The following is a 57,671-nucleotide window of genomic DNA, read 5'->3' as shown; positions in this document are numbered from 1 at the left end:
CCGTTGTTGCAACTCCAATAGCCGTAGCACGCCCTGTGTCAGAGTAAAGGTTATAAGGAATATATTCTGTAGTAGACGCGCCACCAATCATACGACGTTGAGTTGATAAAACATTTTGTCCACCATCAAATGACAAAGTCCATGGCACTGTGTTGTTACACAACACCCTAATTGGAGTACCACCAGTAGTCGTAGTATCTGCGTCTACATTACCAGCCAGAGAACTTAAGGTGCCAAAGTCTAGAACTGCATTAGCTGTCGTACCAGTAGCTGAGGTATTCAGGACACAGCTATTTGTTACTGTAGCTCTAACCGTCAAGGTGCCTGTTGCTGTAGCGGCATTGGCTGCATTGAGAGAAGATAATCCTACAGCAAATGCTGATAAATAAAAAAAAGTCTTTTTCATGGTTAAAACCTTTTTACATTAAATTGTTGGAATTAATAGATGTAAAAAAATTAATCTTCACCATTACAATCACTTTTATTCGACTGCTCTTTTAAAGCTTATATTTTTTACTCTATTTTTGGCATCATACATAAAAAAATTTAAATTGTATGAGTATGTTTTTATTCCAATTTTCAATTAATAAAATACAATTACCCATTCTAACCCTTCATTAACAATTCATTAACAATACAAAAAACAAATAATTGATTTTTATTAATTTAATTTAATACCGATAAAATAATTTAGAAAAAATTTAAATAAATATTTCAATATTTTTAGCAAAAAATATAAGAATAAAAATAAAATTTATAGAATAGTTTAAAATATTTTTCTAATTAATTGATAAGCTAGTCTCTATTTTTAAGAATAATTAAAAGATATATTCAAAATAAATCATTAAGTATTAATTGAGATATAATTCCTATTTCTTTATATTTTTTTGATTTAGTTAATTATATAAAAAATAAAGGCCCCTCAAGAGGCCTCTATTCAATATGCTTAAATATTATTAAACGCTCAGCATACTATTTAAAGTTTCAGAAACGTTTTTAGATTTCACTTTAGGCTGCAACGCTTGTAAAGCCTGTTGCACTTGAGTGCGCTGAGGTTCGGCAAGCGTGTACCAGCGAGATAACACCTGTAATAAGCGTGAACCTAAAATCGGGTTTTTCTCGTCCAGATATTCTGCAAGATTAATAAAGTGAGCTACACCAAAGCCCCATGTATTTTCAGGGTTATTTGACAAACCACCACTCACGGCGCGAATACGGTTTGGTGTGGTTAAGTCATAATCAGGATGCTGAGTTAGATATTCAATTGTCTCAACTGTAGCATTTGGGTTTGCCGCCTGAATCATAAACCATTGGTCCAAAGACAATGCTTCGTCTTTAAAGCGGTTATAGAAATCAGCTAGGGCTTCTTGTGCTTGAGGCGCACTTTGCCACACTAGTACACGCAGCGCACCTAAACGTTCAGACATATTCCCCGTGCTTTGATATTGCTTATAAGCTAATTCAAATGCACTTTGGTCACCCTGACGCGCCATCATCATGAGCATAATGTTCTTTAATGCACGTACACCCATCGCTAAAGAAAATTCTTTTTGCAAGTCAGGGTCCAGTGTAAGGTACGTATCTTTCCAGAACGAACCCAGCTCTTGAGCCAAACGATTGAGTAAGGCTTCACGTTTTACATGAATATCGGCTGGTGCATAGTTTTGATCAATACGGCTACCTAAATAACCTTCAGTTGGTACATCAAACAAACGCGATGCTAAAAGTGGATCACGACCAACTAATTCAGGCAATGTGCTTTGAATAGCTTGAATATAGGTATCCGCAGAGTGATCTTCTAACAAAATACGTTCAAGCAAGGTTTGTGTTGCTTGCCATTGGTTAAAACCATTTGTTTCATGTTGAATTAAGAATGCTAATTCTTCATCACTGTAATCAAATACCAGATTTACAGGTGCAGAGAAATTACGTAGTAGTGAAACAACAGGTTGCTCAGTTACCCCTGTAAACTCAATAGCTGCCTCGTCTTGGTCAAACAAATACACACCATCTTTAACACCATTTACAAATAGGCTTTCGCTTTGGAGCGTATATTGTTCACCTGTTTTCGCATTAAATAATGCCAACGCTACAGGAATTGGGACAGCTTTTAAATTTGGATATTTTGGATGTGCTTTTAGGCTTTGTTTAAAGCTTAAACGATAAGTTTGCGCTGCTGCATCATATTCACCTTTCGCTTCAAGCTTTGGTGTACCTGGTTGATTATACCAAGTTAAGAATGCAGATAAATCAACACCTGAACCTGCAGAGAGTGCAGCAACCCAGTCTTCAACAGTTACGGCTTGTCCATCATGACGGCGGAAATATTCATCCGTTCCCTGACGGAATTTTTCTTTACCCAGTAATGTCGACATCATGCGGTTAATTTCCGCACCTTTTTCATAAACAGTCGCTGTATAGAAGTTATTAATTTCTACAAAGTGGTCTGGGCGTGGTGGGTGCGACAATGGACCTGCATCTTCTGGGAATTGATGTGATTTAAGAACAGCGACATCGTCAATACGTTGAACCGCAGCAGATTGTAAATCTTCCGAGAAAGATTGATCACGGAATACAGTTAGACCCTCTTTTAAGCACAACTGGAACCAGTCACGACAAGTAATACGGTTCCCTGTCCAGTTATGGAAATATTCATGGGCAATCACAGACTGTACACGCATAATTGCTGCGTCAGTGGTGTATTCTTCATCGGCAAGTACGCATGAGGTGTTAAAGATATTTAAACCTTTATTTTCCATGGCACCCATGTTGAACTGGCTCACCGCAACAATCATATAGTTGTCGAGATCATAGGCACGGCCATAGTGCTCTTCATCCCAGCGCATAGAATGCTTTAAAGCTTCCATTGCGATATGGCATTTTGGAATGTCTTTCTCAATGGCATAGATTTCTAAAGCGACATCACGTCCTTCCGAAGTCGTATAGCGGTCTTTCAATACAGCTAAATCACCAATCACACAAGCAAACAAATAGCTTGGCTTTTTAGTCGGGTCTTGCCAGATCGCAAAGTGACGGTTTTCACCAACTTCACCTGTTTCAAGCAAGTTACCATTCGCAAGTAAAACCGGATATTTTTTGTCTGCTTCTACACGTGTAGTAAAAACTGAAAGTACGTCTGGACGGTCTGGATAGAACGTAATTTTACGGAAACCTTCAGGCTCATTTTGCGTTACAAACAAGTCACCAGCTTTATATAAACCTTCAAGCTGAGTGTTGGTTTCAGGGTGAATAATCACTTGAGTTTGTAAAATGACTTCATCTGGTGCATCAGTGATCACCAGTTGTTCACTATCGAGTGAATATTGTGCAGGAGTAAGATCTTGGCCATTGAGCTGAATAGATTGCAACTCAAGATCACGGCCCAGTAGCACCAAGTCTCCAGCAGTTTGACGCTTCATGACTAATGTTGAATCAACAATTGTTTTATCGTCATAGACTTGAATATCAAGATTAATTGATTCAACCAAGAATGCAGGTTTTTGATAATCTTTTAAATAAACTGTTTGATCTGCCTGAACTGGAGGCTGCGCCGCAATATTCATCTTTATTCCTTATATACTTTTGGAAACCGTAGTACGAATTTTATGAACTTGATCATACACATTCATACATACTGTGTTTGTTTACCTTTATAAAATTAATGGGACTTCATTTATACATTTCAAATTAGAATCGTCTTTTATTAGCACAGATTAGACCAAAATTACGATAATCGCTGCTTATATAATCAATCTATACAATAAAAATAAAACTCCTTTCGCTTTTAACATTTTTGAGGAGCTTCTTACATTTTGGGCATGGTTCTTGCGTTATCCAATATACCAGTATAAGTATTTCAATCAGAACAAGAGGAACTCACTATGGAATTAAAAGCTTATTTACATCGACTAGAAAACATTAAAGCGATTCATGATCTAGATGCAGCAGGACTCGACCACCATGTAATTGCCGTGTTCTTGTCTGCCGAAGGTATTTCAATGACTGCTCAGGAGGTAACCACTATCGTTAATACGTATGACGCCTTAGGTAAAGTGAAATTACCAAGTAAAAAAGTGCAGGCACTGATCAATGCCAAAAAACTTGGACAAAATGATGAGACCTTGCCGTGCCCTGTTTAATCTTAACTTTTAACCTCTTATGAAAACCTAAAGTCAGAACAAAGACTTTAGGTTTTCTATTTTTGCATCAAACAAAAAGACAATCTCATCTATCGGCAATGCGGCTGTGTATAATAGGTCAGTCATGATTAATTTAAACGTTCGGAGCGAAATGGCCTTACAAATTCTACAAAAACAGCTAGATGAAAGTAGCCATTGCCCTCTCTGCCAAGCGTCGATGTACTGGGTAGATGCCGAACAATTTGAGCAAGACGTTCAATTTCATGAATGTAGCCATTGCCAACATCGTGTATTTAAAGACACAAAAATGACGTGTCATTGCGACCAATGCACTAAACAAAGAAAAAAGCTTTTACAGCAGACCAGATTACAAGAACAACGCCAGTTTAAGTCAAAAGATCAACCTCAGCGCAGTCTGGAGCAACTTAGTTTTTTACATAAACTTTTTTTACTGAGCCTACTTGATGACTATGCTCGTGATGACGTTGCACATGACGAATACATTCATTGGGACCAGATAAAATATCAGCCGATTACCCCCAACTGGATGTTCCAAAGCCATCTGATTAAACAGCTTCATAAAGATGGGATTTTAAATGCACAAGATCAAACCGATGAACCACAGTGCTTTTATTTAAATATTCGTCTAGATGGTTATAGCGACCCGAGTTTATTTAGTGTAGCTCAACAACTACGCCACTGGTTCTATGAAAACCTAAGTCTTGGTATTCCATTTCGTAGTGCTGATGAAGTGAAAGACGTGCTGTTTCAGGTGCTCTATCAAGAAATTATTCAGTTCACTCAGTTCTATTGCCGAACTTGGGGTATCCAAATTGCAGGAAGCTCTAATTTTCAAGCCTTTTGCTACCGTTTAATGGACTCATTGGCGATTGGTCAAATTTATTATCTTATTCAGACTGCACTTGAATATCTTTATAAACAAAAGGCACTACAGCCACGAAATGAAAAGTTTATTAATACCAATCTATTAAAGAAAACTTTAGAGCAATATCGGGAACGAGCTTTGACTGAAAAGTGGGAAACTTCGATGTTGCCACGCCCTTACAATATTCCTTACAGTAAAATGAGCCATATATTATTTAACCGCTTTTTAGGTTATGACGAACAGATATTTGTACAACCTGTATGGAAAGCATGGCGAAAAATCGAACCTCGTTTAAACTTTTACTCGTTTAAACGTTGTATGTACTGTGGTTCAAATGATCTAAGTGTTGACTATGATGCAGCAGATTATGTGTCGTTGATTTGCCAAAATTGCAAACATCAAGATCACTATTTTACCCGTTAACTTTCTTATCTCTGGCTTAATAAGGATTATCAGATGACTTCGACATCCAACCTCATTGAACAGGTGATTGAAGCTTGGCAAAACATGCAGGCAAAAACGCCGCTGGTACAATGTATTACCAACAGCGTTGCTGCCAACTACACAGCCAATGTATTACTTGCTTCCGGTGCTTCACCTGCCATGATTGATAATCCTTATGAAGCAGAAAGTTTTACCAAAATTTCATCGGCTTTAAGCATTAATTTAGGCACACCGACTTCAGAGCAAATGCAAGCCATGCAAATCTCTGCCAAGACCGCACAGCTCAATAACATTCCGTGGGTACTCGATCCGGTGGGATATGGGCCAATATTAGCTTGGCGTAGTCAAATGACAGACGAGCTTTTACAGTTCAAGCCAAACGTTATACGTGGTAATGCCTCAGAAATTAGCACACTTGCAGGCAATCAGGTTCAATCAAAAGGTGTAGACAGCACTTTAAGCAGTGAACAAGCTTATCAACAAGCTTTTTCACTCTTAACGCATGCAAGCTGTATCGCTATTTCAGGTGAGTCAGATTATATTTTATCTAGAGAATTAGATGCTGTGATCCAAGTAAACGGCGGAAGCCCGTTACAACCCAAAATTACTGCAACTGGCTGCGCTTTGGGTGCATTAATTGCTGCATATAGCGCCGTGACGACACCAACCATTGCAGCTCTTTCAGCCCATATTCATTTTGCAATTGCAGGTAAACTTGCTGCAAATCAAGCTCAAACGATGGGTAGTTTTAGTAGCATATTTATGGATTATATCCATATGTTAGATGCTAATCTGATTGAGCAATACGCAGATATCAAACTTTTAAATAAACAGGCATAACCTAAACTATGCCTGAATTACACTAGACTCACTTTAAAAGTAAGTAGATGTCGGTAATAAGATCAGACTACTTTTACATAGTACTCATTGCTATTCTTGATCGAAATTGAGTTTTTTAGAATTATACAACTTGCTTAAAATAATCATCTCTTGGCATGTCGATAAGCTCAACACACAACTGAATTTCTTTATTAAACTCTTGGGGTAGATATTTTTTGTTGCTGAGCGCCGCCAACAATTGCTCCCCCATAAGCTGTTTTTGTTCGGCAGTTCTTCCAGACAAAATATACGCCTTTACATGAATATAAGCTTGATCGACCCCTAAGCCAATCAGAAAAACTTCATCTTTACGTGCACGGCTTTTGATGTCTTCTGGACTAAACAACTCTGTTTCAATCAGCGTGGTATTAATTTCTTCAAGTAATTGTTTTGCATTTAGTCCAGTTAAGTTATCTGAATAATCAACTACAACGTGCGGCATAGCCACCTCAATTTATATAATAAGTCATTAAGCCAATTAAACTTTATTCAATAAATAATAAAGCTAATCGAACCTGATCATATCCCATTCGAGGGCTAGTTGCTTCAACAATTGGTCTTAGTTTGATCGAACCATCATCAGAAAAATGATCCGGATTTTGACGCTTTTTCAACTTCTTATAAATTTTACGCACTTCTTCGACCACTTCTTCACCTGGGTGAGCAACCGAAATATCTAGTTTTTGCTCTTTATGCAGTCGAGCCAAGTGATTAATAATAGTTGCAGGTGTGAGACCTCGTTCATGTGCGATATCTTCAATTTCGTAGCCTTCTTCAAACAATGCCCGAGTTTCGTCCAAAGTCGCTGAGGCGTAATTTTGCTTCTCGCCTCTCGCTAGTTTTTTCTCATTTCTTGAAATTTCAGTTTCATTTAAGGTTCCACCACAATGACGAATAAAGGCTTTATGTTGAGCCGTTAAATCGACATTAGCAAAATTATCTTCGGCTTCTTTAGAAAGTTCTTGAAAACGGCGATCAGCTTTTACCGCCAGACTATCTAACTCCAAAGCTTGTTCATTAAAACCTAATAATTTTAACCCTGTTAAAGACTTCAAACGTGAGAGCGCAACATAACCTTGCCCTTTTTCAAAGGTATGCATCAGGTTAATTTCAGCAGCTTCCAAAGTCATACCTTGGCTTTTATGAATGGTAATCGCCCACGCCAAACGAAGTGGAATTTGTTGGAAACTTGCAATGACTTTTCCTGCTTCATTTTCAATTGACCATGTTTCAGGCGCTACCAGCAAAGTTGTACCATCGGTTAATTTTACCTTTGGCAATAACCCATTTTCGTCATCTTCTTCAAAACCGATCACCTCACCTAAACTTCCGTTGATATAACCCATATCAAAGTTGTTTTTTACAAACATCACTTTGGCATGTTTTTTAAGTGTGAGTTCTTCCGGAGCACGGACTGAAGATTTTAAGGTCTCTAATAACTTTTCATTACCGTCTAAAACGGCATTAAATTGATGCCCTTCATTATCAATTTCATTTAAGTGCTGATAATTGATATTGTCGACATCCATGTTATGCGTATAAAGACGAGTAAAGGTTTCGCCAATGTCATGAGTACGGGATTGATGCAAAGCTTGCAAATGCTCGGTTTGAATACTTTGCGCACGAATCGCATTTAATATCTGATTCAGAATTTCATCATCTTGGCGGTGTTGTTCTGTTAAATAACATACCCGAAATTTGGCTTCGACCCATGCATCAGACATAAAACAGAACTTGTCACGATTGGCTTCACCATTACGGCCTACGGGTGGCAACTGGAAGAAATCTCCAGCTACAATCACTTGAATGCCACCGAATGCTTCATCACTTTCTTTAAAATATTTTAAAACCTGATTGACCAGATTAAGTTGCTTCGCATGGAGCATTGAGATTTCATCAATCACAAGAACTTGCGCGTTTTCAAGGTGTTCCTTGAGATATTTACGCTCTTTCATGCGTTTCAAGTCATCGTCAGTTAGATGATCTTTGATGCCAATACCAGCCCATGTATGAATTGTCATGCCATTCATATGCGTTGCAGCAATACCGGTAGATGCTGTAATCGCTACAGGTACTTTACGCGCTTTTAGGTAATGGATGTACTGATTGAGTGTATAGGTTTTCCCTGCACCAGCCGAACCGGTTAAAAAAACATTTTCACCTGCTTTTAGCAGTTTAAGTGCAGTTTCCTGTTTCATAATCTCATATGTACATCTTCAACAGCCCATAGCTTAACGATTTTCCCGAAAAATTTAAATGAATGAGCCAAATTTTCTATAAAAACAATATAAATCAATAACTAATATCAAGTTGGTATTTGGTAGGTTTTTGGTAGGTAGGAAAATAATCTACACATCACAATACTAAGGCCATGGTGAGGCTCACCTGTAATAACAAACAATGGATTTATGGAAAAAGGAATCACTCCATGGCTTTTAAAAATATTGCAGATCAAACAAACGGTTTTTATATTCCTTGCGTATCACTCTTTGGACCAGGATGTGCCAAAGAAATTGGAACAAAAGCGCAGAACCTCGGCGCAAAAAAAGCATTAATTGTGACCGATGAAGGGCTATTTAAATTTGGCGTTGCAGATCTTATCGCAAGCTATTTAACCGAAGCAGGCGTAGCGAGCCATATTTTCCCGGGCGCGGAACCTAACCCAACCGATATTAATGTCCACAACGGTGTGAATGCCTATAACGAAAATGGCTGTGACTTTATTGTGTCGTTAGGCGGTGGCTCATCTCATGACTGTGCAAAAGGGATTGGCTTAGTGACTGCAGGTGGTGGTCATATTCGTGACTACGAAGGCATCGATAAAAGTAAAGTCCCAATGACGCCATTAATTGCAGTCAATACAACGGCTGGTACGGCATCTGAAATGACTCGTTTCTGTATTATTACCAATACCGATACTCACGTAAAAATGGCTATCGTGGACTGGCGTTGTACCCCTCTCATTGCGATCGATGACCCGAAACTCATGATTGCAAAACCAGCTGGTTTAACCGCTGCAACAGGTATGGATGCATTAACCCATGCAGTTGAAGCATATGTTTCTACAGCAGCAAACCCAATTACTGATGCGTGTGCAGAAAAAGCAATCACCATGATTAGTCAATGGTTACAACCCGCTGTCGCAAATGGTGAAAACATCGAAGCTCGTGATGCGATGAGCTATGCGCAGTACTTGGCTGGTATGGCATTTAACAATGCATCTTTAGGTTATGTTCATGCAATGGCACACCAGTTGGGCGGGTTCTACAACCTACCTCATGGTGTATGTAACGCAATCTTGCTACCACATGTTTGTGAATTTAACTTAATTGCTTGTCCAGATCGTTATGCAAAAATCGCAGAATTAATGGGTGTAAATACCCACGGTCTCACCGTAACAGAAGCTGCGTATGCTGCAATTGATGCCATTCGTAAACTGTCTTCTTCAATTGGTATCCCATCTGGCCTAACAGAACTGGGCGTAAAAACCGAAGACCTCGCGGTTATGGCCGAAAATGCTCAAAAAGATGCATGTATGCTCACCAACCCTCGTAAAGCAAACCATGCACAAGTTGTGGAGATTTTCAAAGCAGCACTTTAATACTGATGTAACGCTATGTTCCTGTAGTAAGTCAAATCCCTCCGACCGTTGACTTACTTTTTGGGGAATACTTAGCTCCAGCGGTATTCCCTTTTTTTAAAACCTATACTCCAACCTTTTCTCTAAACCTGATTGACAATTTGCCCATTTCATTGAAGGATACTCAACATGACTTAATGACAATAGCTCGATAAAAATGAATACATCTATAGCTAAACACAATTATGCCCCAGATATTTTAGGTGCCGGCTATGAACAGCTAACGCTCAACTTTCCAGATGATTATGAAGGTAAAGTTGTAGCCACCTTAGTTCGTAAAAAAGCCACTCAACCGACTCAAAAAGCCGTACTTTATATACATGGTTTTTTAGATTATTTCTTTCAAACCGAAATGGCCGAGCAATTTAATGCCCATGGTTATGACTTCTATGCACTCGATTTAAGAAAATATGGCCGCTCAAAACTGCCTCATCAAATTTTCTATAATGTGCTCGATTTAAATGAATATGATGCCGAAATTACTCAAGCATTAGAGATTATTGGCCAAGAAAAACATACACAAGTTTTACTTGCAGGTCACTCAACAGGCGGCTTAACAGCAACACTTTATGCTGCGCATCATCCAGATCATCCCCTCATTAAAGCACTCTGGGCGAATAGTCCGTTTTATGATTTTAATTTAAGCTTAGTCGAAAAGAAGTTTGGTATTCCAATGCTCAGTCAAGTAGGAAAATATCTGCCAAAAGTTAAATTTCCAAGCCAACTGAACAAATGGTACACCACCAGTCTTCATAAGCAGCTTAAAGGTGAATGGGATTTCAACCTCGATTGGAAACCAACCTCTGCCCCTACAGTTCAACTCAGCTTTGTACATGCAATTCATACTGCGCAAAAAGAAATTCACCGCGGGGTTAAACTGAATATTCCAGCCCTGATTATGCATTCGCACCAAACTAAAAACCCACGCAAATGGGGACCCGATGCAACTCGAAGCGATGTCATTTTAGACGTTAAAGACATTGCTAAATTTGGGAAAAAAATGAAAGGCGATGTCTCGGTTGTCTCTATTCACAATGGTTTACACGATTTAGTCCTTTCGGCCCAGCCAGTACGGGAACAAGTCTATCAGCAACTATTCCAATGGCTGGATCAAAAAGTCACCTAACTTAGCTTAGGTGAGTCAATATATTTCACCAGCAATTGATGCGCAGGATGTTCACTCGGTAATAACTCCATAAGACGTTCTACCGCATCGATTGCTTCAGGGAAATGAGCTAAATGCTTAAGTAATAAATCTGTTTCTTGTGTTTTAAAAATCGCATCACTTAAGCGCGACTCAAGGCAGTCACGCCATGCACACAGAAACGGACTTTCGGTTTTTGCCAGAAATACGCCTGTATAAAGCTGCAATGCAGAGGCGACATATCCAGCATCAAGCGCTTGTTCAGCTTGTAAAAAATCGGCCTCAACATGCACAAGTAACCGATATGGACGTGAACCAAGCAAACCTCCCAATATATCTCGCAATTGAGACATTTCAGCTTTAAGCGTACCCATGCTTACTTTACGCTCACCATAAAGTGCCTGATAGAGATGCTCTAAGGTTAAACCATGTGGACATAGTGCCAATATCGTTAAAATTTCAATTTGACGCGGCGTCAATAATAAACTTTTGCCGTTAAATTTAACTTGCGGCGTCGAAAATGCCCGGATGTGTAAGTGCTGACGCTGTTGTTCTAACAAGGCAGATTGAATAATGGAGGCACAACGCTCAGCGGCCAAAATACCCAAGGTATTATGGTTTTTCCATGTGGTTGATAAATCTACCACACCCAAGGTTTGCTTTGAGTATGGATCGATAATGGGTGCTGCATAACAAACCCAATCGTGAATCGACTCCATATAATGTTCATTGGAAAAAACACAGCTTGATTGTTGAGTTTTTAAAGATAACGCCAATGCATTCGTACCTACAAATTCTTCACGCCATTGACCACCTTGTACAAAATGTACACGTTCAGCAGCACTCTGCATTTGAGCACTTGAGGCTGTCCAGATAATGGTACTACCGATGTCACCCACAGCAATAACCATAGAAGATTGCTCTGCAATATGACGTAAGTCATCAGCACACTGGCTTAGTGCCAGATCTAAAGCATTTTGTGAAGCAGATTTTCTTTCAAGTAGAGGTGCTGCAAATCGTTCTTTAGGAATCGCAGCAGAAGCTGATCGTTCCCACGAGCTTGCAATACTTTGGCCGAGTTTGGCAGCGTTCTGAGGAGAGAGACTATTTTGCGTGCGCAGTTGATCAATCAACATCCGTTGCTGCAATAAATCCTTTTTTGTGAACATTTGTAAATTCCTTATATATTCACATTTCTATTCCAACCTTTCTCCAACCTTCTTCTTTATATCCTAATTATACAAAGTACGAAAGTACTTACTGACAGGGTTCTTGTTAGTCTTTAGTCCTAAAAAAGCAAAGGAATATTTATATGCGCTATATCGATCCAAATCAACCAGGCTCAAAAGTTCAATTTAAATCACAATATGAAAATTTTATTGGCGGTGAATGGGTTGCACCTCTAAAGGGTGAATATTTTGATAATGTGTCACCAGTGGATGGAAAAGCTTTCACACGCATTCCACGCTCTAGTGCTGAAGATATTGAACTTGCTTTAGATGCAGCACACAAAGCGAAAGCTTCATGGAATAAATCTTCACCGACTACACGTTCTAATATACTTTTAAAAATTGCTGATCGTTTAGAAGCAAATCTTGAAATGCTTGCGGTTGCAGAAACTTGGGACAACGGTAAAGCAGTTCGTGAAACTTTAGCAGCTGACCTTCCACTTGCAATCGACCATTTCCGTTATTTCGCAGGATGTATTCGTGCTCAAGAAGGCGGCATCTCTGAAATTGATGAAGATACCATTGCCTACCATTTCCATGAACCACTAGGTGTGGTTGGTCAAATCATTCCATGGAACTTCCCGATTTTAATGGCTGCATGGAAGCTCGCTCCCGCTTTGGCGGCTGGTAACTGTGTGGTGATTAAACCAGCTGAGCAAACTCCGGTAGGTATTTTGTTAGTTGCCGAACTCATCCAAGATATCTTACCGCCGGGCGTACTTAATATTGTGAATGGTTTCGGCGCAGAAGTTGGTCGCCCGTTAGCAACAAGCCCACGTATTGCCAAAATCGCGTTTACCGGTTCAACACAAACTGGGCAAATGGTGATGCAATATGCGACCGAAAATATTATTCCAGTCACGCTAGAGCTTGGCGGCAAGTCACCGAACCTTTTCTTTGAAGATATCATGGATAAACAAGATGACTTCTTAGAAAAAACGCTGGAAGGTTTTGCCATGTTTGCCTTAAACCAAGGTGAAGTATGTACTTGCCCTTCTCGTGCTTTAGTACAAGAAAGTATTGCTGATCAATTTTTAGAGTTGGCTGTTGAACGTGTAAAACGTATTAAAACTGGTCATCCTCTCGATACTGAAACCATGATTGGTGCTCAAGCATCTTTGCAACAACAAGAGAAAATCTTACGTTGTATTAATACGGGCCGAGAAGAAGGTGCAGAACTCTTACTTGGTGGTAGTGGCCGTAAAGAAGTAGGTGATGGTTTCTATGTTGATCCGACTATTTTTAAAGGCCACAATAGCATGCAAGTTTTCCAAGAAGAAATTTTTGGACCTGTACTGGCTGTGACAACATTTAAAGACTTTGACGATGCAATCAAAATTGCCAACGACACCATGTATGGTTTAGGTGCAGGTGTTTGGTCACGTTCAGCCCATATTTCTTACCGTGCTGGTCGTGCTATTGAGGCGGGTCGTGTCTGGACAAACTGCTATAACATCTACCCTGCGCATGCTGCATTTGGTGGCTACAAGAAGTCTGGTATTGGTCGTGAAAACCATAAGATGATGCTGGATCACTATCAACAAACCAAAAACTTGTTGGTGAGTTATTCAACCAAACCAATGGGCTTCTTCTAAGTTTCGCACCAAGTTGATACCAAGCTATCAATGCTAGAAGGAAGCAAGATCATAAATTGTATAAAAAGCCGGTAATTTAAATTGCTGGCTTTTTTATTTAGTACAGTCAGCTCTCAGATTTTTACTATCTGGAATAAAAAAGCATCATCTAATATTTAAAGCACATCATTTAGGCATTGCTTTTGCATTCATTCATACAAACCAACTAGCAGGAGTATTGTATGAATCAACCAGAAACAGCTTCCGTTATTTCTTCAAGTGCAGAAGTCTCATCAGCAGAATATTTTGCTCAGCGCCAACTTAAACAAGGTACCGTGGGTTGGTTACTCCTGATTGGTTTAGGTGTAGCGTATGTGATATCAGGTGATTTTGCTGGCTGGAACTTTGGTATTGCTCAAGGTGGTTGGGGTGGTATGTTTATTGCCACTGCTCTTGCTGCCTTGATGTACCTGTGCCTATGTCTTTCTATGTCAGAAATGTCCACCATGATGCCGACAGCAGGTGGCGGTTATAGTTTTGCCCGCGCTGCCTTTGGGCCTTTCGGAGGCTACTTAACAGGTACAGCGATTTTAATTGAATACGCAATTGCGCCTGCCGCTATTGCCGTATTTATTGGTGGTTATTGCGAATCTCTATTTGGTATTAATGGCTGGATGATTTACCTCGCCTGTTACGCCATTTTTATGGGTATACATCTCAAAGGTGCCGGCGAAGCTTTAAAAATCATGTTTGCGATTACACTTGTCGCCGCTGTTGCCCTTGTCGTGTTTATTGGGGCAATGATTCCACACTTTAATGCACAAAATTTATTTGATATTCCAGTTAGTACAGGTGTTGGCGCAAGTCTTTTTTTACCTCATGGCTACTTGGGCATCTGGGCCGCGGTTCCTTTCGCTATCTGGTTTTTTCTTGCAGTAGAAGGTGTTCCGTTAGCAGCAGAGGAAGCAAAAGATCCAGCCAAATCTCTGCCACGCGGTTTAATCGGTGCAATGCTCATATTAACAGCATTTGCCATGCTTATTTTGTTCTTGGGTGCAGGCGCAGCAGGTGCAAGTACTTTACAAAACTCAGGTGCCCCTCTGGTAGATGCTTTGGTTAAAGTTTATGGCACCAACACTTGGCTTGCGACATTCGTAAACTTTGTGGGTTTAGCTGGTTTAATCGCAAGTTTCTTCTCAATTATCTATGCCTATTCACGTCAAATCTTTGCATTGTCACGAGCTGGATACTTACCTACTTCACTCTCTTTAACCAATAAAAATAAAGCCCCTTATCTGGCAATTATTATTCCGGGCATTATCGGGTTCTTACTTTCACTCACAAAAGAAGGCGATTCACTCATTTTAATCGCGGTCTTTGGTGCCACCATTTCCTATGTGTTGATTCTTTTATCCCACATCAAACTGCGCTTATCTAAACCCGATATGCCTCGCCCTTATAAAACTCCAGGAGGAATCATCACTTCAAGCATTGCACTAGTTTTAGCAGTCGCTGCTGTGGTCGCAGGTTTTGTTGTTAATCCGAAAGTGTGGTTTATTGCTGCCGGTATCTATGTCGTATTTATTGCTTACTTTTTGTTCTACAGCCGCTATCATTTAGTGAAAGGAACACCAGAAGAAGAGTTTGCAAATATTAAAGCCGCAGAACAAGAACTATAAATAAAAGGATGTAACTATGAGTTATCGCAATATTGTCGCCAATCAACAGTATCACTTTGCTGACCTAAAAACGTTAATGGCCAAAGCTACACCGTTACGTTCAGGCGATGAGTTAGCAGGTGTAGCTGCCAGAGATGCAACCGAACATGTTGCGGCACAAATGACTTTGGCTGATGTGCCATTAAAAACCTTTTTAAATGAAGTTGTAATCGATTATGAAACTGATGAAATTACACGACTGATTATTGATGAACATGATCTGGCAGCCTTTGCCCCTATTTCACATTTTACAGTAGGCGATTTTAGAAATTGGCTACTTGGAGAAGATGCCACTCCAGAAAGCTTAAAAGCATTAGCATCGGGTTTAACTCCAGAAATGGTGGCTGCTGTCAGCAAAATTATGCGCAATCAAGATTTGATTTATGTCGCCAGCAAATGTGAAGTGGTCACCCAATTTCGCAACACAATTGGTTTAAAAGGACATCTTTCTACCCGTTTACAACCGAACCACCCTACCGATGATGTGCTCGGTATTTCAGCCAGTATTTTAGATGGGTTGATGTATGGCAATGGTGATGCCGTAATTGGCATTAACCCTGCCACGGATAACCTGCATAATTTGTCAGAGCTACTGAAATTGCTTGATCATGTCATTCAGGAATATCAAATTCCAACGCAATCTTGTGTACTTACGCATATCAGCTCAGGCATTCAACTGGCTGAAAAAAATGTACCGATTGATTTAATGTTCCAATCAATTGCCGGCACCCAACTGGCTAATGAAGGTTTTGGAATTTCACTTGATTTACTACAAGAAGGATATGAAGCCACCCTCTCACTCAAGCGCGGAACCATTGGACAAAACGTCATGTACTTTGAAACAGGTCAAGGCAGTGCCCTATCAAGCAATGCTCATCACGGCGTTGACCAACAAACATTAGAAACTCGTGCCTATGCGGTGGCCCGTAAATACAATCCGCTTTTAGTGAATACAGTCGTTGGTTTTATTGGCCCCGAATATCTCTTTAACGGTAAACAAATTATACGTGCAGGACTGGAAGATCACTTCTGCGGTAAGTTACTTGGCGTGCCAATGGGCTGCGACATTTGTTATACCAACCATGCCGATGCCGACCAAAATGATATGGATGTACTTCTTACTCTATTTGGCGCCGCAGGCATTAACTTTATTATGGGGATTCCGGGTTCAGACGATGTCATGCTTAACTATCAAACCACTTCCTTTCATGATGCTCTCTATTTAAGACAACTCTTAGGTTTAAAACCCGCTCCTGAGTTCTCCGCTTGGCTTGAACAACAAGGGATTTTTAAACAGCAAAACTCTCAAATTTGTTGGGCAGACCATATGCCTGACCAATTCTCTCGTCTGCTTATGAACTAGGGAGAACACCATGAAACTTAATCGTGATATTCAATATCCATCCTCTACCCATCAGGATCAGTGGGAAAAGCTCAAACAGTTTACCGATGCCCGCATTGCTCTGGGTCGTGCAGGTTGTAGTATCCCAACACGCGCCTTACTTGAGTTTCAGTTGTCTCATGCACAAGCAAAAGATGCAGTTTATCAAGAGATGGATGTTTCCTACCTCTCGGAGCAATTAGCACAGCAGCAGCTGCAAAGTTTTCATATACAAAGTAATGCACCTAATAAAGAAATTTATCTTAAACGTCCAGATTTGGGGCGCCAACTTTCAAATCCATCAAAAGATACCTTAATTAAGAAGTATGCAGAAAACCCGCAACAGTATGATGTTTGTATTGTGGTAGGTGACGGTCTCTCTGCAAGAGCGATTGAAGCAAATGCTATCGTATTTATTGCAGCGCTAAGTGAACAAATTCAGCAAGAAAATTGGAGCCTTGCCCCGATTGTACTTGCAACAGGAAGCAGAGTTGCTTTAGGCGATGAAGTTGCAGAAATTTTTAAAGCATCCATGTTAGTCATGCTGATTGGAGAACGCCCTGGTTTAAGCTCTCCTGACAGTATGGGGATTTACTACACATGGAATGCATATTCAGGCTGTCTCGATTCCAAACGCAACTGTATTTCAAATGTTCGCTCAGCAGGTTTAAGTATTCCGGTTGCTGTACAACGTTTAATGGCATTAATGAGAAAATCAAAACAGCTTGGCTTTTCAGGAGTGAATTTAAAAGATGAACATCAACTTTCAAATATCGACCATAATGAAAACGCAAAGCTTTTATTTTAAATAGCAGGTTACGCGTAGATATTTCTTCCCTACAAAATATTTATGCGTAACAAGATTATCTTAACGAAAAATAGCAATTTTCAGGTATTGACGATTTGTATGGATATTTTCTTCTTTATATTTATCGCTATACTCCACCTATTGATCTTCTCTAAATCATTTGTATGAACACAACAAACGCCTTCCCTAAAACTATTTATGCCATTCAGCATCTTGCTTTCGAAGACCTAGGTTCATTAGAAGATGTTTTTTATCAACTTGGGTTTCGTGTCCGCTATTTTGAAGCAGGTGTGGATGATTTAACCCCTGCTTTTACACATGACGGTTTAACTATTATTTTAGGCGGCCCAATCGGAGTTTATGAAACCGAAGATTATCCGTTTTTAAAAGATGAAATCGCTTTACTTAAACAACGCTTGGCAGCAGATAAACCTACACTTGGTATTTGCCTAGGCGCACAGCTTATTGCTCATGCACTTGGGGCCAAAGTATATGCAGGCCATCAAAAAGAAATTGGCTGGGGAACCTTAAGCTTAAGTTTACGTCCTAATCAGGTATTATCACCTTTGCTTAATAATGTGCATGTTTTACACTGGCATGGCGACACTTTTGACTTGCCTGAAAACGCAGTGTTATTAGCTAGTTCAGAGATTTATACTAATCAGGCATTTGAAGTTGGAAATAATATTCTTGCCTTGCAGTTTCATATTGAAACAACAGAAGAAAATTTTGAGAAATGGTTAATTGGCCATACATGTGAACTTCGTAATGCCAAAATTTCAATTCCGAAACTACGAGAAGAAAACTTGCAATATGCTCAAGCACTTGAACATGCTGCATTTGAAGTTATTCAAAAGTTTCTAAAACGAATCGGATATAGTGGTTAAATTAGAAATTTTCTAATATCTACAAAGGTTAGAGTTTACCATTTGGTATTAATTGTTTATTTTTCAAGCAAAGGAAAGTTTATATTCTATCTTTGGAAACATTTCTTAAAATTTTCAGTGTATTATTAATTTGTAACATAAAATATACGCTGAATTACTATGGATATCTGGAAATTTATTAAAAGCTTTAATACGGTCAATACTTATTTATTGCTTTCATGCGTTCTCCTCATCATCTTAGTTCTTTATTTTTATGTGATTAACCCGGCCTAAGCTACTTTGCCAAGGACGTTAATCATAAAGAAAAAGAAAATATGAGAAGACACCTGAATAAAAAGCCCAACTTTACAGTTGGGCTTTTTATATTTTCTGTTTACTCACCACATGATATTCGTCTTGAGAAAAAGTAAGAGATAATCAATCTCAACTATCTACTCACAACATGTTGTTCGTCTTGCGAAAAAGTAAGAGATAATCAATCTCTTACTTTTTCTCAGGCTTGAAGCTGTCTTTTAAGTCAAGAACACGGTTAAACACAGGCTTCTCAGGAGTATGATCGTATTGATCAGCAACGAAATAACCTTCGCGTTCAAACTGGAAGCGATCTTCTGGCTTCGCTTGAGCTAAAGCAGGTTCGATCACAGCTTGAACCACTTTCAAGGAATCTGGATTTAAGTTTGCTAAGAAATCATCACCAGTTTCAGGGTCAGCTTCTGTAAACAACCGATCATAAATACGTACTTCAGCAGGAATACCTTTAGTTGCAGATACCCAGTGAATTACGCCTTTTACTTTGCGGCCTTCAGGATTTTTACCTAAAGTCTCCGGATCGATTGAACACTTCAGCTCAACGACTTCACCGTTTGCATCTTTAATGACTTCATCACACTTAATCACATATGCATGGCGTAAACGAACTTCACCATCAGGAATTAAACGTTTAAAGCCTTTTGGCGGTACTTCTTCGAAATCTTTACGGTCAATATAGATTTCTTTAGTCAATGGAATAACGCGCTCACCCATATCGACATTAGGATGACGAGCATGGGTAAGGTCTAAATCTTCCGGTAAGTTCGTAAGTGTTACTTTTAATGGATTTAACACTGCCATACCGCGCGCTGCCGTATTCTCTAAAGATTGACGAATACAGAACTCAAGCATTGCGACATCCACACTACCGTCAGTTTTAGACACACCTACACGTTTACAGAAATCACGTAGGCCTTCTGGTGTGAAACCACGGCGACGCATACCGACAACCGTTGGCATACGAGGATCATCCCATCCATTCACATAACCGCCTTCAACCAATTTACGTAATTTACGTTTAGACGTAATGGTGTAATCTACGTTTAAACGAGAAGATTCGTACTGATGCGGCACAGCTTTAGACTTAACTTTTTCAACAATCCAGTCATAAAACGGACGGTGGTCTTGGAACTCTAATGTACAAAGTGAATGTGTGATTCCTTCGATCGCATCAGACAATGGATGAGCATAGTCATACATTGGGTAGATTTTCCACTTATCGCCTGTTTGGTGATGCTCTGAATGTAAAACACGATACAAAATTGGGTCACGCATATGTACATTCGGGCTTGCCATATCAATTTTGGCACGTAAAACAGCTTCACCTTCTTTAAGTTCACCATTGCGCATTTTTTCAAAACGAGCAAGGTTTTCTTCAACAGAAGCATCACGATATGGCGAATTTTTACCTGGCTCAACAAAGCTACCACGATTTAATTTGATTTCTTCTGGAGACTGCAAATCAACATATGCATCGCCTTGTTCAATCAACTGAATTGCCCAAGCATAAAGCTGATCAAAATAACCGGAAGCATAACGTGGTTCGCCATTCCAGCTAAATCCAAGCCACTTCACATCATTGGCGATCCCATCAACATACTCTTGTTCTTCCGCATCCGGGTTGGTATCGTCAAAACGTAAATTACAAAGACCATTAAACTCTTCAGCAACGCCAAAGTTGAGGCAAATTGCTTTTACGTGACCAATATGTAAATAACCATTTGGTTCTGGCGGGAAACGCGTTACGATTTGTTTGGCACGTCCGGCAGCTAAATCATCGGTAATGACTTGGCGAACAAAATCTAATCCAGCCTGTTGTTCTTGCTGCGCAGAATCGACAGAGGCATGAGTATTCGGTGTCGGGTTGTTTGGCAGGTTCGAGACAACATCATTAGGCTTCATAGTGTATCAATCACTTCTTTGTAGATAAAATTTCGAAAAAATAAACGCTATCTTCATTTTTCACAAAGATTTTAACGTTTTTTACTTGCCTTGTAGTTTACAGTTTGCTTATGCTTCTCTCAACCAAAAACCCATGGTCAATTTGCCCATGTTTAGGAGATTAATGTAATGAGTTTTCCTCAAGTCGAATTAAACACCAACAAAGGTCGTATTGTTCTTGAGCTTAACACTGAAAAAGCACCGAAAACGGCTGCTAATTTTCTAGAATACGTACGTGACGGTTTCTATGATGGCGTGATTTTCCACCGCGTTATTGACGGTTTCATGATCCAAGGTGGTGGCTTTGACGAAAACTTCAAAGAAAAAGCAACTCGTGATGCGATTGAAAATGAAGCTGACAACGGTTTAAGCAACGATGTAGGTACCATTGCAATGGCACGTACTCAAGCTCCACACTCTGCTTCTGCACAATTCTTCATCAACGTAAAAAACAACTCTTTCCTAAACCATACTTCAAAAACTGCACAAGGTTGGGGTTATGCTGTATTCGGTAAAGTTGTTGAAGGTATGGACGTTGTAGAAGCAATCAAAGGCGTACGTACAGGTAACCGTGGTTATCACGCTGACGTTCCTTTAGAAAACGTTGTTATCGAATCTGCTAAAATTATTTCTGAATAATTTTAGGATAAAGCTGTGACTTATCTGTTTATTTCAGATTTACACTTGTCACCTGAACACCCTCGACTCGTTCGAGGGTTTTTAGATTTGTTGGTACATTATCAAAATAAACAAACACAGCTTTATATTTTAGGTGATTGGTTTAATGCTTGGATTGGTGATGACTATTCAGCGCCTTGGCTCGATGAAATTGTCGAGGCTTTAAAAGTATTTAACCAAAAAGGCAATCGCGTTTATTTCCAAGTGGGTAACCGAGACTTTGCTTTAAATCAGGTTTTCCTAGATAAGTTTAATGGTGTATTACTTCCTGATATTTATTATCTCAACATTGCAGGTCACCAATACCGTTTGGAACATGGCGATGCGTTATGTACTGATGATATTTCCTATCAAAGATTTAAAAAAATTATCCGAAATCCCTTCCTAATTGCTTTTTTACGCCGCACCCCCTTGAGTTTCCGTACAAAACTGGTCAATGGTTTTCGCAAAAGAAGTCATTCAGACAAACAGCAAAAAAGTTATGAAATTATGGATGTAAATGAACAAGCTGTTCTCTCTGCCCTCACAGATGTAGATATACTTATTCATGGACACACTCACCGTCCAGCAATTCATCAATTACAACATAAACAGCGGATTGTTCTTGGCGATTGGCGTGAAGATCATGCACAAATTTTAGAAATTGATCCATCTTTAAATACGCAACAGCTCGAATTGACTGTCTGGAATTATTAGCTAGAAATTAATCACTTTTTATTTGAACTTTCAATTCTTTAATTTTTTTATTTAAATCAAAATCCCAAATCATACATAGACAGGTAATAAATACAAATTTCCAGTTTATATGTGCATACTTTTGATATTCGATATATAAAATTAAAAGACACAATACAAATGCAAAAATTAGAAAGGCTTTAATAATTCTAATTTCTCGCAGCTTACTTTTTCGATTTATTGGTATTAATTCAAACATTTTCAATAAATTAGTAAAAAATTTATATAAGTATTATATTTCTTTATCACATTAAAATGCAGATGTTTTTCTCTAAAATCGCGTATGATGCCAAAGATTAGAACCCTTCCATTGTAATAAGATTGATATGGAGTAAAGTATGGATTTATTAAATACGGTTAAAAGTCGCTACACCACCAAAGCGTATGATCCTGAGAAAAAAATTCCTCAAGAAAAATTCAATAAGTTATTAGAAATTTTACGCTTTACCCCTTCTTCAGTGAATATTCAACCTTGGCATTTCTTGGTTGCAGACAATCCTACTGCTAAAGAACGCATTGCCAAAGCCTTAACAGGACGATATGCCTACAATGCACCCAAGGTTCTTGAGTCATCACATACCCTTGTATTTTGTACAAGAACAGATATTTCACCCGAATATTTAAATCAGTTACTTGAACAAGATGATTTAAGTGGCCGTTTTAAAGATGAGAAAGCCAAACTTGGTCAAAAGGATACTCGTCATGGCTATGTTGAGTTTTACCGCAATGAGCAAAAGAATTTATTCGGCTGGATGGAAAATCAAACTTTTATCGCTTTAGGACAACTACTATTTGCAGCTGGTCTTGAAGGCATAGATGCAACCCCAATGGGTGGCTTTGACGAAAATGTTTTAAATGAAGAATTTGGCTTAAAAGAAAAAGGCCTGCGTAGCTCTGTAATTGTTTCACTGGGTTATAGAAGCGAAAATGACTTCAATGCGAAATTGCCAAAATCTCGTCTGCCGGATGAAGTTATTTTTACACATTTATAAGAATTTAGTGGAGTTCAAAAGAACAGTCTTTTGAACTCCTATTTCATAGCTAAGGCTAAACTCACTAGTCCGCTTATTCCCAAAATCGTTCCTAAAATCGTTGGTAATTTTAATTTTTCTTTATATAAAACTACGCCACAAACTATTCCAAGTAACACGACCAAAATATTCATACTCGCAAAGACAATGGCCGGAGAATCTTTGAGTAAAATATGCGCTTTAACGTATAGGGCAATGTTTGAAAAATTTAGTACGCCTAGCATTAACCCAGCAAAAGTATTTTTAAAATGCCATGCTGAATTTTTTTGAAATATTAAATAAATAATCGATAAAACAAAGGCCGTTATAAAAATTAGATTTAAAGTCAAAGTAAACTGTAGGCCTAAGCTACTCGTATATTTTAACAAGATATCTACAGCGGCATATCCAAACCAAACACTCATCAAAGCAAAAATTGCTTTTTTTGACTGAGATCCGGAAGACTCGTTGAAATGACCTAATAAAATTAAGAGAACAGCAAAAATTCCCAAACCTATCCCTAATAATTTAAGAGAATTAAACTGCTCTTGGAAAAAGAAATAAGCCGCCAATAAAGAAAGTACCACGGACAGCCGCTGAGCAATTTCGGTTTTGACAATACCTGCGTACTCTAAAGATTTAGCAAGGCATAAAAAAATACTCGGTAGAATGACGCCTAAAGCCGCTATTAGCCACCAAGGTGTATGTTGTATAGAAATATGCTGAATATCTGGCTGAAACCACAGATAACATAGCAAGCTGGCACTTGCGTAATTCCATGCAATCATTTGCATGGGTTGATATCCCTTTTTCTTTAAATTTTTAAGTAGTACAGAAACCAGAACACTGCACAATGCTGCAGCAAATATTAATACCATTTGCAAAGAACCTATTAATCTAAATTTTAAGAAACAGAGATGGACCGCAGGTAGCTTTAATATGCTTTTTTATATTTTTAAAGCCATAAAAAAACCAGTCATCACTGACTGGTTTTTTTCAAGCTAATCAATTAACGATTGTTTTCGTCGTCTTGACCATCTTCAAATTTAGAATCGTTATCAAAACCGCCTTGATGTCCGCCGAAGCCGCCTTGACCACCGAAGCCGCCTTGACCACCGAAGCCACCTTGACCACCGAAGCCGCCTTGACCACCGAAGCCACCTTGACCACCGAAGCCACCTTGACCACCGAAGCCACCTTGACCACCGAAGCCAGCACCTTGAGCACCACCAAAGCCAGCGCCTTGACCACCGAAGCCACCTTGACTACCACCCTGAGCTGGGAAACCTGCACCTTGTGCACCTGCTGGACGTGGGTTACGAGCTGGAACAACTGTAGAAATTGCGTGTTTGTAAACCATTTGACTTACAGTATTTTTTAATAAAACAACATATTGGTCAAAAGATTCAATATGACCTTGTAATTTAATACCGTTAACAAGGAAAATAGAAACTGGGATGCGTTCTTTACGGAGAGAATTTAAGAACGGATCTTGTAAAGTTTGACCTTTAGACATTTTTAACTCCAAAAAAAATTTTTAAATCAGCGCAAAAAAACTATCTTTATTTTTCAACTAAAAATTATAAAAAGACAGTGTGCAAATTTTGCTTTATCCATAAGAGTTTCGCAAGTCTTCTTTCGCCTGCTTTATCGTCAAGTAAGTTTTAAAATCGTGTATTTCTTGCAAAGAACGTAACCACGTATATTGACGTTTGGCAAGTTGTCGTGTTGCAAATAAGGCTTTATCCTCCATTTCCTGCTTTTTTTTGAGACTCATATCACTTTTTAATAGAAATTCTAGAGCTTGTCGATAACCAACAGAACGCATAGAGGGTAAATTTTCATCTAAATCGTATTTTTCAATTAGAGACTCGACTTCACTCAAAAAACCGATATCCCACATTTTGCTTAATCTTTGCTCAATGCGTTGATGTAATTCTAACCGATCTGGAAGTAAAGCGTAGTTATGAAATGTGTATCGATATGGTACATTTTTTGGTTGTTCTGCCTGCAATTTGGTAATTGGTTGACCTGTAATACGGTAAACTTCCAACGCCCGAATAATTCTTTGTTTATCAGAAATCTTAAACTTCACTCCAGCCGCCGGATCTACTGCTACCAGCTCATCATAAACAGCTTGCCACCCTTCATTTGCTGCTTTTTCTTCAATTGCTGCGCGAACATTTGCATCTGCACTTGGCAAGTTACTTGATAATCCTTCTAAAAGAGCTTTGAAATACAGCATGGTTCCTCCTACCAAAATAGGAGTTTTACCACGTGAATGCATCTCATCAATTAAAGCACAAGCGTCTTCAACAAACTGAGCAGCCGAATAGACCTCAAGTGGAGTAATAATATCAATTAAATGATGCGGATATAGCTCCTGCTCTTCACGCGTTGGCTTAGCCGTACCAATATCCATATCTTTATATACAAGTGCAGAATCAACTGAAATTAATTCAAAATTTCCACGTTCATAGAGTTCACATGCCAAAGCGGTTTTTCCGCTTGCAGTCGGTCCCATTAAATTGATGACGGGCAATTGGTTTGACATGTAAAACTACTCTCCTCGAGCAAATAATTTATCTAGTTGAGATAATGGAAATGCACGCCAAGTTGGGCGACCATGGTTACATTGGCTCGCAAATTCGGTTTGTTCCATTTGGCGAAGTAAAGCATTCATTTCTGAGAGACTAAGTTGTCGATGAGCACGTACTGCACCATGACACGCCATACCAGCTAACAGTTCATCACGCTTTTGCAATAAACCTTGTGCTTCATCATTTGGATCTAAGTCATTGAGAAGTTCGGGAATAAGATTTTCAAAATCCGCTTTTTGCAAAATAGCCGGCACACCACGCACAATGACTTGCTCATCGCCATATAAATCAATCTCTAACCCTAAGCGTTCAAGCTGAGGTTTTAAATCCTCAACACGAACAGCTTGCATACGACTAATTGAGATCACTTTAGGGATAAGCAACTGTTGAGATGTCCAAAACTCAGGTTTATCCCAAGCATTTTTCATTTGTTGCAGCAAAATACGCTCATGTGCTGCATGCATATCAACAATAATCAGGCCTTCAGTATTTTGCGCCAAAATATAAATTCCATGAAGCTGGGCAATTGCGATACCTAATGGAAATTCATCTACCTTAGCGACAGGCTCAATACTTTCATCAACTGAAAAATTAGCAGGTTGATCACGTAATGGTGCCAAGTAAGTCTTTAATGCATTATTTAACTGCGCAGAACCATTATATTTTGGAGTTTGTTCCGCATAATGAACAGATTGGGGACGACTATTATTAAAATCAGTTAAAAGCTCAGTAGAAGGCTGATAACCATTTGGCTTGTCTACTGCTGTATCAGCGGCTTGCGCTGTACGGTGCAATGTAAATTGTTCTTGGTATTTAGGCTGCGGTTGTACCGAAAGATTTTGAGTATCGTCCACTTTCATGGCTTGTGCTAAATCAGCACTAGCTGTCTGAAATTGTGCTAGCGTTTCTTTAGCATAATGTCTTACAAACTCATGTACTTCACGTTGATTTAGAAAACGAATCTCATGTTTCGTCGGGTGAACGTTAACATCAATATTTTCAGGATCGACTTCTAAGAAAAGTAAATAAGATGAATGCTGATGGCCATGTAAAATACCGTCATATGCCATTCTTAAAGCATGTGAAATGGTTTTATCTTTCACAATTCGGCCATTTACATACACATATTGTAAGTCTGCTTGGGCACGTGCATCTGAAGGATGCCCTAGCCAACCTGACAAACGCATGTTAATACTTTCGGCATCGATCCAGTAAGCATTTTGAACAAACTGTTGACCCAATAATTGCTGTACACGCTGAAATCTTAATTCACCACTATCTGCTATTGGTAAATTAATCCGAATATTATCGTTATGCTCAAGTACAAAACGTATATCAAAATGCGTTAAAGCCAAACGGCGTACAATTTCTTCAATATGCCCAAATTCAGTGGTTGGCTTTTTTAAAAATTTACGGCGAGCAGGTACATTAAAAAACAAGTCCTGAACTCGAATATGGGTGCCTTTTTGTGCAGCAACAGCTTGGACTTGTTGATGATCAAAGGCGGTACCATTCACCTCAACCTGATGACCAATTCCGCTTTCATCTTGGCTACTGGTTAAAGTCAATCGTGAAACTGCTGCAATAGAAGCAAGTGCTTCACCACGGAAACCTAAGCTAACAATGGCATGTAAATCTTCTGCTGTTTTAATTTTACTGGTTGCATGGCGCATCACTGCCAATGGTAAATCATCAGGATGAATCCCATGTCCATTGTCAATAATCTCGATTAATGTTGAGCCGCCTTGTGCAATCCGCACAATTAACTCGGTTGCACCTGCATCAATTGAGTTTTCTAATAATTCTTTTACGACCGATGAAGGACGTTCAATCACCTCACCGGCAGCAATCTGGTTCGCTAACGCGGCGTCTAATGTATGAATACGACGTTGTGTTAGCTTTTCATCAGTCATGAAGCTGTTCCTGCAAAGTCTGGTACAAATGCTCTGTTGGTAAAGTTAAGGTGACGAAACGATTGAGTTCATCATCTGATTTTTGAATATCAATGATGATATCTGCCTCAGGGATTTCGTCTCCACCTTTCGATGGCCACTCAAATAAAAATAGTGCATCCTGAATATCTAGATAATCACGGATTCCCATTAATTCAAGTTCGTACGGATCATTGAGACGATATAAGTCAAAATGAAAAATTTCTTTATTATTGATTTTATATGGTTCAACCAACGTATACGTCGGACTTTTAACCGAGCCTTTATGCCCTAGAGCTTGCAAAAAATAACGGGTCAATGTCGTTTTACCGGCGCCCAAATCTCCAATCAGATAAATCACACCAGCTTGAACATGCTGCGCCAATGCCTGAGCTAAACGCTGGGTATCTTCTTCATGATTTAAGACCATTTTCAATGAATACGACATAACACACATAACATGATTCAAAATAATCGATATGATACCATTGCCCTGCTTTAAAGCCTACTTAAGTGCTTAACGTTGGCTTTTTTTACATCACATTTATCAAATATTGACACACTTTTATGTCTAGCCCGATTGAATTTTTCCCACCTATGATTGATGGCGTAAGCGCAAGCCAAGTCTATCTTCCTCCACAAACGACAGCACAAACCATCTATCAATTTCTTTGCGAAAATTTTCCTCATATAAAAGCAACAGAGTGGCAGCAGCGTTTTCAAGATGGGCTTATTTACGCGGCAAATGGCGAAAAATTAACATTAAACAGCTCTTATATAGCAAACACACATATTTTTTATTACCGATTCCTTGCTAACGAAGTACATGTTCCCTTTGAGCATCAGATTTTATTTGAAAATGATGACTTGCTTGTTGTAGATAAACCCCATTTTTTAACGATTAGCCCAACAGGACAATATGTACAAGAAACATTATTAGTCCGATTAAAAAAGCAAACTGGTAATGAGTTTTTAACCCCGATCCATCGATTAGACCGTGAAACTGCCGGTGTCGTTTTATTTTGCAAACGACCACAGTCACGTGGAATTTACCAACAGTTATTTGCAGATCGTCAAGTCAATAAGATTTACCATGCAATCGCTGCATATAAAGCTGAATTAAAATTTCCTCAGAATTTAAAACTGTATTTAGATAAAGGTACACCCTTTTATACAATGCAGGTAATTGCACATACAAAAACCAATACCGAAACTAAAATTGAGCTGATTGAACATAATCACTCATGGGCTAAATATTGTTTAACGCCAACCACCGGAAAACAGCATCAACTCCGCGTCCATTTAAATCATTTGGGAATTCCGATTAAAAATGATCCGTTTTATCCAATAGTTCAACATAAATCCGATGATGATTTTTCTCAGCCCTTACAGCTTCTAGCTAAGCAAATTTCTTTTATAGACCCGCTAACAAAACAGGAAATGGTTTTCAATTCACAGCTTGAATTGGCACTGTAATCGCATCGTAATGACAAAAAGATTATTTTTTATGCTGAAAGACATTGAAATTACATTCCGATGGTTTAAAATAAATCCCTAAAAATTAAAAATCATTTGGTTTTGTTATTCATGCGAAAAACAGAAGTTTATCAGGTTCGACTTGACTCCCAAGAGAAAAAACAGGCTTTTGCTGTTTTTAAACAATTGGGGATTACCCCTGCCCAAGCAGTACGACTGTTCTTTAAACAAGTCGTCTTAACCAAATCTATTCCTTTTGCGATCGAAAACCAGAATATTAATATGGAACAATTATTAAAACTGAGAAAAGCAAAAGCATCTTCATTAAATCAGAACGCTTCAACTTTAAATGAAGATGATGACCATGAAGATTTATTTGAAGAGTTAAATGCACTATTAGGTGAAAGTGACAAAACTTAACGGTGTTGCATTTTTAAACAACTTTTAACGTCAATTCGCTTCTTTTTTAGTTATGCTCTCTTTGTAAAAATATAAACATAAATACAAGGAGCGCCTAATGATTGTAAGACGAGCGACCTATGAAGATCTAAGCCAACTCGCTGTCCTATTTGATGAATACCGTCAATTTTATGGTGCATCTTCTAATCTCGAAGAATCCCATCATTTTTTAAAACAACGTTTTGAGAATAAAGAGAGCGTATTTTTCATCCATATTAAGGACGAAAAAATTACTGGATTCGTATTGCTTTATTTAGGTTTTTCTTCAGTTGCTTGTTCAACTTACTACATCTTAGATGATGTATATGTTACCCCCCTATTCCGTCGTCAAGGCTCAGCAAAACAGCTCATTGATACAGCGATTTTATTTGCAAAACAAGAAAATGCTTTACGTATTAGCCTAGAGACCCAATCGAATAATCATGAATCTCACCGCCTCTATGAAAAAATGGGATTTATTAGAGACAGTGAGTTTCAGACATTTCATTGTTTTCTTAAATAAGATTTTGAGCGAGTTGTTTTTCCTGCTCCGACAAATATACCCAATTCCCTTCCTCAATTTCAGGTAAAACCAATTGTCCAATTTGATGTCGATGTAATTTCTCGACTTTATTGCCTACGGCGGCAATCATCCTTTTGACTTGATGATAAACACCTTGATGAATAGTCATCGTTAATTGATGAGTTCCTAGTAGTGCTACATCTGTGGCAGCAAATACCCCCTTTTCTTGGTGTAAATTAACACCTTGAGTAAGCATTTCAATTTGCTCAGGGGTTACGGGGTCGTAAGTTGTAACGTGATAAACCTTTGGTACATGTTTACGAGGATGAGTTAAAGCTTGTAGATATTTACCATCATCAGTAAGTAAAAGCAGACCCGTTGTGTCTTGATCCAAGCGTCCAACCGCCTGCACACCACGATGAATCATGGTCTCAGGCAGTAGGCTAAAAACACTTTGATGATGCTGAGGATGATGAGAACACTCAAAACCTTGAGGTTTTCTTAGAGCAATATAAATTTTTTCTCTATATTGATAATTTTGACCAAAAACGGAAAACTCAAAATTTTCTGGGGAGAACTGCTTTTTGAGATCACTCACAACCTCCCCATCAATACTTACTGAACCATTTTTTATTAACTGCTGACAATATTTACGTGAACCAAACCCTTGTGATTGTAAAATTTTTTCCAGCAGCATAAAGCTTTCTCTTTAAAACGAAACCATTATTTTAACGTAATTTTAGTGTTTTATTACCTTCTGCTTTATCATCTTCGCATTTAACTTCATTAACTTTGAATTATTCTTCAATAACACGATAAATTTTTTCGTTTTGTTCACTTTCAAATAGCAATTCTGTAGTGGGTAAGATCACCTCATTATCTACAATAATATGTTCGATACGCTGACTTAGCTTTAAAGGCTCATTTTCATGTTCAACTAAATTCTTCTTTAATTGAGCTTTCGCGTCATGAATTTGATCAAATTGATCTTTGATCTTGATATCTATAATATCCATAAGATTAATCCTGTACTCATGAGTAGTGATTATTTTTATATCACACTCTCTCAAAAGAATACTTTTTAAGTTGTTAATTTATATAACATTGTTTCCAAGCGTAACCACAGATAAAACTCTTTATCATTGAGTCATATACAAGAAAATTTCCACTAAAAAGCCTTTGTTTGATCTTTTTTAACCTTAAAAGCTCTGACATTTTGGCTCTCAATTATTATACAATTCAAATTATTTGCTTTTCTTGCCGCTTCTCATGCTTGCCCAATTTGATGTTAATTTAGTTGTTTTATTAGTTTTACTTATCTGCGGTTTACTAAGTCAAAATGCAGCTGTAACCATCGCAGCAGGTATTTTAATCGTCATAAAAATCACACCATTAAATCAATTTTTTCCTTATATTCAGGCACATGGACTAAACTTAGGCATACTTATTCTAACAATTGGGGTACTCACCCCTATTGCAAGTGGCAAGCTTAGTGGAGAGAGTATTTTAAAATCCTTTATTAGTTTTAAATCTTTGGTCGCTATTGCAATTGGTCTGCTCGTCGCGTGGCTAGGTGGTCGTGGTGTAAAACTTATGTCGAGCCAACCTGATGTTGTGGCAGGCTTACTTATTGGTACGGTTGCAGGTGTAGCGTTACTCCGTGGTGTACCTGTTGGCCCGCTGATTGCAGCAGGTCTATTATCTTTGTTTATAGGTAAATAAAAGGCACCCGAAGGTACCTTTTAATAAATGCTTAGGCTAAATAAGTACTTTTAGCCTGAATAGTAAGAAGTGCGTTTTAAAGAAAACTTTTCTAGCTGCTTTAAGAAACCTTCAAAGTAGCTCTTCTCTTTTTCTTCAGTTCGATAACCTGCATACAATGTACGTCTTAAACCTGCTGGAGAAACACAATCTAAACGGCGGCTAGTCACCCATCCCTTTTGTTCGTATTCATTCACTACCCAATCTGGCAAAGCAGCAATACCTCGGCCACTCGCAACAAGTTGAATAAGCATTTGCGTTAAGTCTGTTGTTCGGATTTGTTTTGGTTGAATATTTGCAGGTATAAACAGTTTCGACATGATATCTAAACGGTGCTTATCAACCGGGTAAGTAATAAGAACCTCTTCTGCGAGATCCTGAACAGTAATATTTTCAGCACGAACCAATCGATGAGTATTTGATAAAACCAAACGCGACTCATATTCAAAAATCGGGAAGTATTCGATTCCTTTTAGTGCGATCGGATCGGCTGTAATAAGTAAATCAAACTCAGCATTTTGTAAAAGTTCATGTGGGTTCGCTTCGAACCCCGAAGCAAAGTCTAAATCGACGTCTGGATATTGCTGACGGTACTGATTGAGTAAAGGCATTAGCCAGTCAAAACAGCTATGACATTCAGATGAAAAAATAATTCTGCCCGTTTGTCCGTGCACAATACGTGTAATATCACTCTGAGTAATCTGAATTTGCGGCAATACATCATCAGCTAACTTAAGTAGGCGTTGTCCTACATTAGAAAAACTAACAGGGCGACTGCGGCGATTAACCACCTCTACCCCATACCAATGGTCTAATTCTTTTAATTGGTGAGAAATAGCCGAGGGCGTTAAGCATAGGTCATTAGCTGCAGCGACCAGTGAACCATGTTCACGTAAAGCAACTAAAGTTTTAAGGTGTCGAATTTCTAACATGGGCACAAGCCTGAATACATAAATTTATCTATAAATTTTCAAGTTATCTCTTGTTTATTACTAAACAGAGTTAACGGAGATAAATCATCACTAATGAATACCATTCATCTTATCACAAAATTAATTAATTTGTCTCAACATAAGTTTTTGTTAATTAGATATGGACTTTACTAACAAATAAAAAATAGACCCAGTCAGATCTATTTTTTTATAAAATGAAATATTCTTACTCGGTCACTTGTAAGCTAACAATCGTATAATTTTGATTTTTAGGCTTTAACCTTAAATCTACTGGAGCTGTGACTTCCATTAAATATTCTCCAGCTTTTGGAAATTTAAGTTCAACTTGTCCTTTATCATCAGCTTTAAAAAGTAGTACTTGTTTATCAGTTGCACCTTTCTCTCTTAAATTAATTTCAGCATAAGGTAGGTTCTTGCCTTTTTCACTTATGGTTAGCTGAACTGCTTGAGTAACTTTAAGCTGGTTAGGATGAACAGAAAAATTAACTTTAACTGGTGTATTTGGAAGTTGAATATCTGAAACTTTACCTTTTGAAAGATAACTTTGTAACACCCATTCTCTTGTTACTTCCTCTGTTTTAATTTTTTTAGTTTTAAGATCAGCAGGAATTAGATAGTCACGCTCTTTTCTTGGCGGAGCTTTATCTGCTGGTAAATCAAAAAATAAATGCCACTCCTTTTGATCATATACATATTTTAAAGGGTAAGTCGCCTGAGTTTGCAGAATATATGTACCGTCTTCCGGTAAAGCAACATCGAAAACAGTTACAGATTTATGTAGGGCTTCAGCATTAATAACTTTAGGATCTTGTTTAGGGGTAATGACGGTAAGCTTGGCATCTTTTAAAGCGTATTCACTATTTAGTGCTTCTTCAGCATAACCAGCTACTACCGGTACTTGTGTCTGCTCAGTTTTATACGCTAATGGCGCAACATAAGGTTCATGAGCAAGGCTGTAACTACATACAAAAATAAGTGATGTTACTAATAATCTATTCATTCTTTCTCGATCCTAATTAGGAAAATTTAAATTTTTACAGACAAATCATAAGCAAATGTATTATACACAAATAAAAATAATTCTTATTATCATTAATAAATTTAAGTTAAAGATTTTTATATAAAAAGAAAAAGGCCAAGTGGCCTCTTTCATTACCTCATTGTTCTTTTACTTTTGGAAAAGCTTGATTAAAGTCAATAAGCTTATAACTTTTTACTAAATCATCTTCACCATAAGTCACTTCATAAGTTGTTTCTTTACCATTAAAGTATGCTTCAGCTGGAGTTCCAAATACTTCCCATAAACCTATTGAGGCAACATCTGCAACCCCATGCCCAAATGCACGACCTACTTTCACCCACTTTGAATAACCTTGCTGGAATGTATAGATTTCAACTCTTGTCCCATCACGGTACTCAGACAATACAGGTGCCCCAAACTCTGCAATAACATAATTACGAGAGCTACCCGGATTTAAAACATTTAAATTTTTTTTACTTGGTTGATTGCCAGCCATAAATACGGCACAACCAGACATAGATAACATAGCCATACCAATAAGGCAGGCAATACATAATTTTCTCACGATTTAACTTCTCTATTTCTTAAGTATTTATACAACTTATTGTAATGCTTAAAGTATTACGCGCTCATCATATCCAATTTGATAAAACAATTCGATAAATTATTCAATATAAAGATAAAATATTCCGGTTTTAAATGTGCAAACTTCCTCTCGAGATTCTAGTTTTTTATTATTTTGGTCTCTTTTCCCTTATACTTTCTTTTTTGAGTTTCCTTTTATTAATTTATTATGGCGTCACCCCAATCCCCTTCATCTTCCCCTCGACATTACTCACTCTTCTTGGCAATTTTTTCTCTCGCAGTAGGCGGTTTCTGTATTGGCACTACAGAATTTGTCGCAATGGGTCTTATTCAGGAAATTGCACACAATTTAAAGATTACAGTACCTGAAGCAGGGCATTTTATTAGTGCTTATGCATTAGGTGTTGTTATTGGTGCCCCTATTATTGCCATTTTGGGTGCCAAAGTACCTAGAAAGACCCTATTGCTTTGCCTCATGCTGTTTTATGGTATTGCCAATGCATGCACAGCTTTAGCACATACCCCAGAAACCGTTTTAGTCTCTCGTTTTATTGCAGGTTTACCTCATGGCGCATATTTTGGTGTCGGCGCTTTAGTCGCGGCTGAACTAGCAGGCCCTTCACGAAGAGCTTCAGCAGTTGCGCAAATGATGATGGGACTGACTGTTGCTACCGTTATTGGCGTACCCTTAGCAACATGGTTAGGTCAACATTTTGGCTGGAGAGCAGGTTTTGAATTTTCAGCAACGATCGCATTCTTTACTTTAATTGCTGTAGCTTGCTTTGTACCGAATATTCCAGTTCAAGCTACTGCCAGCATAAAAACAGAATTAGCTGGTCTTAAGAATATAAATATGTGGTTAACCCTTGCAGTCGGCGCAATTGGTTTTGGGGGCATGTTCTCGGTATATAGCTATGTCTCACCAATTCTCACTGAATACACCAAAGTTAATATCCAGATTGTTCCTATTGCATTAGCGCTGTGGGGCATCGGGATGGTGATTGGTGGTTTAGCTGCGGGTTGGCTTGCAGATAAAAACCTCAATAAAACTATTGTGGGCGTACTCATTAGCTCAGCGATCGCATTTGTAGTCGCAAGCTTTCTAATGAGTAATATCTATAGCGCAATTGGCTCTTTATTCTTAATTGGCCTAACCGTTATGGGTTTAGGTGGAGCTTTACAGACACGCCTCATGGATGTTGCAGGTGATGCACAAACGCTAGCAGCTTCACTTAACCACTCCGCCTTTAATCTTGCTAATGCATTAGGCGCTTTTTTAGGTGGTTGGGTACTGAGCCATCAGATGGGTTGGATTGCACCAATCTGGGTAGGTTTTGTACTGAGCCTTGGTGGCCTTATTATCTTACTCATTGCATTTGCTGTAGAAAAAGCAACTCAAAAAGCCTGAGTATGATCAGGCTTTCGTTGAATCTCTAATCTGTTAACTTTTCACCACAGTGCGGGCAATAACATTTCTTCTCTCTAACAGCTTCTTTCTCTTCTAATACTTTTTCGCGCATAATTTGAATAATCAGATTATGCGCTTGTTCTTTTGGTAGCCCTACTTTTTGTCGAATACGTTCTATTTCAACTTCATCATGCATGATATCAATACCACGCACTTGAAGTAACTCACGGAACTCTTGTTCAAGGCGCTGATTACGCTGGTTAAGTTCATTGGCCAAACCAGAAGCTAAAATACCAGCCGGTAAAGCAGCAATCCCTACCCCTAGAATTGTTATTAAGGCTCCCAATAGCTTTCCTAAACTAGTTACTGGTGTGACATCGCCATATCCGACTGTAGTTAAAGTCACAACCGCCCACCACATTGCTTTAGGAATAGAGCTAAAAGCTTCCGGTTGCGCTTTATTCTCAACGACATAAATACCAGAGGCAGTCATAATAATCATAATGATTAAAATAAAAATCACTGCCTGAAAAGAACCTTTTTCTCGCTTAATCACACATAGCAATATTTGCAATGAGATGAAATAACGAGTTAATTTTAATAATCGAAGTAACCGTAAAATTCTTAATATACGAAGATCTATTCGTACAAAGAAATTTAGATACGCAGGCAAAATTGCCATGAGGTCAATCAGTGCTTCACCACTTTTCATCCATGCTAAACGTTGCTTCCATGCAGCTTGTGTCGGATCACGCTCGACTATACTCCAGAGCCGTAAGAGATATTCAACACTGAAAATTGCAATTGAGACATTTTCAAAGTAGTCAAACCATATACGGTAGCTGTAATACAGATCATTTACTGTTTCTAGTAATACAGCAACTACATTCCCAATAATTAAGAAAACTAAAAAGTAGTTAATACATCTACTTACTGCCGTTTCGTAATCATGATTATGAAGGTTGTTATAGAAGAACCGACGTACTGTCTTCCATGCTAAAATTCGCATACGGATCTGAACCACGTTATATTGAACATATATTAAGCTCACATACGTAAATTCACCACTATAGCGGCCAATAAAATATTTTATTAATTGTATTAGCTAAACAATCATAAATAATATTTCATATTTACTAATTATATTTTAATGAGCTGCAACATATCTAAACTCATTTTCCTCCCACCATTGCACATCATATATACCGGCATGGGACTTCAAAATGACATTAATATAATTTTGTAGCAACATAATATGGTGAGTAATATCTAAGTTTCTAAAAAGAAATCTTCTTAAAATTGGTGTATTTGGTGAAATGAATATTGCAAAACCATTACTGTATTCTTCATAAACGCTAATACCGATATACATCGTAATCTCAGGTAATGGCACTTCTATTTCCCAGCCCCAACGCTCAGCATTTAACTCAATATTTAAGTGATATCTATTTTTTAATATACTATAAATATATTGTGCAATATCTTCAGTTTTCTGTACTAAAGTATTCCCGTCTTCTGCTGATAAATTTTGATCATATAGCTGATAATCATCAAATTTAAATTCAACAATTGTCTTTAGCATTTTTAAATTCCATATATAAAATACCCATGTTCTTTTTAATTATTTTTAAGTTCATACAAATATTTTAAAACAAAATCTTCTTTAATATCTAGCGTTATATTTATTTTTACATTTTATTAGAATAAAACATGATTAATTTATTATTTTAACAATTAAAATATGTACCAATTCTCATTAAAATAAAAAGGAGCTGAATAATCAGCTCCTTTTTTATACTAAATCGACCTATTAAGTCAACTGAGCAGCAGCAATTTTCTTAGTATCTACTTTATCAGCAGCATTTGTATATTCGCCCATTTGGTCGAAATTCAAATATTTGTAGATGTCAGCAGACATACTGTCAATTTGAGCTGCATATTGTTGGTATTCTTCTGGAGTTGGTAATTTACCAAGTACAGCAGCAACAGATGCAAGCTCAGCAGACGCTAAGTAAACGTTAGAACCTTGGCCTAAACGGTTAGGGAAGTTACGTGTAGAAGTCGAAACAACAGTTGTGTTCGGCGCAACACGTGCTTGGTTACCCATACATAATGAACAACCAGGCATTTCTGTACGCGCACCAGCACGGCCATAAGTGTTATAGAAGCCTTCTTCCATTAACTGATGTTCGTCCATACGTGTTGGTGGAGCCAACCATAAACGAGTTGTTAATGAACCGCTTGGTACTTTCTCAAGTAACTGACCAGCAGCACGGAAGTGACCAATGTTAGTCATACAAGAACCGATGAATACTTCATCAATTTTGTCGCCTTGAACGTCAGAAAGAAGTTTTGCATCATCTGGATCGTTCGGGCAGCAAAGGATAGGTTCTTTGATTTCTGACAAGTCAATTTCATACACTTTAGTGTATTCAGCATCAGCATCAGCTTTAAGTAAGCTTGGGTTTGCTAACCATTTTTCCATGTTTTCAACACGGCGAGCCATCGTACGTGCATCACCATAGCCTTGTGAAATCATCCACTTAAGCATTGTGATGTTAGAACGTAAGTACTCAGCAACTTTCTCTTCTGAAAGTGTGATTGCACAACCAGCAGCTGAACGTTCAGCAGAAGCATCAGAAAGTTCGAATGCTTGCTCAACTGTTAAGTCAGTTTCCATTTCTGTTAAGTCGATTTCTAAGATACGACCAGAGAAGATGTTTTTCTTACCTTTTTTCTCAACAGTAAGATCGCCTTCTTTGATTGCATAGTAAGGAATCGCATGTACAAGGTCACGTAAAGTGATACCAGGCTGCATTTTACCTTTGAACTTAACAAGAACTGATTCAGGCATATCAAGTGGCATTACACCAGTTGCAGCAGCGAAAGCTACAAGGCCAGAACCTGCTGGGAACGAAATACCAATTGGGAAACGAGTATGCGAGTCACCACCAGTACCTACTGTATCTGGAAGAAGCATACGGTTTAACCAAGAGTGGATAATACCGTCACCTGGACGTAAAGATACACCACCACGGTTCATGATGAAGTCTGGAAGTGTATGTTGCATTTGTACGTCAACTGGCTTTGGATAAGCAGCAGTGTGACAGAAAGACTGCATTACTAAGTCAGCAGAGAAGCCCAAGCAAGCTAAGTCTTTTAACTCATCACGAGTCATAGGACCAGTTGTATCTTGAGAACCAACTGTAGTCATTTTAGGCTCACAGTAAGTACCTGGACGGATACCTTGACCTTCTGGAAGACCACATGCGCGACCAACCATCTTCTGAGCTAAAGTGAAACCTTTGCCAGTGTCAGCTGGTTGTACTGGAGTACGGAATAATGTAGATGGAGCTAAACCTAAAGCTTCACGCGCTTTAGCAGTTAAGCCACGACCAATGATCAAGTTAATACGACCACCAGCACGTACTTCATCTAAAAGTACTGGAGTTTTAAGTTCAGACTCAGCGATTTGTTCGCCATTTTTGAACGCAGTTACTTTTGCAGCAGCATGATCGATTTTAAGAGTAACTTCGTCACCCATGTTCATGTTAGAAACATCGATTTCTACTGGTAACGCACCAGCATCTTCCATTGTGTTAAAGAAGATCGGAGCAATTTTACCGCCTAAGCACACACCACCGTCTTTTTTGTTTGGAATGTGAGCGATTTCATCACCAAAGAACCAAAGAACAGAGTTTGTTGCAGATTTACGAGATGAACCTGTACCAACAACGTCACCTACATAAGCAACTTGGTTGCCTTTAGCAATGAGTTCTTTAATTTGGCTTAATGGACCAACTTCACCTGGTTTTTCAGGGTTGATACCATCACGCTCATTTTTCAACATTGCATTTGCATGCAATGGGATGTCTGGACGGCTCCATGCGTCTTGAGCTGGAGACAAGTCATCAGTGTTTGTTTCACCTGTTACTTTGAACACAGTGATTTTGATTTCTTCTGGTACATCTTTACGACTAGTGAACCATTCAGCATCAGCCCAAGATTGTAAAACAGCTTTTGCATTTGCATTGCCAGCTTTAGCTTTATCAGCTACGTCATGGAACGCATCAAATACAAGTAATGTTTTTTTCAAAGCTTCAGCAGCCAAGCTACCTAATTCAGCATCATCCAGAAGCTCAACTAAAGGCGCTACGTTATAGCCACCAAGCATCGTACCTAGTAAATAAACTGCACGTTCTTTAGAAACTAGCGGAGATGTCGCTTCGCCTTTTGCAATCGCTGCCAAGAAAGCTGCTTTTACGTAAGCTGCTTGGTCAACACCTGCAGGAACACGGTTTTCAAGCAAATCAACCAAGAATGCTTCTTCACCTGCCGGTGGGTTTTTTAATAACTCAACAAGTTGAGCAGTTTGAGCATCATCAAGTGGCTTCGGTGGGACTCCGAGTGCGGCACGTTCAGCAACGTGTTGGCGGTAAGCTTCTAGCACGGTGTTCATTCCTCTTTTTTTAAAAAATTACTTGTAAATTCCAGCTTTCACAAAGCTTCACAAGTAATATGGACTACAAAATTTTACTAGAGTTCAAGCCAAAAGTTAATGAGCGCGGGGTGTTTCTCCGTGATGCCCATTATTTTGTAACTAAATACCCGTGTATAAATAATGATCTTAATAATGGATTTATCATGCGGTATTTTAAGTTAAAAGAACACTCCACCTTAGTGGAGTGTTTGACGATGTCTTATACACTTAGAATTTTTTGTAGTTTGGCATTTTGTCATGTGGGGTAACCAAACACTCATCTGTCATTTGTTTTCTAATCTTTTCTTGCAAGGCTTCTGGATTCGTTTTTAATTCGTCTTGTGGAATGGCGTAAACTTTTTCAATAATATTAAAGATGAATTTTTTCGTAATTTCGTCTTCAATTTTATTAGCATGCTCAATGGCTTGAGACTTTTCAATTGCTTGCTGACGATCAAACAGAATACTTCTTGCCGCATTCCCCACACTTGTACAATAGCCATGCCATTGCTCTTCAGGTGTTAAAGGCTTTTTTTCTGTACAGCCGACTATTAACATGCCCATTAAAACAAATAAAACTTTTTTCATCATTACTCTACACAGACTATGCTGCCCACATCATACTGAATCTGGCAGACTTTGCAAAAATTCTACTTATATGTCTTTATTTTTGCCCAACTTCAATAAAAAACCGAGATGTTTTCATCTCGGTTTTTAGTGTTCTTAAAGCGTTTAGAATCGCCAGTTATAGAATAAATCTATTGCTCGTTCTAAAGATTGACTTGCTTCCAAATACAAACGGCGGTTCATTTGATAACGCAACGTCAGTTTATTGACTGGAGTAAACACTCCCACACCATAACGAATAAATAAATCAGGTGTAATGTACCCAGTTAAACTTACTTGAGTATCATCCCCTGTACCTTGAGCATCTAATGCAAGACCACTCAAACCAAAAGTACGTCCAATTTGATTCGTTAAAGCACGAGTACCACCCAAGCCCATACTAATACCGGCAGCAGCAATTGTATTGTTCACATCAGATTTAAAGCCTTCTGCATTACTTAAACCACTTGCACCTTCATTAATACGCCCTGTCACGAGTGCATTTAATGCCTCTTGCTCAGAAAGGCCTGCATCATTATAAACTTGAATGTTTGGTGATGTAGCAGTACCAGTGACACGAACCCCAACCATACTACCCTGAACATTTTTATTCGCATCAATATCTAACGTCGGGTTTGCTAATGGACCATTAAAACGGGCAATTGCACGGTTTAAATCTAGGCTTTGACCATAGGCCTCAATTTTCACTTTTTGACTTACACCAATAGCACCCATTGCTCGCATTGCCGTTTCATAACCGCGTTGAGTTAAATTCAAACGTCCCACTAAAGGAATATTACTGTTAAAGCCTTGGAAGATGACTTGATTGCCAATATTTACCGAGATATCTGCACGGATATCCCACGGTTTTGCCGCACGTAAAATTGCAAGTGGGTCCTGACCTTGGCGAACAATACGAACATCTGAAGATGTGTTAACCACCGGTGCAGTTGTTTCAGGCATTGAAATACGTGCACGAGGAACATCTACTGATCCTTTCAAGCTTAAACGCTTATCAAAAGGATACATATCAAGTGTCAAATTCGGATTTGCAATGGCCGTAATTAATGGAGCTTGACGTACAAGTAAGTTATCACCTTTTAAGTTTAACTGTAGACGCGGTGCATTTTTCCAGTCAAAACTACCTTTAAGTAACCCTACACCTTGTCCACTATTGAATGCACCATCAATTGTTGCCATGTCCTGACGAATAGATGAATACACCTGTACATTGGTTAAATTAACCGGCAGGGAAATCATACTGATCGCCCCGTTTTTCAAACGCATTTCGCCCGTAAACTGTGGCTGGGTCAAAGTACCATTCACTTTGCCAGCTAAGGCTAAGGTACCACTCATTGAACGTACATCTTGAATGAATGGTTTTAACACTTTTAACTGTACATCGTTAAAAGCTACCTCTCCATGCATCGGCATAGATGATTGGTATGGATTAATAATAACATTCGCATATCCTGTACCAATATCAGGTGTTTTTACATCGACACGGAACAATAAGCCTTCTGAAATACTTTTCGCAATTACACTCAGTTCATCATAAGCCAAAGTAGTCGGTGGATCTTGCGGGTCTTCCGCTGCTAAGCCCAGTTCACCTTTTCTGGTCACTAAGCGTGCATCAAGCTTAGGATGCCCGCCATTTACCCAAGAGGCTTTAGCATAACCATTAAGTTGGCCAGTCATAGCCAAACCTTCCGGCATGAACGCAGCAAAATCACCTAAATCTAGATTCTGAGTAACAAATGAAATATTACCTTGTGCTTTACTCACACGCACAGGCTGGTCAAGACACAACTGACTATTTGTACTTTGCCAGCAATGTTGCCCAACATATAATTCAGAACGTGCCGATGAGAAAACAACTGGTGCATTTTGATTTTGTGCTAGACGAATTCGGCTTGAATCAAAACTTCCTTTTTGAATTTGCCCTAACCAATCATTCTTCGCATTAAATCCACCTGCTAACTGAACATAGAATTTAGAAACATTATTATTTCCTTGCACTTTTAATAAATGTGCTTTTCTTGTTCCTGTTAAATTCACCTCAGCAGACTGAATTTGACGGCTACCACTACGTAAATTGTCTAATTTTGCTGTTAACTGAGTTGGTGTTGTTTCGGAAGTAGGCAATTCACCCTGGATACGAAGTTTTTTAATACTGACTAATGTATTAAATGCAAAATTATCAACCGCAATATTAGCCGTAGCTTTCAAACGCGGTTGAGATTGGACACTCAAGTCTCCATATGCACGTCCACTTAAACCCGGATACAACTCATAAAGCGCAGGTGCATTCAGCTTAATTTTTAAATTCTGTGCATTACCAGTCGCCTGCAACTGGTTTTGTGCATAAACTAAAAATAGATTATTTGCCTCAAATTGCTGAGGTAAAAAACCTTTTTGGTTCGAATCCATAAGTATGGATAAGTTACCTTTACCTCTGACTGGCTTATTATTCAAATAACCCGCAAGGTTCAATTGTTGAATATCAATACGCTTTAACTTGTCAGACCAGATGCCTTGTGTTTTTACATTTCCTGAAATTTCGCCTTTTACACTAGAGGCAAAATATTGAGGTTTAAAGCGTACTAACGAGCTATTAATATCCCAAGCAATACGGTCTTTTAAATTTAATGCCCCAGTCGCATAGATTTTCCCAGCAACACCATCATGTTGTAACTGACTAATTCGGATAAATTCTGGAGTACCTGCAATAGAAAACTTTAATAGTCCATTGGCTTGATTAAGTGCTTTTAAAGATCCGTCATAATTGACCGCAAAGCCTTTAAAACCACCACCTGCTTTAACATCATTAAATAATAAAGCTGCTGTACTTTTTCCAGCTAGCGCAACCATTTCTTGACCTGCTTGAGCCAAGCGACCTTTTAAATCAATTTTTTCAAGCTGAATAATTTGTTGATTTGGCTTTGCAAAACCGCTGGCTTTAATTGATCCGTTGAGCAAGTTAACTGGCGCCGCTGTATGTATACTTTGTGGATTAAAGTCTTTTGCATTTAATAATGCATTCCATGCCAGCTGACGTTTTTCACTTGGTAATAAGACTTTGGCCTGACCTGTGAGGCTACCCTTTTGAGCCGCAAAACTAAAACTAGGAACATTAAGAATATTATCTTTAACATTCAAAGTTGCTAAATATTGTCCAGCCGGTAATAAGGTCTGTTCATGCTGATATACTTTTGTCGAAACTTTAATATCTTGCTGACCATCTCGCAAAGTCAAATCAACTTGACCACTATCACTACTTAACCAACCTATATATGGCATAGCACGATCTATATTTGCCCAAGCCACATTCATAAACATTGGTTGTGGCTTCTTATTCTTTTCAGGTGCTTGGGTTAGTTTAAGTTTCCAAGATTCATAGCGGTCAAAGTCTACATTGGCAAATACTTCCGTACCTTTTTCCAAAGAGCCAGTTGAAGAAACGGCTGCATCTAGACTTGGCGGCAAGAAATCCTGAACGACCTGTGGAATAGCTTTGTCTTTAGGATTAACATGATCTAGGCGACCTTTGATGTCCCAAGTGACATGATCTTTCCAGTTCACTAATCCTTTAAGATTAACTGCACCCTTCATGACCTGACCGTTAAAATCAGTAATATTCAACTGATGAACCAGATCAGTATTCATTAAGGCGTTGTACTGGCCTTCAGGTAAATTCTCCCCTTTTAAATCTGTCTCAAGTGCTAAGTTGAGTTGTTTAATATCACCTTGAAATTTAATTACACCGTTTTTAGCAAATAATTTTTGCTCAACCAGTAAAGGCAAGTGATAATTTTTGAGTAACAATGCACCTTGCATAGGCACTTCATGACGAACAGGATGTAAAACAACCCAACCTGTTAATAAATCTGGTGTTGTCGTTGCCACACCGGCTTGCAAGGTATCTAAACTACCTCGCGCTGCCACCTTAATATTTTGGATGTTTAAACTTTTTAAAGAAGGAATTCTTAAATCTGCAGTCGCATTCAGTGGATATTTACCGCTAAAGTCCATATTTCCTGTTGCGTTATGAACAGAAAGATACCCCATATCCATACTTGAATTTTCAAATTTCAGTTTTGTCTCTGACCACAAAGCATCATTTAAATGAACATCATGGAAATTTACGACAGAACCTGAATTTTTAATTTCTAAATGATCAACATCTCCAACATCTACACGAAGCACAAATGGTAATTTAATGGGTTTAAACTCAAATGGCTTATCCGATGGCGGAGCTTTGTTAATAATAACTAGGTTACGGACATCTGCATTGCTCAAATGCACTTCTTTTTCTAATATTAAAGAACGCCACCCTAAACGGACATCAGCTCTATCTAAAGTAACGTCAACTTCTTTTAACTGAACAATAATATTTTTAAGAATAATTCCCCTGAGTAAATTACCCCCCTCATACTCGTATTTAATGACTTGCTGAGCTTGTAAAACACGATCTAATAAAAAACGACTTCCACGGTCAGTCGACATCATAATAATGATGGAAGCAACAAGTAATAAAAGTATGATCAAGATTGTCAGCAAGAAGCTACGCAAAATACGTCGCTTCTTAGGAGAGCTAGGTGCCGAAGTGGGCTGCTGTTCTACTTCCGCCATAAAATAAACCTAATAAAATTTTATTTTTAAAGTTGTGGACCAATAAAGAAATGCAAACGAATCGGATGGTTATCATCAGAAATACCAGAAGCCACGTCTAAACGAATTGGTCCAATTGGGGACTTCCAACGAATACCAACACCCACACTATAGGCCGTCGGATTACTAAAACTCTTATCGTAAGCATTACCAAAATCAGAAAAAACAGCTGCTCGCCAACCCTCTTTGAATTGATAGTTATATTCTAAAGAGCCTACTGCTAGAGCCTGTCCACCAATCTTATATCCATTATCTTCTGGTGAAAGACTTTTATAATCAAAACCACGAATTGTCTGGTCACCACCAGTAAAGAATCTTAAATTGTATGGAACTTTATCAAACTCATCGGTAAAAATATAACTAAAATCGGACCGCCCAACAAACTGATGGTCATCATTTTCACCTAAAGAATAAATAAATCTCCAACCCGCAGTTGCAATCGCCATATTGGCATCTGAAAGTAAACTTTCACTACCTAATTCTAATTTATAAGTTTGTTTAAAAGCTTTGGTCGGGTTTAAGCGTGTATTACTTGAAGTTTTAGAGGTCTCATAACTAAATAATAATGCTTCTTGCTCTGATGCAGCAGTTTTAAATGCATCTGGTAGCTCAGAGATATCCACATTCCCCTTTTGAGTTAGGCGGTCGAGACGATAACGTACCCCAATAGTATGTTGCCAGTTTCCGAGCGGTTTTTTAATAACTCGCTCACCCCCTAAAACTGCCGATTCTGTAAGTAAACTTACATCCGGACCAATATCATCCCTCGTCTCACGCTCGTAACCACCCACAATATTAAAGTAATCATTTAACGGATGTTTATAAGGAATACTATAGCGCCCATCTATAGATTGACGAATTTGGGAAAGCTCCAAGTTTGCGTCAAATGAATGACCGTATTTATTCACAATCGAACGTCTATATTGGCTACGTAAACGAGCGCCAGTGTCGGTACCATAACCAATACCTGTTTCCAGACTATTTAGTTTATCGGCATTTAACGTCACAATCACTGGTATACGTTTTTCTTCCCGAGCTTGAGCCTGTAAACGGTCTTGTTCAGACTCTTGTTCTTCATGTTGTACAGTTGCAGCTTTTAAAGATGCAGGGGCGGCTTGTACACTTTCAGTTCCGGCAAATTGTTTTTCATCTACCACATTTTGTGTTACTTCTTTACTTGAGGAAGCCAACTGGCGTGCTTTGGCAAGTTGTTGTTGCTCTAAAGGAAGCAGCTTCGATTCGTCAATATCAACATTCTGCTGATCGACCAACGCTTGTAAATCGGGTGGTAACTCAAGTGGTTTTTCAATTGGGTCGGGTTTAATTGAATCAACCAAGGTATAGTTAAAATAGCGTGAGTTAGTCAGGTTATTTGCTAAAACATTTACACGCCAAAAAGCATAGTCATCACCCTCTTTCCACGGTGCCATGCTTTCAAGAATATTCATATTTAAAGGTAATGGTTTTGATGGATCGCTCATGCGAAACTCAACCTTACCAAGCTTATAACGCTCACCAGTCTCATACTTGAGGTTAATATCCGCTTTATTTTCAGGTTGGCTCACTTTTACGTCATGTAAACGCCAATACGCATCAAAATAACCATTATCCGATGCAGCATCGACAATTCGGCTTTTTGTGGTTTCGTAAAGGCCATGATTAAAAATATCACCTACATCTTGGTCAGGAACTAAACGAATGACCTGAAATTGTGGCTGTTTTGCACCAGCACCAGTAAATTCAATGTTTTGTTCATTAATCCGTACTGGTTCATTTGGCGTTACATTAACGCGTACGCGACTGGCACTTAACTTTTCAAAACGAAACTCAGCATTGTAATAACCTACAGCTTGAGCAGCCTGATTACTTAAGCTCCTAAGTTGCGGTAGCGCTGCATTAAAATCTTCAAATGATTCTTGGGTAAATGTAGATAATTTACCTTTGATATTTTTAGCTAAATCATCTGGCGCACCCGTAACCTCAGCAGTAATACGGGGTATCTGCTCCATTGGAATTACCCGAGGTGGACGGATTTTATTGAATATACGTCTAAAGAAACCTTTTTCTTCGGGTGGCTCTTCAACGGCAGCAGTAAGCTCAGGTAAAGTTTTTCCTGTTTCATTGGCTTCAACCACAATCTTACTATCAGATTGAATCTCATGCATGAGCTGGTCAATATTTACAGGGGCCTGATTAATTTCATGTAATTCTGCTTGTGATGCGTCATTCACCACCATTTCTGGTTGTTTTTGCGTACCATTCTGGAAGTTTTGAGCCTCGTTTTTTGCCTCTTCTGCTACCCGATAAATTTCATTTGCCATATTCTGATCAACAGGCATAACCGGTAAGTCTTCAAGATTATCAAGCGTAATTGGCTTAAATTCTTCAATCTGATTCGGAAATTGTTCTTGTTGTTGCAATATAGCCAAGCTATCTTGTTGTTGCTGTGCTTGAGTTACAAGAGTAGCGACATCGGTAATTGGAACATCACTTGGGTTATTTGTATTAGTTTGTTGTACCAATGAATCTGTTACCGACTGATTTGCTTCTGGTGTAACGGTCTCAGCCGAACTTTGAGCATAACAAGGAGTAACACATAAACTTAATAATAAGCTGCTACAAATAAGTTTAGGTATACTCTGCATTTTTAAGATTAAATGCATAGAGTGAGAAAGAGTTGACTGTTTAAACTTAATTTTAGAAGGCATGAAAAACTCTAAACTTATTTTTTAATAAACGCACCAATATGAGGACAAAACTCACTCAAAACCATTGATTTTTCATTTAATCAAGCGTTAAAAATATCATACATGGTTTTAGATGCAAATTAACACTCCGTCACATTTTTTTATAAAACTCAATGAAGCTTGCACATGATGAAACAAGATGAATCCCTGATGACATCACGTCGGTTTGTACCGATGTTTTTTACCCAGTTTTTTGGCGCATTAAATGACAATGTTTATAAGCAAGCTTTATTGTTAGTCATTACTTATGGTTGGATTCAGCAACAATCTGCCCCAGTAAGCACACTCAATAATTTAGCAGCATTGTTGTTTATTTTGCCATATTTCTTTTTTTCAGCAACTGCCGGACAAATTGCGGATAAGTATGAACGCTCACAACTTGTCCGTGGCATAAAAATTTTAGAAATCATTATTATGCTCATCGGTTCTGCCGGTTTTTTATTGGGGCATTTATGGTTGCTTCTTTTAGCCCTATTTTTGATGGGCACACATTCGACTTTCTTTGGTCCCATTAAATATGCCATTTTGCCAGAAATCTTAAAACCACATGAACTCATGTCTGGCAATGCCCTGTTTCAGTCTGGTACATCCATGGCCATCTTATTCGGAATGATCTTGGGCGGTGCCGTAATTGCATCATCAGATGGAAACTTATTGTGGATTAGTATTACTGTAGTAGCGATTGCTTGCATAGGTTATTTATTCAGCCGTTTCATCTTGCCACAAAAAGTTGCCGCACCTGATTTAGATATTGACTGGAACTTTATTCGTACAAGCTTTCAAACTATTAAATATGCCAAAAGCTTACCGTTAGTGTTTACAATTTTGTTAGGTAATTCATGGTACTGGTTTTATGGAGCGACTTATTTAACCCAAATTCCGCAGTTGACTCAGCAAAACCTTCATGCATCGGAAAATGTGGTTAGCCTATTACTCACTTTCTTTTCAGTCGGTATTGGTGTGGGTTCTCTTCTTTGCCGCAAAATCGGTGGTTCAGAAATTAATATTAAAATGGTGCCAATCGGTGCAGTTGGCCTTACTGTTTTTGCGCTTTACCTTGCAGCCAGTCTGGCTTTTGTACCTGAAAGAACTGGAGCATTACTGACTTTAAAAGATGTTTTCACCCAAGGCTGGGTTTACTACCATGTCATGATTGCTGTGACTTTATTGGGTATTAGTGGCGGTTTTTATATTGTTCCTCTATATGCCATGATGCAGGCTTACTCACCACGCTCACATCGTGCCCGAGTGGTTGCAGCAAATAACATCTTAAATGCCGTTTTTATGGTTTCTTCTGCAATTTTCTCAATCTTAATCTTAAGTGTTTTAAAAATTGATATTAAAATACTATTTATTATTACAGCTGTACTTAGTGCAATCTTTAGTATATGGCTTCTTGCCCGACTAAAACCAATGCTTGCCACAGCACATCTTTCTTTGGAGGACTAATTTATGCGCCACTATACTGGAATTGATCAACTTATTAACTCTTTTGATCAAGCATTACGTAGTCTTGTTCCGGGTGCAACAGCAGCACAGCGCCAAAATCCAGCTGAAACAGTAGAAGCAAAACTTGGTGTAGAAGATGCTCGCCATGTTGCAGGTTTAATGCGTGTTAACCATAGTGGTGAAGTGTGTGCTCAAGCACTTTATCATGGGCAAGCATTGACAGCGAAATTGCCAAATGTACGCCGCGAAATGCAACAGGCAGCGATTGAAGAACAAGACCATTTAGCTTGGTGTGAAGACCGTTTAAAAGAGCTAAATAGTCATACAAGCTTATTGAACCCGATTTGGTATGGCCTTTCATATGGTATGGGTGCTCTTGCCGGTATTGCAGGTGATAAATATAGCTTAGGTTTTGTTGCTGAAACTGAACGTCAAGTTAGTCTACATTTGCAAGATCACTTAAACCAGTTACCAGCTCAAGATGAACGCTCGCGCAAAATTCTAGAGCAAATGAATGAAGATGAATTGCATCACCGTCATACTGCACTTGAAGCAGGTGGTGTTGAATTACCATATGCAGTAAAAATCACAATGACTGCTATTTCAAAGTTAATGACAAAAACGAGTTATTATCTTTAAAAAAACAAAGGATTGATCCCATTCGGATCAATCCTTTTTTAAAATATTATTTTAATCCATGATCATATTTGAAGCGTTCGATATCTCGAATTGAGTTCCAATAGTTTCTGTTAATACGGTCACGATCAATTTGTAATTCTCTTAAAAGCTTACGATAACGTTCACGCTCTTCTGGCTTTAATTTTTCGTTATAAGCGCTATCAGAATATTGCTTAAACTTCTCGTCATAACGATCATATTCAGCTTTTGCATTGTAGTAATCTGAGGCAGCTCGATAATAAGGTCTTAAACGATTACGCTGCTCAACTGGGCATACATTAATATTACCGTTACCTTCTAAAGCATTATAAAAAATATTTGCTGGCTGGCAATAATAACCAAGGCCTTCTTTATACCCACGTTCATATGACTTTTGATCTGGAACAATATTGGCTTTTCCACACGCTTTGTAATATTGATCTAAACGTGGCGAAGATCCCTTTGAACCATCTTTCTCACCCACTAATGACCAATTCGCAGTCTTACATTCTTCTACGCTCATTGCAGCACAACCTGAAAGGCTGATTGCTAAAATGGCTAAACCGATATTTTTCATATTAAGAAAACTCAAAAATAAAATTTAAAAACGCAAAAAATAAAATTCCAGTACATGTGCTATATAAGCCTTGCTCAATTCAAGATTTATACATAAATGTTTAACTGGATAAGCATTTAAGTTTAAAGCAGTTTGACCATCTCACCAAATGAGAAGCTTAAATTTTTAGCTTTGTTTAATTTTAAAAAGAGAAATCCGTAGAATTTTATAATGCGCTGACTGCTCTTATACACTAATTTTACTTTAAAAATTGATTATAAAAATCAAACTCAAGAGATTGATTATTAATAAATAAAAACAATAAACCCCATAAAAAAACCTTTCATTATTTTACTCTTTTTTTACGAGATTAATTTCAAAGGCTACGTTAGGATTTTAGCTAAATAACCACCAAGGTTTTTTATAATGAGTACGCTTATTTACCCAAATTTAAACTTACAAAATTCTCACTTTAAGGCATTTAAAATATCAGATGATTTTATTCCACAAACGCAAATTCATACGTTCAACTCAGAGCTTTTTTTAAAAGAAGTTGATGAATATTTAAGTTTATATCCTCACACTCAGCACATTGATATTTGTCTACATGACTTAAACGGGCATTTTCGTGGTAAACGTATTGACGTTAAGAGTCTGAAAAATCTATCGAATGGATGCTATTTTCCTCTTTCTGTTTATGCCATGAGCCTTGATGGGAAAGTGATTGAAGAAACAGGTCTGGGAAAATATATTGGTGAACCAGATAGACTTTGCCTGCCCATTTTAGGCAGCTTGCAACCAAGTGCCTTATCCCCAGAATTAAATGCTCAGCTTTACCTATCAATGCAAGAAGAAGATGGTTCAGACTGTCGCTATGAACCACGCAATATATTAAAAAAATTATTAAATCAGTTACATACTAATAATTATTTCCCTGTCATGGCTGCCGAGCTAGAGTTTTATCTTTTCTCACCTCAGCATCAATCTGAAATATGTTCAGAAAACCAATGTTTTGATATAGATGCGCCAAATAATTATCAGCAAGTCCTAGATGAAATTGAAAAAGCTGCCCTACTACAATCAATTGAAATTACCGCTATTGTTGCAGAGTCATCCCCTGGACAATATGAATTAAACCTTCAACACAGCCATGACATTTTAAAACTCTGCGATCAAATTAATGCTTTAAAAAGAATTGTAAAACAAGTCGCAAGAAAGCATGACTTAACTGCTTGTTTCATGGCGAAACCGAACTTGGCAAAAGCTGGTAGTGGCATGCATTTTCATATGAGTCTGCTTAATCAATACCATGAAAATATATTTAGCTCAGAAGAAGAAAAAGATGAGCTTGCAGCCAAATTATTGAGCGCAATTAGTGGACTCATTGAATTAATGCCTGCATCTATGGCGATTTTAGCGCCTAATATTAATTCTTATAGACGTTTTAAAATTGGTCATCACGTGCCATTAGAAGCTAATTGGGATACTAACAACCGAAATGTTGCAATCCGAATTCCATGCTCAGACGTACAAAATCAACGCTTAGAGTATCGTGTTGCTGGAGCGGACTGTAATCCCTATTTGGTAACAGCGACTATTTTAGCGGGCGCGTCTTATGGCTTATCTCATAAGTTACCACTGCCAAAACCTGCACATCTTTTAAAATTTCCAGACGAGCACATTTTATTAGCTAACAACCAACCAGAGGCCTTAAAAATATTTAAAGGAAGTCTTATTTTAAAAGGGTATTTAGGGGCAGACTTTGTAGAACATTGGTACACGGTTAAACAGGCTGAATATCAAAATATTTACAGTCAAATGACTGAAGCAGAACAACATTGGGATATATAAAATAAAAAGAGCAAAAAAACTATAAACCACTTTGCAAACCCTTAGGGAGAAATACCCTAAGGTTTTTTTACATCTAATTAATGATTTTTCTGTTTAGCTAAAAAACGTAACCCAACACCTGGTTCAGTAGCAATATAACGTGGCTGAATCGCGTTATCTCCCAACTTACTGCGCAATTTACCCACCAAAATACGTAAATAGTGCGTATCTTCCTGATGGGTGGGTCCCCATAGCTCTTTTAAGAGCTGTGGCTGTGTTAAAAGCTGCCCTTGATAGCGCATTAAGAGCGTCAAAAGTTGAAACTCTTTTCGAGTTAAAGTAATTGGCTGTTGCTCGACCCAAACTAAACGTTGCGTAATATCGACTTTAAGATAGCCATCGTCATACACATGAGCTTCTTGCTGAATCGGTTGATTTCTTAGAATGACACGTATGCGTGCCAGAAGCTCTTGCACACTAAAAGGCTTAGTCATGTAATCATTTGCGCCAGCATCGAGCAAAGCAACTTTTTCATATTCATCAGCACGTACAGATAACACAATAACGGGAACATTCGACCAGCTACGTAATTCTTGAAGCACTTCTTTTCCATCTAAATCGGGTAAGCCTAAGTCTAGAATTACCAAATCAGCTCCTTGGGTTGCCAAAGTCTCTAGGCCTTTGTAACCCGTTTCGCAGAGCGTGGTTTTGTATTTTTGAGTTCTTAAAGCAATGTCTAGAAATTTACGGATTTGAGGCTCATCATCAATAATCACAATACGTGTTTCTACAGGTGATGTTTCTGAACTTATCATGAATTTACAACTTATTCTTTTACTGGATGAAGGGGTAATTTGATTTGAATTAAAGTACCTTTATTTTGGCGCCCCGAAAATGCTTCTATTGTACCCATATGAGCACCAATAATCGCTTTTACGATTGTAAGCCCTAAACCTGTACCGAATTTTCCACGGTCTCCACGCTCCATAGTATAAAACATATCGAAAATGCGATGTCTTTCGTCTTCAGGGATTCCTACACCTTTATCTTCAATTTCTATTTTTACTTCATCTTCTGACAAAAGATGAGTACGGATCATGACTGGCTCATCTGGAGGTGAAAAGTTTGCCGCATTTTCTAAAACATTAAAAATAGCTTGCTCTACCAGTGCTGGGTGAACATACAAACTAATCGGTTGCTCAGGTAACTGAACGACCACTTGCGTATCTGGTTTATAACGCTTTAAACGGCGGGTTGCCGAACCAATTAATTCATCCACCCCAATCCAGTCCCTTTTTAAAGTTAGACCTTCGTGTCCCAAACGGGTCATATCAAGCAAGTTTTGAATATAACGGTCTAAGCGCTCACCTTCTAAATGAATTGTTTCAAGCAGATCTTGTTGGTCTTGTTCTGTCATTTCAGCTTTAAAATTGGCAAGTGTGTCTGCTGCGCCAATGATAGAAGCGAGTGGTGAGCGTAAATCATGCGATACCGAAGATAATAAAGCAGAACGTAAGCGCTCTGTTTCACTGGTGACTTTTGCTTGTTCAAGTTCATTCACCAATTGGGTTCGAAGTACTGCTTGCGCAATGTACTCAATTACACTTTCAGTCAATTTCTTTTGCTCAAAATTTAAGGAAACCACTTCATCCTTAAAGTAAATTCCCACAATACCTAAGCTATTTTTTTGTTCTAAAAGAGGTAAAAACCACCAGTTTGACTGACTCAAAGTATCGGTAAAACGCCCACATGGCTGCTTGTGTTTCAAACACCATTCTGCGGCTACTTTTTCTTTATCATTTAGCTCAATATCAGATGAAATTACCTTATCTCGAATAGAAATCCACACTTTAGTTTGAAGTTGTGTTTCTAAAGTCATACGTCCTGTTTGCATGACTTCTTCAAGGTTTACTGCGCTAGAAAGCTTACGTGCTAAGTCTTGCATTACCGTAGTGTAGGCATTCGCAGCTTTTAAAGATAAAACTTGCTGGCGTAACTGAGAAGCCAAACGGCCAGCAATTAAAGCTGCTGCAAAAAAAGCAACAACGGTGACCACCCCTTGGTGTGCTGAAATCTGAAAGGTATAACGCGGGGCAATAAAGAAAAAATTATAGGCCAAAAAACATATTAAGGCTGCCACTACTGCAGCTAACATTCGGGTTTTCGTTGCAACAATTAAAACAGAAATAATAAAAATGACAGAGAAGTCTTCAATACCAAATAGAACTTCTGCGAAGTGAGCTATAAAAATACTTGCGCATGTAACAGCTAAAACAAAAACACTTTCTTTTAATGATAAAAATGAAGGTTTTTTGAGCTGATTAATCTTTTTAGTGCCTTGTTCTGGATGCAATATTGTTAAAGCAATCGAGTTTTCTTGATTTAATAATTGCTGAGCTAAATTTTTCTTAAATAACTTTAACCACCACGGTGAAATACTTTTACCAATGACTAGATTGGAAATACCTCGGTCAACGGCGGCATCCATTAGAACAGATGCAACTCGATGCCCATATAAAACTTCTGTTCGACCACCGAGTTGCCGAGCCAGCTCAAATGCACGGTCAATCTCGATGTATTCTTTTTTATAAGAATTCGCTGAACTCTGTCCAAAGTCCGAACTTTTAGCAACATTCACTACAGTCCATGTAGCACCATTACGTTCTGCTAAACGACAGCCTGCTCGCACTAAATATTCAGAAGAGCCTTGCCCATCTATCGCAATCATCAATTCATTTTGCAACGAGATAGATTTCAATCCCTTTGAGGCATAACTCTCTTTTAAGTCTGAATCGACATGCTCAGCAACGCATTGCATTGCGAGTTCACGTAATGCTGTTAAATTTGAAATGCTAAAAAAGCCTTGTAATGCCAGATTTGCTTGCTCTGGTACATAGACTTTTCCTTGATGGAGCCTTTCAATGAGTTCACTGACGGGTAAATCAATTAAGCGAATGTCCCGAATACGATCAAATACCCGATCTGGTACCGTTTGATTTACTCGGATTCCCGTAATCTGGTACACCACATCATTTAAGCTTTCTAAATGTTGAATATTTATAGTGGTGAATACATCAATACCTGCGTCTAGCAATTCATTGACGTCTTGCCAACGTCGTTCATGGCGACTATTTGGGACGTTGCGATGAGCCAGTTCATCAACTAAAACGATTTGCGGATGCCTAAGTAAAATAGCATCCAAGTCCATTTCTTCTAAAGTATGCCCCTGATATTGCATTTCCTTTCTAGCAATTTGAGGCAACCCTTCCAAAATTTTTAGAGTTTCAATTCTTCCGTGGGTTTCAACAATACCAACAACAACATCTGTGCCCTGTTGAAATAGTTCTTTAGCGCGGGCGAGCATGGCATAGGTTTTTCCTACACCTGGTGCCGCACCAAGAAAGACCGTTAGTCGACCGGCTTGATATCTGTTGATATGATTTAATAAGGCCTCAGCCTGATTTTCGCGATTGCTTTGCACTTGATATCATCCGGTAAACTAACAACTTTATTTTTAAGTTAATGTGTAGATTGTAATTGATCTAAAGCAATATTGAGCTCTAATACATTAACACGGGCTTGCCCCAATACATCAAACTGCTTCGGTTCAACATACTTTTGCAAAAGCTCTTCCACAATCTTAGGGTCTAAATGACGCGCTTGGGCCACTCGAGCAACCTGTAACTGAGCAGATTCAGGACTAATATACGGATCGATACCACTACCAGATTTAGTCACTAAATCACTTGGAATAGGGTTATTACCTGTGTGGTCTTGTTTTTTCACCGCAAGAATCTGAGCATCAATTTGTTGCTGTAGTTCAGGATTAGTACGCGCTAAGTTTGTACCTGCCATCGCCATCGGGTCATAAGCGACTGCTGAAGGACGTGGATGAAAATAAGCCTCTCCAACAAATGGCTGAGCAACTAATTTTGACCCTAAAACTTTATGATCTATTTCAATCAAACTACCATTTGCTTGATTGTTGAATAACACCTGTCCCGCACCTGTAGCAATCGCACTATAAGCAGCGCCACAGCCAACTAAGGTAAAAATTAGAAGTCCGAAAGATGCTCTTAAGGTCTGACCCAAATTTGCTTCTGAATTTTGTACATAAGTTTTCATTTCAAACTCCAGATTACAAACCAAATAATTGAACAATCACCACATCAATCGCTTTAATGGCAATGAATGGCAGAACCACACCGCCTACTCCATAAATCAACACATTTCGACGTAGTAACTGAGTTGCAGTTGAAGGTTTAAATTTCACGCCTCGGAGTGCGATTGGAATTAATAACGGGATAATAATCGCGTTAAAAATTAATGCAGATAAAATCGCGCTGTTTGGACTTGCTAAGTGCATCACATTCAATACTTGCATTTGTGGAATCGCAGCAGCGAACAATGCAGGCAAGATGGCAAAGTATTTAGAGACGTCGTTTGCTAACGAAAATGTTGTTAAAGCGCCACGGGTAATCAGCTGCTGTTTCCCAATCTCGACCACAGCAAGTAATTTGGTTGGGTCTGAGTCTAAATCAACCATATTGCCAGCTTCTTTTGCAGCTTGTGTACCC

General features: G+C 38.4%; 48 protein-coding genes and 1 pseudogene (2 of these 49 only partly in view). 21 read left to right on the top strand and 28 right to left on the bottom strand.

Annotated elements, in window-relative coordinates; translation table 11 throughout:
• Positions 1–406, bottom strand: the 5' portion of a protein-coding gene (locus R5R67_RS02970) for a spore coat U domain-containing protein (RefSeq protein WP_000750671.1). 125 nt of this gene lie to the left of the window's left edge; the window shows 406 of its 531 coding nt (coding positions 1–406); its start codon is at positions 404–406; the stop codon falls past the left edge of the window.
• Positions 407–956: 550 nt separating this feature from the next.
• Positions 957–3,563, bottom strand: coding sequence for an aminopeptidase N (gene pepN / locus R5R67_RS02965; RefSeq protein WP_001017226.1), 2,607 nt, complete (start codon positions 3,561–3,563; stop codon positions 957–959).
• A 318-nt stretch (positions 3,564–3,881) separates the two neighbouring features.
• On the opposite strand from pepN, the gene R5R67_RS02960 reads away from it, so the two are divergent.
• The 3 genes from R5R67_RS02960 (at position 3,882) to thiM (ending at position 6,309) form a co-directional block, all read left to right on the top strand.
• Positions 3,882–4,139, top strand: coding sequence for a hypothetical protein (locus R5R67_RS02960; RefSeq protein WP_000420541.1), 258 nt, complete (start codon positions 3,882–3,884; stop codon positions 4,137–4,139).
• Positions 4,140–4,290: 151 nt separating this feature from the next.
• Complete coding sequence (locus R5R67_RS02955) at positions 4,291–5,448, top strand: hypothetical protein (RefSeq protein ID WP_001207854.1); 1,158 nt, start codon at positions 4,291–4,293, stop codon at positions 5,446–5,448.
• A gap of 33 nt (positions 5,449–5,481) precedes the next feature.
• Positions 5,482–6,309 (top strand): hydroxyethylthiazole kinase, encoded by an 828-nt coding sequence (thiM, locus tag R5R67_RS02950; protein ID WP_000204859.1) that lies wholly within the window; start codon positions 5,482–5,484, stop codon positions 6,307–6,309.
• Between the two features lie 121 nt (positions 6,310–6,430).
• Here the strand turns inward: thiM and R5R67_RS02945 are convergent, their stop codons facing one another.
• Together R5R67_RS02945 and R5R67_RS02940 are read right to left on the bottom strand one after the other, a co-directional pair.
• Positions 6,431–6,790, bottom strand: coding sequence for a 5-carboxymethyl-2-hydroxymuconate Delta-isomerase (locus R5R67_RS02945; protein ID WP_001120983.1), 360 nt, complete (start codon positions 6,788–6,790; stop codon positions 6,431–6,433).
• Positions 6,791–6,833: 43 nt separating this feature from the next.
• Positions 6,834–8,546 carry an AAA family ATPase gene (locus R5R67_RS02940; protein ID WP_000808297.1) on the bottom strand — a complete coding sequence of 571 codons (1,713 nt, stop codon included), beginning with the start codon at positions 8,544–8,546 and terminating at the stop codon, positions 6,834–6,836.
• 230 nt (positions 8,547–8,776) lie between these two features.
• Here R5R67_RS02940 and mdh point away from each other — a divergent pair, with 230 nt between their 5' ends.
• Positions 8,777–9,949 carry an iron-dependent methanol dehydrogenase gene (gene mdh, locus R5R67_RS02935; RefSeq protein WP_000874704.1) on the top strand — a complete coding sequence of 391 codons (1,173 nt, stop codon included), beginning with the start codon at positions 8,777–8,779 and terminating at the stop codon, positions 9,947–9,949.
• Positions 9,950–10,145: 196 nt separating this feature from the next.
• Complete coding sequence (locus R5R67_RS02930) at positions 10,146–11,114, top strand: alpha/beta hydrolase (protein ID WP_001097901.1); 969 nt, start codon at positions 10,146–10,148, stop codon at positions 11,112–11,114.
• On the opposite strand, the gene R5R67_RS02925 is transcribed toward R5R67_RS02930, so the two are convergent.
• A complete protein-coding gene (locus tag R5R67_RS02925) occupies positions 11,111–12,301 on the bottom strand; it encodes a helix-turn-helix domain-containing protein (protein ID WP_000494374.1) in 1,191 nt (396 codons plus the stop codon). The two genes, R5R67_RS02930 and R5R67_RS02925, sit on opposite strands and share 4 nt — an antisense overlap.
• 143 nt (positions 12,302–12,444) lie before the next feature.
• On the opposite strand from R5R67_RS02925, the gene R5R67_RS02920 reads away from it, so the two are divergent.
• The 5 genes from R5R67_RS02920 (at position 12,445) to R5R67_RS02900 (ending at position 18,729) form a co-directional block, all read left to right on the top strand.
• Entirely contained in the window at positions 12,445–13,956 is a 1,512-nt protein-coding gene (locus tag R5R67_RS02920) for an aldehyde dehydrogenase family protein (RefSeq protein WP_001269060.1), read from the top strand.
• Positions 13,957–14,177: 221 nt separating this feature from the next.
• A complete protein-coding gene (eat, locus tag R5R67_RS02915) occupies positions 14,178–15,614 on the top strand; it encodes an ethanolamine permease (protein WP_001075435.1) in 1,437 nt (478 codons plus the stop codon).
• Positions 15,615–15,630: 16 nt separating this feature from the next.
• On the top strand, positions 15,631–17,016 hold the full coding sequence (locus R5R67_RS02910) for an ethanolamine ammonia-lyase subunit EutB (RefSeq protein ID WP_000122153.1): 1,386 nt from the start codon (positions 15,631–15,633) through the stop codon (positions 17,014–17,016).
• A 10-nt stretch (positions 17,017–17,026) separates the two neighbouring features.
• A complete protein-coding gene (eutC, locus tag R5R67_RS02905) occupies positions 17,027–17,842 on the top strand; it encodes an ethanolamine ammonia-lyase subunit EutC (RefSeq protein ID WP_000774021.1) in 816 nt (271 codons plus the stop codon).
• A 164-nt stretch (positions 17,843–18,006) separates the two neighbouring features.
• On the top strand, positions 18,007–18,729 hold the full coding sequence (locus R5R67_RS02900) for a glutamine amidotransferase (RefSeq protein ID WP_001098474.1): 723 nt from the start codon (positions 18,007–18,009) through the stop codon (positions 18,727–18,729).
• Positions 18,730–19,212: 483 nt separating this feature from the next.
• Here the strand turns inward: R5R67_RS02900 and R5R67_RS02895 are convergent, their stop codons facing one another.
• Entirely contained in the window at positions 19,213–20,940 is a 1,728-nt protein-coding gene (locus tag R5R67_RS02895; protein WP_000803946.1) for a glutamine--tRNA ligase/YqeY domain fusion protein, read from the bottom strand.
• Positions 20,941–21,108: 168 nt separating this feature from the next.
• Here R5R67_RS02895 and R5R67_RS02890 point away from each other — a divergent pair, with 168 nt between their 5' ends.
• Both R5R67_RS02890 and R5R67_RS02885 read left to right on the top strand, forming a co-directional pair.
• Positions 21,109–21,618 carry a peptidylprolyl isomerase gene (locus tag R5R67_RS02890; protein WP_000009660.1) on the top strand — a complete coding sequence of 170 codons (510 nt, stop codon included), beginning with the start codon at positions 21,109–21,111 and terminating at the stop codon, positions 21,616–21,618.
• Positions 21,619–21,633: 15 nt separating this feature from the next.
• The gene (locus R5R67_RS02885) at positions 21,634–22,353 is read left to right on the top strand and encodes a UDP-2,3-diacylglucosamine diphosphatase (RefSeq protein WP_000221668.1); all 720 of its coding nucleotides are present in this window, start codon (positions 21,634–21,636) and stop codon (positions 22,351–22,353) included.
• Positions 22,354–22,360: 7 nt separating this feature from the next.
• Here R5R67_RS02885 and R5R67_RS02880 read toward each other — a convergent pair whose 3' ends face one another.
• Entirely contained in the window at positions 22,361–22,591 is a 231-nt protein-coding gene (locus tag R5R67_RS02880) for a hypothetical protein (protein ID WP_000462398.1), read from the bottom strand.
• A gap of 139 nt (positions 22,592–22,730) precedes the next feature.
• Between R5R67_RS02880 and nfsB the strand changes: the two genes are divergently transcribed.
• Positions 22,731–23,384, top strand: coding sequence for an oxygen-insensitive NAD(P)H nitroreductase (gene nfsB / locus R5R67_RS02875; protein WP_000365036.1), 654 nt, complete (start codon positions 22,731–22,733; stop codon positions 23,382–23,384).
• Between the two features lie 38 nt (positions 23,385–23,422).
• Here nfsB and R5R67_RS02870 read toward each other — a convergent pair whose 3' ends face one another.
• The 5 genes from R5R67_RS02870 to tsaE all read right to left on the bottom strand — a co-directional run bounded on the left by R5R67_RS02870 (position 23,423) and on the right by tsaE (position 28,381).
• On the bottom strand, positions 23,423–24,280 hold the full coding sequence (locus tag R5R67_RS02870) for a DMT family transporter (RefSeq protein WP_002040630.1): 858 nt from the start codon (positions 24,278–24,280) through the stop codon (positions 23,423–23,425).
• Positions 24,281–24,411: 131 nt separating this feature from the next.
• On the bottom strand, positions 24,412–24,918 hold the full coding sequence (gene hfq, locus R5R67_RS02865) for an RNA chaperone Hfq (RefSeq protein WP_000033651.1): 507 nt from the start codon (positions 24,916–24,918) through the stop codon (positions 24,412–24,414).
• A gap of 93 nt (positions 24,919–25,011) precedes the next feature.
• Positions 25,012–25,956: a tRNA (adenosine(37)-N6)-dimethylallyltransferase MiaA gene (gene miaA / locus R5R67_RS02860; protein WP_009519488.1), complete on the bottom strand. Its 945-nt coding sequence runs from the start codon at positions 25,954–25,956 to the stop codon at positions 25,012–25,014.
• A gap of 6 nt (positions 25,957–25,962) precedes the next feature.
• Positions 25,963–27,915: a DNA mismatch repair endonuclease MutL gene (mutL, locus tag R5R67_RS02855; RefSeq protein ID WP_000129009.1), complete on the bottom strand. Its 1,953-nt coding sequence runs from the start codon at positions 27,913–27,915 to the stop codon at positions 25,963–25,965.
• Positions 27,908–28,381 (bottom strand): tRNA (adenosine(37)-N6)-threonylcarbamoyltransferase complex ATPase subunit type 1 TsaE, encoded by a 474-nt coding sequence (gene tsaE / locus R5R67_RS02850; RefSeq protein ID WP_031944287.1) that lies wholly within the window; start codon positions 28,379–28,381, stop codon positions 27,908–27,910. Before tsaE ends, mutL begins: the two co-directional genes overlap by 8 nt.
• 119 nt (positions 28,382–28,500) lie before the next feature.
• On the opposite strand from tsaE, the gene R5R67_RS02845 reads away from it, so the two are divergent.
• From R5R67_RS02845 to R5R67_RS02835, 3 genes are all read left to right on the top strand, one after another.
• Complete coding sequence (locus tag R5R67_RS02845) at positions 28,501–29,409, top strand: pseudouridine synthase (RefSeq protein WP_000097953.1); 909 nt, start codon at positions 28,501–28,503, stop codon at positions 29,407–29,409.
• Between the two features lie 111 nt (positions 29,410–29,520).
• Positions 29,521–29,829: a type II toxin-antitoxin system RelB/DinJ family antitoxin gene (locus R5R67_RS02840; protein WP_001232531.1), complete on the top strand. Its 309-nt coding sequence runs from the start codon at positions 29,521–29,523 to the stop codon at positions 29,827–29,829.
• Between the two features lie 97 nt (positions 29,830–29,926).
• Positions 29,927–30,370 (top strand): GNAT family N-acetyltransferase, encoded by a 444-nt coding sequence (locus R5R67_RS02835; RefSeq protein WP_000637089.1) that lies wholly within the window; start codon positions 29,927–29,929, stop codon positions 30,368–30,370.
• Here the strand turns inward: R5R67_RS02835 and R5R67_RS02830 are convergent.
• Together R5R67_RS02830 and R5R67_RS02825 are read right to left on the bottom strand one after the other, a co-directional pair.
• The gene (locus tag R5R67_RS02830; protein WP_000923645.1) at positions 30,363–31,067 is read right to left on the bottom strand and encodes a pseudouridine synthase; all 705 of its coding nucleotides are present in this window, start codon (positions 31,065–31,067) and stop codon (positions 30,363–30,365) included. The genes R5R67_RS02835 and R5R67_RS02830 overlap by 8 nt on opposite strands.
• A 100-nt stretch (positions 31,068–31,167) precedes the next feature.
• Positions 31,168–31,386, bottom strand: a complete 219-nt coding sequence (locus R5R67_RS02825; RefSeq protein ID WP_000351255.1) for a hypothetical protein — start codon at positions 31,384–31,386, stop codon at positions 31,168–31,170.
• 253 nt (positions 31,387–31,639) lie between these two features.
• Between R5R67_RS02825 and R5R67_RS02820 the strand changes: the two genes are divergently transcribed.
• Complete coding sequence (locus tag R5R67_RS02820; protein WP_000880860.1) at positions 31,640–32,092, top strand: DUF441 domain-containing protein; 453 nt, start codon at positions 31,640–31,642, stop codon at positions 32,090–32,092.
• A gap of 50 nt (positions 32,093–32,142) precedes the next feature.
• Here the strand turns inward: R5R67_RS02820 and R5R67_RS02815 are convergent, their stop codons facing one another.
• The 3 genes from R5R67_RS02815 to R5R67_RS02805 all read right to left on the bottom strand — a co-directional run bounded on the left by R5R67_RS02815 (position 32,143) and on the right by R5R67_RS02805 (position 34,670).
• On the bottom strand, positions 32,143–33,063 hold the full coding sequence (locus R5R67_RS02815) for a LysR family transcriptional regulator (protein WP_000890088.1): 921 nt from the start codon (positions 33,061–33,063) through the stop codon (positions 32,143–32,145).
• A 226-nt stretch (positions 33,064–33,289) separates the two neighbouring features.
• Positions 33,290–34,084: a DUF4198 domain-containing protein gene (locus tag R5R67_RS02810; RefSeq protein WP_001080974.1), complete on the bottom strand. Its 795-nt coding sequence runs from the start codon at positions 34,082–34,084 to the stop codon at positions 33,290–33,292.
• A 157-nt stretch (positions 34,085–34,241) separates the two neighbouring features.
• Positions 34,242–34,670 (bottom strand): membrane protein, encoded by a 429-nt coding sequence (locus tag R5R67_RS02805; RefSeq protein ID WP_001228338.1) that lies wholly within the window; start codon positions 34,668–34,670, stop codon positions 34,242–34,244.
• 228 nt (positions 34,671–34,898) lie between these two features.
• Here R5R67_RS02805 and R5R67_RS02800 point away from each other — a divergent pair, with 228 nt between their 5' ends.
• The gene (locus R5R67_RS02800; RefSeq protein WP_002014361.1) at positions 34,899–36,098 is read left to right on the top strand and encodes an MFS transporter; all 1,200 of its coding nucleotides are present in this window, start codon (positions 34,899–34,901) and stop codon (positions 36,096–36,098) included.
• Between the two features lie 25 nt (positions 36,099–36,123).
• On the opposite strand, the gene R5R67_RS02795 is transcribed toward R5R67_RS02800, so the two are convergent.
• From R5R67_RS02795 to R5R67_RS02770, 6 genes and pseudogenes are all read right to left on the bottom strand, one after another.
• Complete coding sequence (locus R5R67_RS02795; RefSeq protein ID WP_001221028.1) at positions 36,124–37,107, bottom strand: ion transporter; 984 nt, start codon at positions 37,105–37,107, stop codon at positions 36,124–36,126.
• 138 nt (positions 37,108–37,245) lie between these two features.
• Complete coding sequence (locus R5R67_RS02790) at positions 37,246–37,680, bottom strand: hypothetical protein (RefSeq protein WP_000920882.1); 435 nt, start codon at positions 37,678–37,680, stop codon at positions 37,246–37,248.
• 228 nt (positions 37,681–37,908) lie between these two features.
• On the bottom strand, positions 37,909–40,548 hold the full coding sequence (locus tag R5R67_RS02785) for a bifunctional aconitate hydratase 2/2-methylisocitrate dehydratase (protein ID WP_000888596.1): 2,640 nt from the start codon (positions 40,546–40,548) through the stop codon (positions 37,909–37,911).
• 258 nt (positions 40,549–40,806) lie between these two features.
• Complete coding sequence (locus tag R5R67_RS02780; RefSeq protein WP_000976734.1) at positions 40,807–41,169, bottom strand: hypothetical protein; 363 nt, start codon at positions 41,167–41,169, stop codon at positions 40,807–40,809.
• 141 nt (positions 41,170–41,310) lie between these two features.
• Positions 41,311–45,816 (bottom strand): translocation/assembly module TamB domain-containing protein, encoded by a 4,506-nt coding sequence (locus R5R67_RS02775; protein WP_318754747.1) that lies wholly within the window; start codon positions 45,814–45,816, stop codon positions 41,311–41,313.
• Between the two features lie 26 nt (positions 45,817–45,842).
• Positions 45,843–48,341 (bottom strand): annotated as a pseudogene (locus R5R67_RS02770) (autotransporter assembly complex protein TamA); the annotation flags it as partial.
• A 387-nt stretch (positions 48,342–48,728) separates the two neighbouring features.
• On the opposite strand from R5R67_RS02770, the gene R5R67_RS02765 reads away from it, so the two are divergent.
• Both R5R67_RS02765 and coq7 read left to right on the top strand, forming a co-directional pair.
• Positions 48,729–50,051, top strand: coding sequence for an MFS transporter (locus tag R5R67_RS02765; RefSeq protein ID WP_000977590.1), 1,323 nt, complete (start codon positions 48,729–48,731; stop codon positions 50,049–50,051).
• A gap of 3 nt (positions 50,052–50,054) precedes the next feature.
• Positions 50,055–50,690: a 2-polyprenyl-3-methyl-6-methoxy-1,4-benzoquinone monooxygenase gene (gene coq7, locus R5R67_RS02760; RefSeq protein WP_001216787.1), complete on the top strand. Its 636-nt coding sequence runs from the start codon at positions 50,055–50,057 to the stop codon at positions 50,688–50,690.
• 46 nt (positions 50,691–50,736) lie between these two features.
• On the opposite strand, the gene R5R67_RS02755 is transcribed toward coq7, so the two are convergent.
• Positions 50,737–51,285, bottom strand: a complete 549-nt coding sequence (locus R5R67_RS02755; protein ID WP_000789247.1) for a DUF2799 domain-containing protein — start codon at positions 51,283–51,285, stop codon at positions 50,737–50,739.
• Positions 51,286–51,690: 405 nt separating this feature from the next.
• Between R5R67_RS02755 and R5R67_RS02750 the strand changes: the two genes are divergently transcribed.
• The gene (locus tag R5R67_RS02750) at positions 51,691–53,115 is read left to right on the top strand and encodes a glutamine synthetase family protein (protein WP_000105617.1); all 1,425 of its coding nucleotides are present in this window, start codon (positions 51,691–51,693) and stop codon (positions 53,113–53,115) included.
• A gap of 77 nt (positions 53,116–53,192) precedes the next feature.
• Here R5R67_RS02750 and R5R67_RS02745 read toward each other — a convergent pair whose 3' ends face one another.
• The 4 genes in view from R5R67_RS02745 to kdpB are tightly spaced (at most 38 nt apart) and all read right to left on the bottom strand, a layout consistent with a single transcriptional unit that may run on beyond the window.
• Positions 53,193–53,909 (bottom strand): response regulator, encoded by a 717-nt coding sequence (locus R5R67_RS02745; RefSeq protein ID WP_000625751.1) that lies wholly within the window; start codon positions 53,907–53,909, stop codon positions 53,193–53,195.
• An 11-nt stretch (positions 53,910–53,920) separates the two neighbouring features.
• On the bottom strand, positions 53,921–56,575 hold the full coding sequence (locus R5R67_RS02740; protein ID WP_001191596.1) for a sensor histidine kinase: 2,655 nt from the start codon (positions 56,573–56,575) through the stop codon (positions 53,921–53,923).
• A gap of 38 nt (positions 56,576–56,613) precedes the next feature.
• On the bottom strand, positions 56,614–57,219 hold the full coding sequence (kdpC, locus tag R5R67_RS02735; protein WP_000861108.1) for a potassium-transporting ATPase subunit KdpC: 606 nt from the start codon (positions 57,217–57,219) through the stop codon (positions 56,614–56,616).
• Positions 57,220–57,232: 13 nt separating this feature from the next.
• Positions 57,233–57,671, bottom strand: the 3' end of a protein-coding gene (kdpB, locus tag R5R67_RS02730; protein WP_001097164.1) for a potassium-transporting ATPase subunit KdpB. 1,595 nt of this gene lie beyond the right edge of the window; 439 of the gene's 2,034 nt are visible here — the last part of the coding sequence; its start codon lies off the right edge, out of view; it ends in the stop codon at positions 57,233–57,235.

This window comes from Acinetobacter sp. OYA S30, assembly GCF_033599315.1.
GTDB classification, from domain to species: domain Bacteria; phylum Pseudomonadota; class Gammaproteobacteria; order Pseudomonadales; family Moraxellaceae; genus Acinetobacter; species Acinetobacter baumannii.
Note: the sequence above shows the minus strand (reverse complement) of the source record. Positions and strands in the feature narration are given on the sequence as shown.

Bases quoted from the DNA above. Each gene is read 5' to 3' on its own strand.
- eutC (WP_000774021.1), top strand. From the start codon at position 17,027: ATGAAACTTAATCGTGATATTCAATATCCATCCTCTACCCATCAGGAT.
- R5R67_RS02825 (WP_000351255.1), bottom strand. From the start codon at position 31,386: ATGGATATTATAGATATCAAGATCAAAGATCAATTTGATCAAATTCAT.
- R5R67_RS02780 (WP_000976734.1), bottom strand. From the start codon at position 41,169: ATGATGAAAAAAGTTTTATTTGTTTTAATGGGCATGTTAATAGTCGGC.
- R5R67_RS02955 (WP_001207854.1), top strand. From the start codon at position 4,291: ATGGCCTTACAAATTCTACAAAAACAGCTAGATGAAAGTAGCCATTGC.
- R5R67_RS02920 (WP_001269060.1), top strand. From the start codon at position 12,445: ATGCGCTATATCGATCCAAATCAACCAGGCTCAAAAGTTCAATTTAAA.
- R5R67_RS02960 (WP_000420541.1), top strand. From the start codon at position 3,882: ATGGAATTAAAAGCTTATTTACATCGACTAGAAAACATTAAAGCGATT.
- mutL (WP_000129009.1), bottom strand. From the start codon at position 27,915: ATGACTGATGAAAAGCTAACACAACGTCGTATTCATACATTAGACGCC.
- pepN (WP_001017226.1), bottom strand. From the start codon at position 3,563: ATGAATATTGCGGCGCAGCCTCCAGTTCAGGCAGATCAAACAGTTTAT.
- R5R67_RS02910 (WP_000122153.1), top strand. From the start codon at position 15,631: ATGAGTTATCGCAATATTGTCGCCAATCAACAGTATCACTTTGCTGAC.
- thiM (WP_000204859.1), top strand. From the start codon at position 5,482: ATGACTTCGACATCCAACCTCATTGAACAGGTGATTGAAGCTTGGCAA.
- R5R67_RS02900 (WP_001098474.1), top strand. From the start codon at position 18,007: ATGAACACAACAAACGCCTTCCCTAAAACTATTTATGCCATTCAGCAT.
- R5R67_RS02755 (WP_000789247.1), bottom strand. From the start codon at position 51,285: ATGAAAAATATCGGTTTAGCCATTTTAGCAATCAGCCTTTCAGGTTGT.
- coq7 (WP_001216787.1), top strand. From the start codon at position 50,055: ATGCGCCACTATACTGGAATTGATCAACTTATTAACTCTTTTGATCAA.
- R5R67_RS02835 (WP_000637089.1), top strand. From the start codon at position 29,927: ATGATTGTAAGACGAGCGACCTATGAAGATCTAAGCCAACTCGCTGTC.
- nfsB (WP_000365036.1), top strand. From the start codon at position 22,731: ATGGATTTATTAAATACGGTTAAAAGTCGCTACACCACCAAAGCGTAT.
- R5R67_RS02820 (WP_000880860.1), top strand. From the start codon at position 31,640: ATGCTTGCCCAATTTGATGTTAATTTAGTTGTTTTATTAGTTTTACTT.
- miaA (WP_009519488.1), bottom strand. From the start codon at position 25,956: ATGTCAAACCAATTGCCCGTCATCAATTTAATGGGACCGACTGCAAGC.
- R5R67_RS02795 (WP_001221028.1), bottom strand. From the start codon at position 37,107: ATGCGAATTTTAGCATGGAAGACAGTACGTCGGTTCTTCTATAACAAC.
- R5R67_RS02765 (WP_000977590.1), top strand. From the start codon at position 48,729: ATGATGAAACAAGATGAATCCCTGATGACATCACGTCGGTTTGTACCG.
- R5R67_RS02880 (WP_000462398.1), bottom strand. From the start codon at position 22,591: ATGTTTGAATTAATACCAATAAATCGAAAAAGTAAGCTGCGAGAAATT.
- kdpC (WP_000861108.1), bottom strand. From the start codon at position 57,219: ATGAAAACTTATGTACAAAATTCAGAAGCAAATTTGGGTCAGACCTTA.
- R5R67_RS02775 (WP_318754747.1), bottom strand. From the start codon at position 45,816: ATGGCGGAAGTAGAACAGCAGCCCACTTCGGCACCTAGCTCTCCTAAG.
- R5R67_RS02810 (WP_001080974.1), bottom strand. From the start codon at position 34,084: ATGAATAGATTATTAGTAACATCACTTATTTTTGTATGTAGTTACAGC.
- R5R67_RS02800 (WP_002014361.1), top strand. From the start codon at position 34,899: ATGGCGTCACCCCAATCCCCTTCATCTTCCCCTCGACATTACTCACTC.
- R5R67_RS02945 (WP_001120983.1), bottom strand. From the start codon at position 6,790: ATGCCGCACGTTGTAGTTGATTATTCAGATAACTTAACTGGACTAAAT.
- R5R67_RS02895 (WP_000803946.1), bottom strand. From the start codon at position 20,940: ATGAAGCCTAATGATGTTGTCTCGAACCTGCCAAACAACCCGACACCG.
- hfq (WP_000033651.1), bottom strand. From the start codon at position 24,918: ATGTCTAAAGGTCAAACTTTACAAGATCCGTTCTTAAATTCTCTCCGT.
- eat (WP_001075435.1), top strand. From the start codon at position 14,178: ATGAATCAACCAGAAACAGCTTCCGTTATTTCTTCAAGTGCAGAAGTC.
- mdh (WP_000874704.1), top strand. From the start codon at position 8,777: ATGGCTTTTAAAAATATTGCAGATCAAACAAACGGTTTTTATATTCCT.
- R5R67_RS02830 (WP_000923645.1), bottom strand. From the start codon at position 31,067: ATGCTGCTGGAAAAAATTTTACAATCACAAGGGTTTGGTTCACGTAAA.
- R5R67_RS02890 (WP_000009660.1), top strand. From the start codon at position 21,109: ATGAGTTTTCCTCAAGTCGAATTAAACACCAACAAAGGTCGTATTGTT.
- R5R67_RS02845 (WP_000097953.1), top strand. From the start codon at position 28,501: ATGTCTAGCCCGATTGAATTTTTCCCACCTATGATTGATGGCGTAAGC.
- tsaE (WP_031944287.1), bottom strand. From the start codon at position 28,381: ATGTCGTATTCATTGAAAATGGTCTTAAATCATGAAGAAGATACCCAG.
- R5R67_RS02930 (WP_001097901.1), top strand. From the start codon at position 10,146: ATGAATACATCTATAGCTAAACACAATTATGCCCCAGATATTTTAGGT.
- R5R67_RS02940 (WP_000808297.1), bottom strand. From the start codon at position 8,546: ATGAAACAGGAAACTGCACTTAAACTGCTAAAAGCAGGTGAAAATGTT.
- R5R67_RS02870 (WP_002040630.1), bottom strand. From the start codon at position 24,280: ATGGTATTAATATTTGCTGCAGCATTGTGCAGTGTTCTGGTTTCTGTA.
- R5R67_RS02750 (WP_000105617.1), top strand. From the start codon at position 51,691: ATGAGTACGCTTATTTACCCAAATTTAAACTTACAAAATTCTCACTTT.
- R5R67_RS02790 (WP_000920882.1), bottom strand. From the start codon at position 37,680: ATGCTAAAGACAATTGTTGAATTTAAATTTGATGATTATCAGCTATAT.
- R5R67_RS02925 (WP_000494374.1), bottom strand. From the start codon at position 12,301: ATGTTCACAAAAAAGGATTTATTGCAGCAACGGATGTTGATTGATCAA.
- R5R67_RS02815 (WP_000890088.1), bottom strand. From the start codon at position 33,063: ATGTTAGAAATTCGACACCTTAAAACTTTAGTTGCTTTACGTGAACAT.
- R5R67_RS02840 (WP_001232531.1), top strand. From the start codon at position 29,521: ATGCGAAAAACAGAAGTTTATCAGGTTCGACTTGACTCCCAAGAGAAA.
- R5R67_RS02745 (WP_000625751.1), bottom strand. From the start codon at position 53,909: ATGATAAGTTCAGAAACATCACCTGTAGAAACACGTATTGTGATTATT.